Annotated in this window: 62 protein-coding genes, 2 pseudogenes and 2 riboswitches (1 of these 66 only partly in view); of the genes and pseudogenes, 24 read left to right on the top strand and 40 right to left on the bottom strand. The window is 46.0% G+C overall.

Annotated features, from left to right (window positions below):
- The 5 genes from accD to MBEAL2_RS15225 all read right to left on the bottom strand — a co-directional run.
- A protein-coding gene (gene accD / locus MBEAL2_RS15245) for an acetyl-CoA carboxylase, carboxyltransferase subunit beta (protein ID WP_047153133.1) crosses the window boundary here: on the bottom strand, nt 1–526 show its 5' portion. The gene continues 350 nt to the left of window position 1, outside the view; only the first 526 of its 876 coding nucleotides appear in the window; its start codon is at nt 524–526; its stop codon lies beyond the left edge, outside the window.
- 24 nt (nt 527–550) lie between these two features.
- On the bottom strand, nt 551–733 hold the full coding sequence (locus MBEAL2_RS15240) for a hypothetical protein (protein WP_047153132.1): 183 nt from the start codon (nt 731–733) through the stop codon (nt 551–553).
- A gap of 90 nt (nt 734–823) precedes the next feature.
- Entirely contained in the window at nt 824–1,495 is a 672-nt protein-coding gene (locus tag MBEAL2_RS15235; RefSeq protein ID WP_047153167.1) for a FadR/GntR family transcriptional regulator, read from the bottom strand.
- A 97-nt stretch (nt 1,496–1,592) separates the two neighbouring features.
- Nucleotides 1,593–2,825, bottom strand: coding sequence for an NADP-dependent malic enzyme (gene ystJ / locus MBEAL2_RS15230; protein ID WP_047153131.1), 1,233 nt, complete (start codon nt 2,823–2,825; stop codon nt 1,593–1,595).
- 142 nt (nt 2,826–2,967) lie between these two features.
- Nucleotides 2,968–6,405: a DNA polymerase III subunit alpha gene (locus tag MBEAL2_RS15225; protein ID WP_047153130.1), complete on the bottom strand. Its 3,438-nt coding sequence runs from the start codon at nt 6,403–6,405 to the stop codon at nt 2,968–2,970.
- Between the two features lie 138 nt (nt 6,406–6,543).
- Between MBEAL2_RS15225 and MBEAL2_RS15220 the strand changes: the two genes are divergently transcribed.
- The 3 genes from MBEAL2_RS15220 to MBEAL2_RS15210 all read left to right on the top strand — a co-directional run bounded on the left by MBEAL2_RS15220 (nt 6,544) and on the right by MBEAL2_RS15210 (nt 7,729).
- A complete protein-coding gene (locus MBEAL2_RS15220) occupies nt 6,544–6,885 on the top strand; it encodes a YtrH family sporulation protein (protein WP_439644875.1) in 342 nt (113 codons plus the stop codon).
- Complete coding sequence (locus MBEAL2_RS15215) at nt 6,885–7,367, top strand: sporulation membrane protein YtrI (protein ID WP_047153128.1); 483 nt, start codon at nt 6,885–6,887, stop codon at nt 7,365–7,367. Before MBEAL2_RS15220 ends, MBEAL2_RS15215 begins: the two co-directional genes overlap by 1 nt.
- Before the next feature lie 167 nt (nt 7,368–7,534).
- Nucleotides 7,535–7,729, top strand: a complete 195-nt coding sequence (locus tag MBEAL2_RS15210) for a YtzJ family protein (protein WP_052947745.1) — start codon at nt 7,535–7,537, stop codon at nt 7,727–7,729.
- 62 nt (nt 7,730–7,791) lie between these two features.
- On the opposite strand, the gene MBEAL2_RS15205 is transcribed toward MBEAL2_RS15210, so the two are convergent.
- Nucleotides 7,792–8,982: an ABC transporter permease gene (locus tag MBEAL2_RS15205; protein ID WP_047153127.1), complete on the bottom strand. Its 1,191-nt coding sequence runs from the start codon at nt 8,980–8,982 to the stop codon at nt 7,792–7,794.
- Nucleotides 8,979–9,704 (bottom strand): ABC transporter ATP-binding protein, encoded by a 726-nt coding sequence (locus MBEAL2_RS15200; protein WP_047153126.1) that lies wholly within the window; start codon nt 9,702–9,704, stop codon nt 8,979–8,981. Before MBEAL2_RS15200 ends, MBEAL2_RS15205 begins: the two co-directional genes overlap by 4 nt.
- A gap of 110 nt (nt 9,705–9,814) precedes the next feature.
- On the opposite strand from MBEAL2_RS15200, the gene MBEAL2_RS15195 reads away from it, so the two are divergent.
- Nucleotides 9,815–10,108 carry a YtpI family protein gene (locus MBEAL2_RS15195; protein WP_047153125.1) on the top strand — a complete coding sequence of 98 codons (294 nt, stop codon included), beginning with the start codon at nt 9,815–9,817 and terminating at the stop codon, nt 10,106–10,108.
- 69 nt (nt 10,109–10,177) lie between these two features.
- Here the strand turns inward: MBEAL2_RS15195 and MBEAL2_RS15190 are convergent, their stop codons facing one another.
- The 4 genes from MBEAL2_RS15190 to MBEAL2_RS15175 all read right to left on the bottom strand — a co-directional run bounded on the left by MBEAL2_RS15190 (nt 10,178) and on the right by MBEAL2_RS15175 (nt 13,540).
- A complete protein-coding gene (locus MBEAL2_RS15190) occupies nt 10,178–11,488 on the bottom strand; it encodes a DRTGG domain-containing protein (protein ID WP_047153124.1) in 1,311 nt (436 codons plus the stop codon).
- A 143-nt stretch (nt 11,489–11,631) separates the two neighbouring features.
- The gene (locus MBEAL2_RS15185) at nt 11,632–11,892 is read right to left on the bottom strand and encodes a hypothetical protein (protein ID WP_047153123.1); all 261 of its coding nucleotides are present in this window, start codon (nt 11,890–11,892) and stop codon (nt 11,632–11,634) included.
- Nucleotides 11,893–11,948: 56 nt separating this feature from the next.
- Complete coding sequence (gene trmB, locus MBEAL2_RS15180) at nt 11,949–12,626, bottom strand: tRNA (guanosine(46)-N7)-methyltransferase TrmB (protein WP_047153122.1); 678 nt, start codon at nt 12,624–12,626, stop codon at nt 11,949–11,951.
- 215 nt (nt 12,627–12,841) lie between these two features.
- A complete protein-coding gene (locus tag MBEAL2_RS15175; protein ID WP_047153121.1) occupies nt 12,842–13,540 on the bottom strand; it encodes a metal-dependent hydrolase in 699 nt (232 codons plus the stop codon).
- A gap of 152 nt (nt 13,541–13,692) precedes the next feature.
- Between MBEAL2_RS15175 and MBEAL2_RS15170 the strand changes: the two genes are divergently transcribed.
- From MBEAL2_RS15170 to MBEAL2_RS15145, 6 genes are all read left to right on the top strand, one after another.
- The gene (locus MBEAL2_RS15170) at nt 13,693–15,114 is read left to right on the top strand and encodes a YheC/YheD family endospore coat-associated protein (protein ID WP_052947744.1); all 1,422 of its coding nucleotides are present in this window, start codon (nt 13,693–13,695) and stop codon (nt 15,112–15,114) included.
- 8 nt (nt 15,115–15,122) lie between these two features.
- Nucleotides 15,123–16,217 (top strand): YheC/YheD family endospore coat-associated protein, encoded by a 1,095-nt coding sequence (locus MBEAL2_RS15165; RefSeq protein ID WP_047153120.1) that lies wholly within the window; start codon nt 15,123–15,125, stop codon nt 16,215–16,217.
- A gap of 4 nt (nt 16,218–16,221) precedes the next feature.
- Entirely contained in the window at nt 16,222–17,538 is a 1,317-nt protein-coding gene (locus MBEAL2_RS15160) for a YheC/YheD family endospore coat-associated protein (RefSeq protein ID WP_052947743.1), read from the top strand.
- On the top strand, nt 17,525–17,986 hold the full coding sequence (locus MBEAL2_RS15155) for a GNAT family N-acetyltransferase (protein ID WP_047153119.1): 462 nt from the start codon (nt 17,525–17,527) through the stop codon (nt 17,984–17,986). Before MBEAL2_RS15160 ends, MBEAL2_RS15155 begins: the two co-directional genes overlap by 14 nt.
- Nucleotides 17,986–19,089, top strand: a complete 1,104-nt coding sequence (locus tag MBEAL2_RS15150) for a YheC/YheD family endospore coat-associated protein (protein ID WP_047153118.1) — start codon at nt 17,986–17,988, stop codon at nt 19,087–19,089. The genes MBEAL2_RS15155 and MBEAL2_RS15150 overlap by 1 nt, the downstream gene beginning before the upstream one ends.
- A gap of 265 nt (nt 19,090–19,354) precedes the next feature.
- Nucleotides 19,355–19,481, top strand: a riboswitch (cyclic di-AMP (ydaO/yuaA leader).
- Between the two features lie 9 nt (nt 19,482–19,490).
- Nucleotides 19,491–20,018: a C40 family peptidase gene (locus tag MBEAL2_RS15145; protein ID WP_047153117.1), complete on the top strand. Its 528-nt coding sequence runs from the start codon at nt 19,491–19,493 to the stop codon at nt 20,016–20,018.
- Between the two features lie 47 nt (nt 20,019–20,065).
- Here the strand turns inward: MBEAL2_RS15145 and MBEAL2_RS15140 are convergent, their stop codons facing one another.
- From MBEAL2_RS15140 to MBEAL2_RS15120, 5 genes are all read right to left on the bottom strand, one after another.
- Nucleotides 20,066–20,704 carry a hypothetical protein gene (locus MBEAL2_RS15140; protein ID WP_047153116.1) on the bottom strand — a complete coding sequence of 213 codons (639 nt, stop codon included), beginning with the start codon at nt 20,702–20,704 and terminating at the stop codon, nt 20,066–20,068.
- A gap of 30 nt (nt 20,705–20,734) precedes the next feature.
- The gene (locus MBEAL2_RS15135) at nt 20,735–20,929 is read right to left on the bottom strand and encodes a PQQ-dependent sugar dehydrogenase (RefSeq protein ID WP_236692891.1); all 195 of its coding nucleotides are present in this window, start codon (nt 20,927–20,929) and stop codon (nt 20,735–20,737) included.
- Between the two features lie 32 nt (nt 20,930–20,961).
- On the bottom strand, nt 20,962–21,216 hold the full coding sequence (locus MBEAL2_RS15130; RefSeq protein WP_047153115.1) for a PQQ-dependent sugar dehydrogenase: 255 nt from the start codon (nt 21,214–21,216) through the stop codon (nt 20,962–20,964).
- A gap of 6 nt (nt 21,217–21,222) precedes the next feature.
- The gene (locus MBEAL2_RS15125; RefSeq protein ID WP_047153114.1) at nt 21,223–22,383 is read right to left on the bottom strand and encodes an aminotransferase A; all 1,161 of its coding nucleotides are present in this window, start codon (nt 22,381–22,383) and stop codon (nt 21,223–21,225) included.
- A gap of 143 nt (nt 22,384–22,526) precedes the next feature.
- Nucleotides 22,527–23,024, bottom strand: coding sequence for an NUDIX hydrolase (locus tag MBEAL2_RS15120; RefSeq protein WP_047153113.1), 498 nt, complete (start codon nt 23,022–23,024; stop codon nt 22,527–22,529).
- 96 nt (nt 23,025–23,120) lie between these two features.
- Here MBEAL2_RS15120 and MBEAL2_RS15115 point away from each other — a divergent pair, with 96 nt between their 5' ends.
- Nucleotides 23,121–23,858 carry a nucleotidyltransferase domain-containing protein gene (locus tag MBEAL2_RS15115; RefSeq protein ID WP_047153112.1) on the top strand — a complete coding sequence of 246 codons (738 nt, stop codon included), beginning with the start codon at nt 23,121–23,123 and terminating at the stop codon, nt 23,856–23,858.
- Nucleotides 23,859–23,869: 11 nt separating this feature from the next.
- Here the strand turns inward: MBEAL2_RS15115 and MBEAL2_RS15110 are convergent, their stop codons facing one another.
- Nucleotides 23,870–24,400, bottom strand: coding sequence for a hemerythrin domain-containing protein (locus MBEAL2_RS15110; RefSeq protein WP_047153111.1), 531 nt, complete (start codon nt 24,398–24,400; stop codon nt 23,870–23,872).
- Nucleotides 24,401–24,506: 106 nt separating this feature from the next.
- Between MBEAL2_RS15110 and MBEAL2_RS15105 the strand changes: the two genes are divergently transcribed.
- Nucleotides 24,507–24,947 (top strand): 2-thiouracil desulfurase family protein, encoded by a 441-nt coding sequence (locus tag MBEAL2_RS15105; RefSeq protein WP_047153162.1) that lies wholly within the window; start codon nt 24,507–24,509, stop codon nt 24,945–24,947.
- 26 nt (nt 24,948–24,973) lie between these two features.
- On the opposite strand, the gene MBEAL2_RS15100 is transcribed toward MBEAL2_RS15105, so the two are convergent.
- The gene (locus MBEAL2_RS15100) at nt 24,974–25,447 is read right to left on the bottom strand and encodes an Mpv17/PMP22 family protein (RefSeq protein WP_152667806.1); all 474 of its coding nucleotides are present in this window, start codon (nt 25,445–25,447) and stop codon (nt 24,974–24,976) included.
- Between the two features lie 82 nt (nt 25,448–25,529).
- On the opposite strand from MBEAL2_RS15100, the gene MBEAL2_RS15095 reads away from it, so the two are divergent.
- Nucleotides 25,530–25,997, top strand: a complete 468-nt coding sequence (locus MBEAL2_RS15095; RefSeq protein ID WP_047153109.1) for a CBO0543 family protein — start codon at nt 25,530–25,532, stop codon at nt 25,995–25,997.
- A gap of 78 nt (nt 25,998–26,075) precedes the next feature.
- Here MBEAL2_RS15095 and MBEAL2_RS32945 read toward each other — a convergent pair whose 3' ends face one another.
- Together MBEAL2_RS32945 and MBEAL2_RS15090 are read right to left on the bottom strand one after the other, a co-directional pair.
- A complete protein-coding gene (locus MBEAL2_RS32945; RefSeq protein WP_236692878.1) occupies nt 26,076–26,267 on the bottom strand; it encodes a helix-turn-helix domain-containing protein in 192 nt (63 codons plus the stop codon).
- Entirely contained in the window at nt 26,198–26,782 is a 585-nt protein-coding gene (locus tag MBEAL2_RS15090) for a Crp/Fnr family transcriptional regulator (protein ID WP_236692871.1), read from the bottom strand. The genes MBEAL2_RS32945 and MBEAL2_RS15090 overlap by 70 nt, the downstream gene beginning before the upstream one ends.
- A gap of 186 nt (nt 26,783–26,968) precedes the next feature.
- Here MBEAL2_RS15090 and modB point away from each other — a divergent pair, with 186 nt between their 5' ends.
- From modB to MBEAL2_RS15075, 3 genes are all read left to right on the top strand, one after another.
- On the top strand, nt 26,969–27,715 hold the full coding sequence (gene modB, locus MBEAL2_RS15085) for a molybdate ABC transporter permease subunit (RefSeq protein WP_082129960.1): 747 nt from the start codon (nt 26,969–26,971) through the stop codon (nt 27,713–27,715).
- A gap of 11 nt (nt 27,716–27,726) precedes the next feature.
- Entirely contained in the window at nt 27,727–28,386 is a 660-nt protein-coding gene (locus MBEAL2_RS15080) for an ABC transporter ATP-binding protein (RefSeq protein WP_047153108.1), read from the top strand.
- Nucleotides 28,387–28,551: 165 nt separating this feature from the next.
- A complete protein-coding gene (locus MBEAL2_RS15075; RefSeq protein WP_047153107.1) occupies nt 28,552–28,800 on the top strand; it encodes a hypothetical protein in 249 nt (82 codons plus the stop codon).
- Nucleotides 28,801–28,843: 43 nt separating this feature from the next.
- On the opposite strand, the gene bcaP is transcribed toward MBEAL2_RS15075, so the two are convergent.
- On the bottom strand, nt 28,844–30,229 hold the full coding sequence (bcaP, locus tag MBEAL2_RS15070; protein WP_047153106.1) for a branched-chain amino acid transporter BcaP: 1,386 nt from the start codon (nt 30,227–30,229) through the stop codon (nt 28,844–28,846).
- A 313-nt stretch (nt 30,230–30,542) separates the two neighbouring features.
- Here bcaP and MBEAL2_RS15065 point away from each other — a divergent pair, with 313 nt between their 5' ends.
- The gene (locus tag MBEAL2_RS15065; protein WP_047153105.1) at nt 30,543–31,511 is read left to right on the top strand and encodes a metal ABC transporter substrate-binding protein; all 969 of its coding nucleotides are present in this window, start codon (nt 30,543–30,545) and stop codon (nt 31,509–31,511) included.
- Nucleotides 31,512–31,585: 74 nt separating this feature from the next.
- Here MBEAL2_RS15065 and MBEAL2_RS15060 read toward each other — a convergent pair whose 3' ends face one another.
- Nucleotides 31,586–31,939, bottom strand: coding sequence for a DUF2512 family protein (locus MBEAL2_RS15060; protein ID WP_152667805.1), 354 nt, complete (start codon nt 31,937–31,939; stop codon nt 31,586–31,588).
- Between the two features lie 181 nt (nt 31,940–32,120).
- On the opposite strand from MBEAL2_RS15060, the gene MBEAL2_RS15055 reads away from it, so the two are divergent.
- Nucleotides 32,121–32,321 carry a cold-shock protein gene (locus MBEAL2_RS15055; protein ID WP_047153103.1) on the top strand — a complete coding sequence of 67 codons (201 nt, stop codon included), beginning with the start codon at nt 32,121–32,123 and terminating at the stop codon, nt 32,319–32,321.
- 93 nt (nt 32,322–32,414) lie between these two features.
- On the opposite strand, the pseudogene MBEAL2_RS15050 reads toward MBEAL2_RS15055, so the two are convergent.
- The 7 genes and pseudogenes from MBEAL2_RS15050 to MBEAL2_RS15020 all read right to left on the bottom strand — a co-directional run bounded on the left by MBEAL2_RS15050 (nt 32,415) and on the right by MBEAL2_RS15020 (nt 39,542).
- Nucleotides 32,415–33,646 (bottom strand): annotated as a pseudogene (locus MBEAL2_RS15050) (aminopeptidase).
- A 432-nt stretch (nt 33,647–34,078) separates the two neighbouring features.
- On the bottom strand, nt 34,079–35,107 hold the full coding sequence (locus tag MBEAL2_RS15045; RefSeq protein ID WP_047153102.1) for a cytochrome d ubiquinol oxidase subunit II: 1,029 nt from the start codon (nt 35,105–35,107) through the stop codon (nt 34,079–34,081).
- A gap of 44 nt (nt 35,108–35,151) precedes the next feature.
- Entirely contained in the window at nt 35,152–36,489 is a 1,338-nt protein-coding gene (locus tag MBEAL2_RS15040; protein WP_047153101.1) for a cytochrome ubiquinol oxidase subunit I, read from the bottom strand.
- A 152-nt stretch (nt 36,490–36,641) separates the two neighbouring features.
- Nucleotides 36,642–37,352, bottom strand: coding sequence for a hypothetical protein (locus MBEAL2_RS15035; RefSeq protein ID WP_047153100.1), 711 nt, complete (start codon nt 37,350–37,352; stop codon nt 36,642–36,644).
- Complete coding sequence (locus tag MBEAL2_RS15030; protein WP_047153099.1) at nt 37,336–38,355, bottom strand: phosphodiester glycosidase family protein; 1,020 nt, start codon at nt 38,353–38,355, stop codon at nt 37,336–37,338. Before MBEAL2_RS15030 ends, MBEAL2_RS15035 begins: the two co-directional genes overlap by 17 nt.
- A 252-nt stretch (nt 38,356–38,607) precedes the next feature.
- A complete protein-coding gene (locus MBEAL2_RS15025; protein ID WP_047153098.1) occupies nt 38,608–38,976 on the bottom strand; it encodes a hypothetical protein in 369 nt (122 codons plus the stop codon).
- A gap of 23 nt (nt 38,977–38,999) precedes the next feature.
- Nucleotides 39,000–39,542 carry an NAD(P)H-dependent oxidoreductase gene (locus MBEAL2_RS15020; protein WP_047153097.1) on the bottom strand — a complete coding sequence of 181 codons (543 nt, stop codon included), beginning with the start codon at nt 39,540–39,542 and terminating at the stop codon, nt 39,000–39,002.
- Nucleotides 39,543–39,676: 134 nt separating this feature from the next.
- On the opposite strand from MBEAL2_RS15020, the gene MBEAL2_RS15015 reads away from it, so the two are divergent.
- The 3 genes from MBEAL2_RS15015 (at nt 39,677) to MBEAL2_RS15005 (ending at nt 42,984) form a co-directional block, all read left to right on the top strand.
- The gene (locus MBEAL2_RS15015; RefSeq protein WP_047153096.1) at nt 39,677–40,306 is read left to right on the top strand and encodes an HlyD family secretion protein; all 630 of its coding nucleotides are present in this window, start codon (nt 39,677–39,679) and stop codon (nt 40,304–40,306) included.
- A 9-nt stretch (nt 40,307–40,315) separates the two neighbouring features.
- Nucleotides 40,316–41,836 (top strand): DHA2 family efflux MFS transporter permease subunit, encoded by a 1,521-nt coding sequence (locus MBEAL2_RS15010; protein WP_047153095.1) that lies wholly within the window; start codon nt 40,316–40,318, stop codon nt 41,834–41,836.
- A gap of 185 nt (nt 41,837–42,021) precedes the next feature.
- A complete protein-coding gene (locus MBEAL2_RS15005) occupies nt 42,022–42,984 on the top strand; it encodes an aldolase catalytic domain-containing protein (protein WP_047153094.1) in 963 nt (320 codons plus the stop codon).
- Nucleotides 42,985–43,069: 85 nt separating this feature from the next.
- Here MBEAL2_RS15005 and MBEAL2_RS15000 read toward each other — a convergent pair whose 3' ends face one another.
- The 4 genes from MBEAL2_RS15000 to MBEAL2_RS14985 form a co-directional block, all read right to left on the bottom strand.
- Nucleotides 43,070–43,723: an ABC transporter permease gene (locus tag MBEAL2_RS15000; RefSeq protein WP_052947741.1), complete on the bottom strand. Its 654-nt coding sequence runs from the start codon at nt 43,721–43,723 to the stop codon at nt 43,070–43,072.
- 259 nt (nt 43,724–43,982) lie between these two features.
- Complete coding sequence (locus MBEAL2_RS14995; RefSeq protein ID WP_047153093.1) at nt 43,983–45,950, bottom strand: methyl-accepting chemotaxis protein; 1,968 nt, start codon at nt 45,948–45,950, stop codon at nt 43,983–43,985.
- A gap of 135 nt (nt 45,951–46,085) precedes the next feature.
- On the bottom strand, nt 46,086–46,361 hold the full coding sequence (locus MBEAL2_RS14990) for a barstar family protein (RefSeq protein ID WP_047153092.1): 276 nt from the start codon (nt 46,359–46,361) through the stop codon (nt 46,086–46,088).
- Between the two features lie 15 nt (nt 46,362–46,376).
- Entirely contained in the window at nt 46,377–46,841 is a 465-nt protein-coding gene (locus MBEAL2_RS14985) for a ribonuclease domain-containing protein (protein WP_047153091.1), read from the bottom strand.
- Nucleotides 46,842–46,963: 122 nt separating this feature from the next.
- Between MBEAL2_RS14985 and MBEAL2_RS14980 the strand changes: the two genes are divergently transcribed.
- From MBEAL2_RS14980 to MBEAL2_RS32940, 3 genes are read left to right on the top strand one after another with little or no spacing between them, the layout of a single operon-like run.
- Nucleotides 46,964–47,515 (top strand): PadR family transcriptional regulator, encoded by a 552-nt coding sequence (locus MBEAL2_RS14980; RefSeq protein WP_047153090.1) that lies wholly within the window; start codon nt 46,964–46,966, stop codon nt 47,513–47,515.
- Nucleotides 47,502–48,851, top strand: coding sequence for a phytoene desaturase family protein (locus tag MBEAL2_RS14975; protein WP_236692869.1), 1,350 nt, complete (start codon nt 47,502–47,504; stop codon nt 48,849–48,851). The genes MBEAL2_RS14980 and MBEAL2_RS14975 overlap by 14 nt, the downstream gene beginning before the upstream one ends.
- Entirely contained in the window at nt 48,847–49,035 is a 189-nt protein-coding gene (locus MBEAL2_RS32940) for a hypothetical protein (protein ID WP_236692883.1), read from the top strand. The genes MBEAL2_RS14975 and MBEAL2_RS32940 overlap by 5 nt, the downstream gene beginning before the upstream one ends.
- A gap of 262 nt (nt 49,036–49,297) precedes the next feature.
- Here the strand turns inward: MBEAL2_RS32940 and MBEAL2_RS14970 are convergent.
- From MBEAL2_RS14970 to MBEAL2_RS14935, 7 genes and pseudogenes are all read right to left on the bottom strand, one after another.
- A pseudogene (locus MBEAL2_RS14970) lies at nt 49,298–49,513 on the bottom strand (manganese catalase family protein); the annotation flags it as partial.
- 118 nt (nt 49,514–49,631) lie between these two features.
- A complete protein-coding gene (locus tag MBEAL2_RS33835) occupies nt 49,632–50,546 on the bottom strand; it encodes a methyl-accepting chemotaxis protein (protein ID WP_047153088.1) in 915 nt (304 codons plus the stop codon).
- A 94-nt stretch (nt 50,547–50,640) separates the two neighbouring features.
- A riboswitch (cyclic di-GMP riboswitch) is annotated at nt 50,641–50,727 on the bottom strand.
- A 239-nt stretch (nt 50,728–50,966) separates the two neighbouring features.
- The gene (locus MBEAL2_RS14955; protein ID WP_047153086.1) at nt 50,967–52,343 is read right to left on the bottom strand and encodes a DJ-1/PfpI family protein; all 1,377 of its coding nucleotides are present in this window, start codon (nt 52,341–52,343) and stop codon (nt 50,967–50,969) included.
- A gap of 81 nt (nt 52,344–52,424) precedes the next feature.
- Entirely contained in the window at nt 52,425–52,757 is a 333-nt protein-coding gene (locus MBEAL2_RS14950; protein WP_047153085.1) for a hypothetical protein, read from the bottom strand.
- Nucleotides 52,758–53,059: 302 nt separating this feature from the next.
- Nucleotides 53,060–53,701, bottom strand: coding sequence for a nitrite/sulfite reductase domain-containing protein (locus MBEAL2_RS14945; protein WP_236692868.1), 642 nt, complete (start codon nt 53,699–53,701; stop codon nt 53,060–53,062).
- Nucleotides 53,702–53,849: 148 nt separating this feature from the next.
- Entirely contained in the window at nt 53,850–55,019 is a 1,170-nt protein-coding gene (locus tag MBEAL2_RS14940; RefSeq protein WP_047153083.1) for a MalY/PatB family protein, read from the bottom strand.
- A gap of 39 nt (nt 55,020–55,058) precedes the next feature.
- The gene (locus tag MBEAL2_RS14935) at nt 55,059–55,967 is read right to left on the bottom strand and encodes a DUF8832 domain-containing protein (protein ID WP_052947740.1); all 909 of its coding nucleotides are present in this window, start codon (nt 55,965–55,967) and stop codon (nt 55,059–55,061) included.
- Nucleotides 55,968–56,085 lie beyond the last annotated feature (118 nt).

The following is a 56,085-nucleotide window of genomic DNA, read 5'->3' as shown; positions in this document are numbered from 1 at the left end:
GCATCCGGGCACCCCCCGATGCAGAAAAAAGAATAAACGGATATCGTTTTTCTATCGCCTGTTCAATGGCCCGGGCGATTTTTTCACCGACAACGGATCCCATGCTTCCCATGCGGAAACGAGGGTCCATAACCCCAATGACGACAGGAAATCCTTTAATCGTTCCCTCCCCTGTCACAACCGCTTCAGACAGGCCTGACTTTTCCATATCCTTTTCCAGCTTGCTTGTGTAATCTGGAAAGTTCAGCGGATCCTCCGACAGCAAGTCAGCATCGTACTCATAAAAATGTCCGTCATCGAGGGTAATCGCGATCCGTTCAAAAGCCGTCATGGCAAAATGATACCCGCACCCCTGGCAAACTTTTTGGTTTTTTTCAAGTTCCTTTGCGTAAGTGATCGTTCCGCATTGAGCGCATTTTATCATCAGCCCTTCGGGAACTTCTTTCTTTTCCGTGCGCGGTTCTTGAACCTGCCCCGTTGGGATAGTCGCGTACCGGCGCTTTTTATAAAAAATGTCCTTTAACAAAAACAAACACCTCTCTTAAGGCACCTAATGAAGAATAGAATTTAATACTTCCTGTATTTCTTCAAGCTCCCCTTCAGGAACAAGAATTTCAAACTGTTTGGATAAACCGGCCTGGCGAATTTTTACGAGGAAGCCTTCCACGGTTAATTTATCCTGTATTTTTTCAGCCATTTTTGCGCTCGGAGCAATGTAGATGACCGTCCACATCCCGGCTCATCCTCCTTCAAAATATATGTTGCTGCTTACTATTCTAAACCCTATACCCCACATATGCCTAATTAGATTTTCTTTCGCTTACTATAGAATACTGTTCTCCAGGTGGCGAGCCATGTAATCTACTGCTTCCTCCTCATTCCCCGCGCGCATTGCCTCCAGAATTAGCCGATGTTCCTCAAGGGCTTCTTCCGCTCTTCCATCTCTTGATAAGGACTGCTCACGAACGGACTTGCTATACTCAACAAGCGGCACCCAGATCCGGTGAAGCACAGAATTGCGGCTGGAGCGGCAAATCATCCGGTGGAATAAGTAATCTTCTTCCGTTGGAATCTTGCCATCCCGAATGGTTTGTTCGGCCATATGAATAATTCTCTCCATCTCCGCAAAATATTTTTCACTTCCCCTCCTGCATGCAAGGCGAACCGCATCAATCTCCAGTATTTTCCTCATTTCCACAAGATCTTTCCTTGTCTTAAAATCTTTTAACACATAGGCGCCGATTAAATCAATAAGCGTATTGTGGCGGTAATGCTGAATAAATGTGCCTTCTCCTCTTCGGGTCGTAATAAGGCCGAGCAGTTCTAGTGCACGCAGCGCTTCCCGCACAGACGATCTGCCTGCTTGCAGGCGTTCGGAAAGCTCACGTTCGGAAGGAAGTTTATCCCCGGGCCTGAGCCCATCTTCTTTAATAATTCTGTTGATCTCTAATAATATTTCCTGATATACCTTGCGTTGCTCAGACATTTTTATCACACTCGCTTGTATAATGAAAAGCAGTCTGCTGCTGAACGACGTGCTAAACACAGGAAAGAAAGGGGGAATTATTCCCCCTTTCTTCTCTTTCTTCTCTTTAAACTTGGATAAGTGCTGCCTTCATTGTTTCCTTAATTTGCTCCGGGCTTACTTCTCTTCTTGCAACCCCGGTCTCCATTGCCGCTTTTGCGACCGCCTCCGCTACCTGGGGAGCGACGCGCGGGTCAAACGGAGAAGGAATGATATAGTCAGGCGCCAGCTCTTCTTCCTCGATAAGTCCTGCAATTGCACGAACAGCAGCCAGCTTCATCTCTTCGTTAATATCTGTGGCCATTACTTCCAATGCTCCGCGGAAAATCCCGGGGAAGGCAAGCACATTGTTAACCTGGTTCGGGAAATCCGAGCGCCCTGTGCCGATAACGGCAGCGCCTGCCTGCATGGCCTCTTCCGGCATAATCTCAGGTACCGGATTGGCCATCGCAAAAATAATCGGGTTCACATTCATTGACTGAATCATATCCGGCGTCACGGAACCGGCTACGGATACGCCGATAAACACGTCCGCCCCCTGCATTACCTGTGCGAGAGTGCCTTCCGTCTTCTTCCGGTTTGTAATCACGGCGATTTCGTTTTTAATGGCGTTCATCCCATACGGACGCCCTTCATAGATGGCTCCCTTTGAATCACACATAATGACGTCTTTCACTCCCATGGAGAGCAAAAGCTTACTAATCGCAATTCCCGCCGCTCCTGCACCGTTAGCCACGACTGAAATATCCTTCATCTCTTTGTTTACGATTTTTAATGCATTCAGCAGCCCTGCAGCCGTAACGATCGCTGTTCCATGCTGGTCATCATGGAATACCGGGATGTTTAATTCCTTCTTTAATCTTTCTTCAATTACAAAACAATTCGGAGCCGCAATGTCTTCAAGATTGATCCCGCCGAAGGTCGGTTCTAAATACTTCACCGTCCTGATAATCTCCTCCGGATCCTGCGTGCGCAAGCAAATAGGAAACGCATCCACCCCCGCAAAAGATTTGAACAACACAGCCTTCCCTTCCATAACAGGGAGCGCTCCTTCCGGCCCAATATTGCCGAGCCCAAGTACAGCCGAACCGTCAGAAACGACGGCGACCATATTTCCTTTGGCCGTATAATCATACACCTTCTGAGGGTTATCAAAAATATCTTTGCAAGGTTCGGCAACCCCCGGAGAATACGCCAGGCTTAAATCTTTTGCGCTATTAAGAGGGACCTTTGACTCGATGCGAATTTTCCCCTGATTTTCTTTATGCAGTTTGAGAGCTTCCTCACGCAGCTTCGGCACTTCTTACCACTCCTTTTTTGATTTAGGACTCCGATTTTCTTCTAGTGGTCTGACCACTTCTTCATTATTATCCCATTATACCAGAAGTGGAAGGTGTGTAAACAACGTGAGTGTTTTATTTACCGGCTTACAGCGCTGAATTTTATAAATTTTTCACAATTATCTGACCACTACCAACTATTTCCTCAATCTTTCTCACCATTTCAGCATTTGGCTCAATAGAATGATCTGCAGACAGCCTTACGTATTGTTTTTTTGAAGCATAGTAAAGGATAACCGGGCATACTCCAGGCGCGCGTAACAGGATGTTCTGCAGAACGCCTAATTGGCGGCTGTTCTCCTCGATTCTTTTCTCGATTTTTATAAATACGTTCCTTCGCGAACCGCTGCTTCCTTCTTCCACTGGCAGAGGCTTCAGTTCATTGATATCTTTTATACGGTCTGCGATGCATTTTACATCCTCACCCTGGCAATCGGCTTTCCCTTCAATCACCAGCAGCCGGCCTTTTTTCAAGAGATGCGCCGCCTGGCCGTACACCCCGGGGAAGACGACAATTTCCCTATTTGACATTTTATCTTCAAGCTGAACAAAGGCCATGGGCTGCCCTTTTTTTGTGGATATGCTCCGCACGGCGCTTACCATCCCGATCAGGCGGACGTCCTGTTTGTCCTTCATCTCACCAAGCCGGTGCAGTGGGGTAACGGAAGGATGCCTGCACAATTGCGCATATTCATCCATCGGATGCCCTGAAAGATGAAACCCGAGCAGATCTCTTTCCTGTTCAAGCATTTCCTTCTGCTGGAAGGGCTGGACTGCCGAAGACAGCACCGGTGCCGAATTTGCCCCTTCCTGATTCTCTCCAAACAGCCCCAGCTGGCTTTGCTCTTTCTCACTGCGCATTTTCTGGCTCCATGACAGAGCTTCGTCGAGCCCGGCCAGAAAAGCCGCACGGTGCCCGGGGAAGGAATCCATCGCCCCGCTTAAAACCAAGGCTTCCAGCACCCGTTTATTACATATTCGCTGATCAATGCGCAGACAGAAATCATACAAATCCTTAAAAGGCTTCCTTCTTCTCTCCTCCACTATGGCCCGGACTGCTTGTACTCCTACATTCTTAATGGCACCAAGGCCGAAACGGATGGAGTCGCCTTCCACTGTAAAGTGAGCGCTGCTGCAGTTCACATCAGGGGGCAGAACCGGGATGGAGCGTCGTTTGCATTCTTCCACGTATTCCGCTGTTTTGTCTATGCTTCCCTGCGATATCGCAAGCAAAGAAGCCATAAAAGGCACAGGGTGGTTCGCTTTAAGATACGCCATTTGATACGCAATCAATCCGTAAGCAGCGCTGTGGCTCCGGTTGAATCCATAGTCTGCGAAGCGGACGATTAAATCATACAGCCGGTTGGAGAGAGCTGCATCATAGCCCTGGCGGAGCGAGCCTGCTACGAACTTATCCCGCTGCTCCTGAAGCAGCTCCTTTTTCTTCTTAGAAACCGCGCGGCGCAGAATATCCGCCTCCCCGAGCGTAAACCCGGCTACGCTGGAGGCAATTTGCATAATTTGCTCCTGGTACAGAATAAAGCCGTACGTATCCTTAAGAATGGGCTCTAAAACCGGATGAAAATAGGTAATTTGTTTTTTTCCGTGTTTGGTGGCTGCGAATTCAGGAATGAACTCCATCGGCCCTGGCCGGAAAAGAGCGAGCACGGCGACAATGTCCTCAAATCCGGATGGTCTCACCTCCCGGAGAACATGGCGCATACCCGATGATTCCAACTGAAATACACCGGACGTGTCGGCATCGGCGAGCATCCGGTACGTCCGCTCGTCATCAAGCGGAAGCCGCGATAAATCAATCCGTTTTCCTTCCTGCTCCTCAATCATTCGCACAGCATACTCAAGAAGCGTTAGATTGCGCAGTCCGAGAAAATCCATCTTCAATAATCCGACATCCTCAAGCGACTCCATCGAATACTGGGTAAGCGCATGATTTTCATGGCCTTGCTGGAGGGGCACATAGTGGGTCAGCGGTTCCCGGGAAATAATCACACCCGCGGCATGCGTGGAAGCATGCCGCGGCAGCCCTTCCACTGCGCGGGCCAGCTGCATCAGTTTCTCCACCTGAGGACTTTCTTCCACCGCCTGCTGCAATTGCGTGTTTTTCCGTACCGCTTTTTCCAGCGTAATTCCCGGTTCGGAAGGAATCATTTTCGCCACCCGGTCAACGGTCTGTGGAGATACTCCTAAGACACGGCCTACGTCCCTGACAGCAGCCCGGGCTGCCATCGTTCCAAATGTAATGATTTGCGCTACCCGATCTGTGCCGTACTTGTTTACAACGTACGCAATGACCTCATCCCGCCTGTCGTAGCTAAAATCTACGTCAATATCCGGCATGCTTACCCGTTCCGGGTTGAGGAACCGCTCAAACAAAAGATTGTATTTAACCGGGTCAATATCCGTAATCTGCAGGGCATAGGCGACAAGGCTGCCTGCGGCCGATCCCCTCCCCGGGCCTACAGCAATCCCCTGCTGTTTCGCATGGCGGATAAAATCCCATACGATAAGGAAGTAATCCGAGAATCCCATATTTTTAATGACGCCTAACTCATAATCAAGGCGCTCCTTCACCCCGTCTGCGTACTGTCCGTAGCGATAGTCCAACCCGTCATAACAAAGCCGGCGCAAATATTTATCGGGATCTGTGCCCTCGGGTAAAGGAAAGTGCGGTAAAACAGGTGTGCCGAGAGGAAGTTCAAAGCGGCACCGCTCAGCGATACGGACTGTATTTTCAAGCGCCTCGGGCAGAAAAACGAACAGTTCCTCCATCTCCTGCGGGCTCTTTAAATAATGCTCCTTCGTCTTATAGCGGACACGGCCTGCATCATCGATTGCCTTGCCCTGACTAATACAAAGCAGCACGTCATGGATATCCGCTTCTTGCTTTTCTATGTAATGGACATCGTTTGCAGCGACCAGCGGAATGCTTGTTTCCCTGCTTAAGACTGCCGTCCGCTGATTGATAACCCTCTGCTCATCCTGTTCGTGATCCTGAAGCTCAAGAAAGAAATTGCCCTGTCCAAATAGCTGCCCGTATAAATTCGCGGCTTGAACCGCTTCCTCCGTACGTCCTTCCCGGAGGAGGTGTCCGATTTCCCCATCCTGCCCTCCACTAAGGGCAATGATCCCCTGCGAAAACTCGGCCAGTTCGTTTTTTGTAACGAATGGTGTATGGCTTCCGTTAAGCTGGGCTCTGGAAACAAGTCTCATCAAGTTCTGATACCCTTCCATTGTTTCTGCAAGGAGAACCAGGGAAAATATAAGCCTGTCTTTTGCCTTGTCCTTCCCGGTCGCATTGCTGTTCACTATATGCAATTCCGCTCCGATAATCGGCTGGATTCCCTCTTCATGGCAGGCTTTATAGAAAGGAATCGTTCCATACATGACGCATGCATCAGTGAGGGCAATGGCTTTCATCCCCAGTTCAGCCGCTCTTTTTACCAGTGGCCGAATGCGCGCAGTGCTGTCGAGCAAACTGTATTCACTATGTACATGAAGATGGACAAATGGTGCGTCCATATTTCGACTCCCCCTTTATTGCTGTTACTCTTTATTATACGATATGCCGTGTATAAGATCGCATGTTCTCTTTCATAATTCGTCCCTTGTCCCCATACATATTATAGATACTACTTTTAAAAGAAAGCTGGGATATAAGTGAGCAGGATTATGCTGGCAAAGCTTATCATTGATATGGCGACTTATTTCTTTGTTGCGTTTGGTATTGTGCTGGGTGGCTCCTTGCTCGGGGGAATTGCGGCTTTTTTAACCAAACAGCCCCCTTTTCTAAGAATGGACTCGCTCGCTGCGCAATTAAAAATATGGGGACTTGCAGGTGCACTTGGAGGAACATTCGATTCATTTATGCAAATCGAACGAGTGTTTAATGAAGGTGATATTTCCCCCATTATTAAACAAATTATTTTTATCATCAGCGCGTTCATGGGCGCTCATACAAGTGCGCTGATGGTGCAGTGGCTTGTCCAGGGAGATAAGTAATGCGTGTTCCATCCAGCCGTTATTGGTATCGCCATATCCGCTTTATTATTGTATTTATTTTCGGAATGATTATTGGCGCTTCTGTTTTTCTTGTTCTGCTTGGGGGTCAACTGGACATGCTCCACCTTAAAATCCGCAAGCTTGAATCAGAGAACGTTCATTACGTAGAAGAAAACATCCTTCTGAAAGACTTGGAAAAAAAGATGGTTCAAAAACAAAAAACAGTGGTAAAAGAAATAAAACTGCACATTACTGCACCGAACGGGTTTATTGAGGCTGAAATTGAAAAGAAGATGGCACGTGATCTTATCTTTTTGAAAGGGCGCCCGGTAGAGTATGTGGCCGACTTTCATGCGGGCCTTATTATGATAATAACAGATCGAAAATACAAAATTGAGAATCAAACCTATGTTGTTCGCCCTAAAATCCTTATTATTGCACCGGCCCTCCAACTGTATGTGAATGTGGAAAAAGACAAATAATGATCCTACAATTATGTGACACGGACGATTGGACTCTCGTCAAATTCACAAAATTCTTGTAAAATTAAATCATAGTTAAGATACTGCCGGTGAACTTTATACGATTCCGTGGTTTTTTTTCCCTGGAAGAACTGCAGTCACTGAATGCTAGAAGGAGGAATTTTATCATGGTCATCAGTCGAAGAGAAATGGCACGCGCCAAAGTTGAGAAATTAAAAAATGGTTTTTCCGCCTTCTCGGAAACATCAGAAGTTATTGAACTCATAGAGAAGTACATTAGAGAAGAAAACCTTGACGTTCACGTGGATAGAACTCCACTGGGCTGCTGGTTTATTCCTGCAAACAAAAACGAACCGGAATAATCAAGGATAATAACCGCGCTCCTCCCTCTCGGAATCACATGGGAGAAACGCGGTTTTCTTATTCATGAGCGAAAAATAAGAGATTCCTTACGGAAAAAGGAAGACGCAATAAAAATAGCGACAGCCATATAGGCGAGAGATGTGCCCACTACGGTGAGCATATGGCCTCCGTTAGTCACTCCGTAAAACAATTCTTTCATAATCGATATCACATTGAAAATAGGCAGGTAGAAATAAAGGAGCGGAATATCCTTGGCCCCTGTCTGCATCATCAGGTAAGCGGGCACCATGGCAACGATAATTAAGGGAGACATATACGTTTGAGCTTCTTTGAAGCTTTTCGCAAACGTACTGAGTGTAATTTCCAGTCCTGCGAACATCCCTGAGAGAAGAATCATTAACAAGAAAACAAACAAAATGACAGAAGGCCCCGGCATTTCCAGCGAAAGCGGCGCATCTCCCGCCACCAGAGACGGCAGCTTCCCCATCGTAAAGAGCAGTGTGGTAAGGGAAGCAACGGCGCTTACGCACCCCATAATGGTAACAACGATTAATTTGCCCGCCAGGATGGAACGGCTGCCAACCGGTGTAGTAAGCAGCGCCTCAAGCGTTCCCCGCTCCTTCTCACCTGCAATGATATCCGTTGCTGCCGGCACCCCTCCGGAAACAACCGACATCACGAGCATGAGGGGAATCAGGAGCGACAGAAACGAACCCGACATCTGCTTATCTGTTGCCACGCTTACCTGTTTCGTATCCAGCGGGGTCAGCACCTCACTGGATATTTTTAAGTCTTCCAATCGTTTTGCCAGCAGCTGCCCGTTCATTTTATCCAACTGTTCTTTAAGAAGCGAGCTTGCAATCTGTGATTTATTGTCCGCCGAATCATAGAGCAGGGTAACCGAAACGGGCTGTTTTCCTGCCGCCTTCTCGTAATAATGTGAATCAACAAGCACGGCTCCCCGAATTTCCCCTTCTTGAATAGCTTTCTTCACATCCGGAATCCCCGTTTTTATTATGAAATTACCTGTCGAAGCAAGCCACCCCTTCACCTGTCCCGCCTCATCCTGAACGCTAATCGGCACGTAATTGCGAGCCTCCTCGTTTGCCCTCGACATTGTAAACGCCATAATAAAGAAAAGGAGCGGAATGAACAGAACGGGGATAAATAATGTAGTAATCCATGTTTTGCGATCGCGGAATAAGTCTTTGAGTTCTTTTTGAACGATCGTACGGATTTGCCTTGTTTTCATTTGTCCTCTCCTATCATGTTCATAAAGATGTGCTCTAAGTCCTCCATTTCTCTTTCCGCAAATAGAGGTTCCAGGGGACCATCAAACTTTACTTTTCCATGGTGAATCATGACAACGCGATCGCACAGCTTTTTGACTTCCTCCATAATGTGGCTGGAAAACACAATGGTCTTTCCTCTTGTCTTCATATCGCCAATTAAGTTTCTCATCCCGAACGCGGACGTGACATCCAGGCCGGATGTCGGCTCATCAAGGAGAATGATGTCGGGATCATGGATAATGGAACGGGCAATCGCAACTTTCTGGCGCATCCCTTTAGAAAACTCTCCTACCCTTTTATCTAAAAAGGCATCCAGCCCAAAATAATGAACAAGCCGGCTTACATTCTCGTCTAGTCTCGCACGGGGAATCTCATACAATTGTCCAAAATAGTAGATATTCTCTCTCGCCGTTAACCGGTTGTACAGCCCGGTTTCGCCGCCGAACAGGATTCCGATTCTGCGCCGGACTTCCAGCTGCTGGCGCACCGTATCAAAACCTGCCACCGTAATCGTGCCTTCCGTCGGTGCCAGCACAGTAGAGAGCATGCGCAGAAGCGTTGTTTTGCCTGCCCCATTCTCACCAAGCAGCCCAATGACCTCCCCTCTCCTCACAGTAAGGCTTACCTGCTCCAGCACCTTCTTCGTTTTAAAGCTTTTACTCACGTTTTCAATTACAATCAAAATTTTCCCCTCCTTTCTAAAGGTATGCGAGCCTGCCGCTTATGATTGTGCTATGATAATATCAACGTTTTTTACCGTGATGTACATATTGAAAGGGGCTTTTAATCCTCATGTCTTTTATCGCGCTTATCACCATCGCAGCTATCGTTGCCGGTTTATATTACAGCTTCAGCTGGCGAAGGCAGCCTGGCGTAATGGCGAGAATTTATCAGGCTCGAATGAACGTCAGCTTCGGCGTGTTTCTGCTCGGGCTTGCTATCAACCAGTTTGCATTTACTGATCTGTCTGCAATTCGCATCATCATCGGTATCGTCTTTTTACTCATCGGTGCCGTGAACCTCGTTACAGGCTTGCGTAATCACGTCTATTTTATGAAAAGAAAGAACGAGGAAAGTAAGGGATAATCTTTATATTTATACGAAAAGAAGTAGAAGCCGGTTGCATAGATCCGGCTTCTACTTCTTTTTCGCGCTTTACCGCTCAATAACCTGTGTTGTCATCATCGCTTTTCCCACCAGGTTCCCCTGGTGGTATACTTCGACTTCTACCTTGCCGAATTTCCGGCTGACCTCCATTACCCTTGGCCGGATTTCGATAACGCTCTCGATTTGGACCGGTTTTAGAAAATAGACGGTGATATTTTCCGGTACCATATCTCCCTTTTTGTACTGGCGCAGGGCCCGGCTTCCGGATTCGGAAACGAGTGTAGTAAGAACACCGCTTGAAATGTTCCCAAGGTGATTCGTCATCTGTGGAGTAACTTCGCCCTTGAAATAAATGCCGTGCTCCCCTTTTTCCTCATGAAAGCGGGTCATGATTAAATCAGCAAACGTTTCACCCATCTGGGGCTGCTTTTGAATATACTGCAGCGCTTTCAAAACGTCCTGGCGGGTAATGACCCCCATCATTTTTCTATGATTATCCACCACAGGAAGAATTTCAATTCCTTCCCATACCATCATATGGGCGGCTGAAGCAACCGATACACGCCCCATTACGGTGATCGGATTTTTCGTCATGGCCTTCTCTATCGCGGTTGTATAATCCTGTCCCATAATGTCCTTTGTCGTAACGACCCCCTGAACCTTCATCGTTTCATCGACAACCGGAAACCGGCCGTGGCCGATCGTATCGGCTAAGTGGTGCCAGTCACGCACGGTTTGATTTACATGTAAATAATAAGAAGACTCCAGCGGGATAAGGATGTCTTCCACGAGCATGATTTCCTTTTTGATAAGCCTGTCATAAATCGCCCGGTTAATTAAGGTTGCCACAGTAAACGTATCGTAACTGCTCGAAATAATCGGCATTTGAAGCTCGTCCGCTAGTTTTTTGACCTCTTCGCTCGTATCAAAACCGCCCGTTATGAGAACAGCGGCTCCGTGCTGGAGGGAAAGCTTATGCGCCTGGTAACGATTCCCTACAATTAAAAGGTTTCCCGTATCGACATACCTCATCATCGCTTCCAGCTTCATCGCTCCGATAACGAACTTATTTAATGTTTTATGGAGCCCCTCCCGACCCCCAAGCACATGGCCGTCCACGATATTTACAACCTCAGCGAACGTTAGCTTTTCTATGTTTTGTTTCTGCTTCTTTTCGATTCGTACCGTACCTACCCGCTCAATTGTACTGACCATTCCCTGGGCTTCGGCATCTTTAATCGCCCGGTAGGCCGTTCCCTCGCTTACTTCCAGGTCTTTCGCTACCTGTCTAACGGAGATTTTGCTGCCGACATCCAGCTCTTCGATGTGGCGCAAAATCTGTTCATGTTTAGTGGCCATCTCTTTCACCTTTTGCTTTCTTTGTTCTGTATCAATCTGTATTACTCTCATTATACCTGTATAATATAACAAGTACAAACAGAAAAAGTGGAGTCTGAAAAAGAAAAAGAGCCATCCTTGCTGGATGGCTGCTTCTGTATCAGTTAATAATACAACTGTGTTGTTTTTTCGTTCATCCTCTCCTCTTCCCGTGAGGAAAGATGTGGTGAAGAGCGCCCTGGATCTGATTTCTCACTAATTAACTGGTAGATGTGCGCACCGATGATAAGCAGCGCAAAGCCGAGCCAGACAAAGCTGAAGACCGCCTCCGTTTCCCCCTTCACGATGGGTAAGCGCGGCAATCCATACAGTACGAGCAAAAAAGCAACAATTAAATAACTAACGCTGCGGAACGTTTGTTTCATCCCAATTCACCTCTCCCCACAGTATATGCAGGCGGCTAAAGGGAAAGAAGCGAAACTTAACGATTCCGCTTCTCCGCTTCTACAGACCACTGTGCGGGATGTCCGGCAACACAACGGTAAATTCTCATGCCTTTTTCTACGAACTTCGCTTCATATTCCGTCATCACATTACCCTGGGCATGTTCGCTCTCATGCAGATGAAAGGTAATGTCACGCAGGAGAAACAGCTCCTGGGCAAACTGGTTTAAGCTGTATTCAAACAGCGGCTCATTGTCTGTTTTTAACTGGATTTCTCCATCTGTATGCAGCAGTTCCTTATATTTGAGCAGGAAGCCGCTGTCCGTTAGGCGGCGCTTGGCATGTCGTTTTTTCGGCCACGGATCGCTAAAGTTCAGGTAGAATCTGCTTACTTCTTCGTGTGCGAAGTATTCCTGCAGGTCGGTAATATTAATCCATAGAAAGGCAATATTTCTAAGCCCCTTGCTTTCCGCTTTTCTCACGGCAGAAATCAGAACTTCCTCATAGAGTTCCACACCGATGTAATTAATGTCAGGGTTTTGCTCCGCGAGCGTAGTGATAAAGCGTCCTTTCCCTGTTCCGAGTTCAACATAAAGCGGGTTCTCATTCTCAAAAAAAGAGCGCCACTTCCCCCTGTATTCTTTTCCGTTCAGCGGGACGAGCCGCGGGTATGTCTCCATCGCCTCGCGAACCCCTGGTCTTTTACGTAAACGCATCGTTATCTCACCTGTATGTATGATTATTTTAAAACTGTTATCTATCTTACGTGTTATTGTGTCCAATGTCGAGCCTCGGCACGATGGCACCAAAAAAAAGAAAGCGGCCCGCTGGCCGCTCCAAGAGAAGGTATATATTTAAAGGGGGTTTTTCATCATGTTTATAAGATACCCCGCCAATGTTACAGCAAAGTTACAGAACTATTATGAAACTATTATATTTTCACTTTCTCTCCGGCTTTAAGGGCGAGGCCTTTCAGGTTTTTCGCTTCCAGTGCGCCTACGAAAGCATCCGCGTCCTGCCTAATCGGCGGAAATGTATCATAATGCACAGGCACAGTAACACCAGCGTGAATCCATTCTGCGGCCTGCAGAGCGTCTTCCGGCCCCATCGTAAAATTATCGCCGATAGGCACAAACGCAATGTCAATGGAATTCCTGTCTCCAATGAGCTTCAAATCACTGAATAGCCCGGTGTCTCCCACGTGGTAAAGCGTTTTGCCGTTTATTGTGACGAGAAAACCACCCGGCATTCCGGCATAAACAATCCGCTGCTCATCCTCAAGTACAATGCTGGAACTGTGAAAAGCCTGTGTCATCTTCACCCGTCCAAACTCGAATGAGTAAGCCCCGCCAATATTCATTCCATGCGTGTTCACCCCCTGCCAACCCATGTACGTAGCCAGCTCGTGCGTGGCGATAACCGTTGCGTTGTTTTGCTTTGCGATCGTCACCGCGTCTGCGATGTGGTCAGAATGGGCATGCGTCAGCAATACGTACTGTACATGAATATCCTCCGGCCGCGCCACGGCAAGGGAGTTTCCTGTCAGGAAAGGGTCAATAATAATCGATTTGTCCTCGTATGAAACCTGCACGCATGAATGTCCATGATACGTAATTTCCAATTCATTCATCCTCCGTTCCATTTTATATTAAATGCCCAAAACTCACTTCCCATTTATTTTATCAATCCTTGCCTTTGCAAACAACGGTGTTCAACTCACCATTCCCAAATTCTTTTCATAGGATAAATTGATACAAAACGCTGAGGAAAGGGGAGCGGGTAATGTTACATCGTTCCATACAAATTCATGTAGCACCCGATTATCTCTTACCGGCTGCTGTTGACCTTTTGCTTCCGGCCTCTTTTGCCGCACAGCAGGGGATCGGCACACACCCAATCCACCTATCATTTGGGAGCGCAACCGTTAAAGTTTCATTCCAGGTTTCCCCTACCGCCCGTGAAATGAAAATGAAGGAATCCATTGCGCGCCTTCTTTCACTGCCCCTGTACTACACAAGGTATGATACCCGCTTCCATGCCGCTGAGCGCACACTGGAATTCAGGCCTATCTTAGGCATCCTCGTCTATAAAAGACATACGGAATCCAGTGCCCCTTTCGGTAACATCACCGATTTTTGCCATGAAATTATTGAAACCTGTAAAGCAAAAGGCGGGGCAGCCTTCGTTTTCACACTGGATGAAATAAAAGAGCAATCGGACAGTATACAGGGATGGACTTACACAAATCAGGAATGGGTACAAAAAACATTCCCTCTCCCAGCCTGCGTATATAACCGAATCGGCTCCCGTGGAACGGAAAAGCGGGAAGAAACACAGTTGAAAATAGCCTGGCTTAAAACAAAAAACGTCCTCTTTTTTAATGAAAAATTCCTGGATAAGTGGCAAATTCACCAGCAGCTGGCACATTCTTCTCAAATGGCTCCCTTTCTTCCTTATACCGAGCTTTACAACGGTGCCGCTTCACTCCAGCTGTTCCTGCAGAAGCACCCCTACACCTATGTAAAACCTTCCAGCGGCAGCTTAGGGCGTGGAATTATTCGCATTACGAAAACAGCAGGGGGATACACGTGCGAGTATCCCACATTAAACGGCAACATTACCAAACGTTTCAACTCCTTTTCCGATTTATTTCAAGTTGTGCGATCGCGCATAGGAAAAAGAGCTTACGTCATGCAACAGGGACTTCACCTTATAAAAAACCAGGGAGGAATGGTGGATTTTCGCATTCTTGTCCAGAAAAACCAGCGGGGAGAATGGGGTATTACATCAGCTGTAGGCCGAAGCGGAACATACAGGAGCATCGTCTCTAACGTTGCACAGGGCGGCACCATGCTCTCCTTAGCCAAAACGCTCGCGCTCTCTTTTCCGCCCAATCACCCCGGCTCCCAGGCCGCTCCCGCACTGCGGCGCCACTCGATTACAATCGCGCGGATTTTTGAGCAATCCGTTAGCGGGCATTACGCTGAACTGGGGATTGATTTAGGCGTCGATCGGTCAGGGAAAGTATGGCTTCTTGAAATTAATTCAAAGCCTTCGAAAACCAACGATTCACTGGCTTCCGTCTCGAAAGGACCTAGGCGTTCGGTTGTCTGCCTGGTCGATTACTGCTTCTATCAGAGCGGATTTCCTAAGGAAATAAAAAAGAAGGCACACACCACCCGACGTCCACGAAGAAGGAGGTAACATTTGCAATGAGTAAGCAACCGGCCTATCTCGGTATTCTTGCTACACCAAGCACAAAACACCCGCCATTCCCAGACAGGGCTTTCTATGCCTATCTGTCTCTCGCGGGCAAAAAAATCGGGCTGCCCGTCTATGTATTTCTTCCTCACCAGGTTGATTACGCATCCAAAACGGTTATCGGGTATCGTTATACAAATCAGAAAACATGGGAGAGACGGCGATTCCCGCTGCCGGCGTTTGTGTATGACCGGCTCTCGAACAGAAAACGGTACGCAAGCCAGATAAAATCACTGAAATCGTGTCCTTCTGTTACCTTTCTCGGCCATGTGCTGGGAGATAAAATGAAGAACCACCAGCATCTTATCCAGCATTCAGGGCTCCTTCCCTACATGACCCCGACCGAGCTCGTACATTCTATTCAGGATGTAAAAACCGCGCTGCTAAACTATGGTGCTGTTGTGATTAAGCCTGTAAGGAACTCGCTTGGCGTTGGCGTTATAAAAATAACCTCGGAGAACGGCACCCATCAAGCGGAAGGAAGGGATATGCACAACAAAATTTTTCACAAGTACTTTCCAAGCCGTGCTTCCCTTATGATCTGGGTCAAAAACCAGCTAAAAGTGCAGATGATTGTCCAGCCCTACCTTGAACTCTCTACCCCGGAAGGAATTCCTTTCGACATTCGCGTCCTTGTACAAAAAGACGGGACCGGCAATTGGTCGGAAACCGGGAAAGCCATTCGCGCGGGCGTGGTTAACGGATTGACGTCTAATCTGTGCGGAGGCGGAAAGGCCCACAACGCGTCCTCCTTCCTTCGAAAATATTATGACGAGAACCAAATCAGTGTGATTGAAGAAAAAATCTCCTATATCGTCAGGGAGCTTCCGCCGTTTCTGGAAGGCAGGCACGGAAGGCTGGTGGAGCTGGGCATTGATATTGGAGTGGATAAAGACGGAGAGGTGTGGGTTATCGAGGTCAATTCAAAACCGGGAAGAACATCTTTTCAGCGCATCGAGGAAGGGATTCATTTTAACCAGGCCCGATTAAAGCCGTTAAAATACGCTTACTATCTGGCGAGGCAGAACAATTGGATAAGGAGGTAACAGCATGATTGCAAACGGATGGGTATCCATTCACCCTTTGCAGCGTACCTGGCACCTCCACCTTCCTTCTGCTGAACCCTTTCCCCGGCTGGCGAAACGAAAATATTTGAAATTGCAGCTGGGAAACTGGAAAAAGATGTTCTTGATTACGAAGAAACCTCCTGCCTCCCCGCTCATTGCCGCAAGAGTTCGAATTCGCAGAGATGAAAATAATTATATTGCCGGTCCTTTCGTCGGCATTCTTACGGTTGCGGGAAAGCCGCTCTTTCGTGGGGTAAAGAGTAATTTCATCGATATTATTGAAACGGGGCAGCGGATGGGCGCGTTTATTTACGTTATGCCGATAGAAAATATTGATTGGGATTCCCTGACGGTTGTGGGTTATTTGTTTGATCAGCATAAGCGCAAGTGGTTAAAAGAACACCTGCCGCTCCCCCACGTGATTTATAACCGCATTCCGAACCGTTCCTTTGAAAAAAAACCTCACGTTAAAACGGCACTGGAACGGTTATCCGCTTTGGAGGGTGTTTGTCTTTACAATCCGCATTTTTTTAATAAACACCAGCTGTTTACGGTATTACAAAAGAATGAGGAGATTTTGCCCTATATCCCGAAAACCATTCCGCTGCTTGGGAAGGAGGTTCTTTACGAAATGATGGCTTCCTACCCCCTCCTCTACTTAAAACCAAGCAACGGGATGGCAGGAAAAGGGATTTTTCGCCTGCAAAAAAGACAGGGGGAATACTCCCTGCGGTATCACGCCGGCACGGACACCATCGCCAAATCATTTAAAACAAAAAAAGAACTTTGGGGCTTTTTGTCTCCCAGGCTGAAGAAGGGCTATCTCATCCAGCAGGGTGTTCATTTAGCAACGTATGAAGGGAAACTATTCGACATACGGCTTCTGGCTCAAAAAAATGGAAAAGGATACTGGGGTGTCACCGGGATGGGGATTCGATTAGCCGGGACCGGGAAAATAACGACGCATGTCCCGCAGGGAGGATCCATTCAATCTCTGAGGAACATTCTGCCTAGTGTATTTCCACAGTATTCAGGTAAAGAACTTACAACATCGATTCGTCATGCAGCACTATGGATCGCACATGCACTTGAAAAAGAATGGCCTACTCTTGGCGAGGTCTCCATGGACATCGGGATTGATAAGACAGGAAATATATGGCTTATTGAAGCAAACGCGAAGCCAGGCAAGTTTGATGAACCGCATATTCGAAAGCTTTCTCTGCAACGAATTGTAGAATATGCCCAGCACCAGGCACAATTTACAGAAAATGCAGGAGGAGAAACTGATGCCCGTTCGTAAAATTACCGGCGAACAGCTCCCCGCTGTCCGAGGAAAACTTATCCGTTTCTTTAAACTCCATGGGGATAAGCGTATCACTTCACGCGCGCTTGCGTGGTTTGAATCACTCCCGCCGGATGAGCTAAAAAAACCGGAAAATCTTATTCTTATCTATGTGGAGGAGAAACGGCTGTTAGGTTGTCTGGCCGTGGCTGATTATGGGATAAAAGAATCATTTATCGCCATCCACCAGGAGGCAAGACAGCTGGGAATCGCTAAGCTTCTCGTTGAATATACGCTGGACAATACTGAAAAATTATATGCACGCGTGGCTCTCGATAATATTCCGAGCATGAAAACGTGCTTCGCTGTTGGAATGGTCGGCTTTTCGTGTATTACCGGACCGACAGGCAAGCCAACCGTTTGGATGGGGGCAGGCAACTGGCGTAAAGAAGACGTGGACCCCTGATGAAAACACCCTACCACAAAGGAAAAGTCCTCCTCGGCATCCTCACATACCGGAACGGCTCGTTTATTGCGGGCAGGCGTTACTGCACACAAATCGCCCGTACAGCCCGAAAATACAACTGCGAAGTTGTTGTATTTTCTCCCCGCGATAGTGACGAGGGCAGCGGACACGTATGCGGGTTTATTTATAATGAGTCTAACAAACGGTGGAAGCCTGCCAGAACGCGGCTGCCGGACATCGTGTATGACCGTTTCAGCAACATGGCGCCATCGGCCCTGCAGGAGTATGCTGCCTACCGGCAAGGCAGCATACTCCATTATATAAATAACCGGTTCGTCCATAAATGGAATGCACACAACTATTTTCAGCAAAATGAGGAGATAAAGAGGTACCTTCCGGAAACGGTGAAAGTAGAAAAAGGCAGGCTTGGCCATTTGATTGCAAAACACGACTCACTATACGCCAAACCGGCAAATGGTTCGGGGGGGAAAGGGATTTTACGTATTCGACGGAAAAAGGAGAAATTGGAATTAATCGGGAGGAATAAAAACGGCGATATTGTTGAGCGTGTTTTGTATTCCATACCGGCTGCAGAACGCTATCTCCTGCGGTGGTGCCAGGACTATGACCGTACCTTTATCTTACAACAGGGACTGTCGCTGTCTTTGCAGCCCGGATACATTTATGACAGCCGGGTTCTTGTCCAGAAGAATATCAACAATGAATGGAAATTGACCGGTATCGTCGGAAAGAAGTCCCCCGATCAGCTCGTCACCTCTAACCTGCAGGGAGGAGGAGAGGCAGTTGATTTTCACCATATGCTTTCCGGCCGCTTCACCCCTGCAGGCATTCAGGAAATTACCCGCCAGGTTAAAAAGCTCAGCCTGCTTATCCCTCCGTATATTGAACAGTCGTTTGGAGGCTTTGTCGAATTTGGCCTGGATATTGGAATCGACACGCAGGGACAGGTCTGGCTCATCGAGGTGAATACGAAACCAAATCGGGAGCTTTTCCGCCTTGCAAATAAGCGGGAAACATATAAAAGAGCAATCGAAATACCAGTATTGTACGCCCTCTACCAGCTTGGCCGGACTCCTCTTTAACAAATAGGCAGTGCGATACCCCATTTGCAGAATAAATAAACTGGAAGAATTTACACCTTCTCCTCCTCTCCCTCTTTCCTTTTTGTGGAAAACAAAGAAACTGATCAGCAATAAATCCTTGGTATATAAGGGTTTATTGCTTTTTTATATCTAAAAAAAGGAGAAAAATGGAGCCGTCAAGGTGTTTTTTTAGGTAAATCACGGGGATTCATCCAGTCGTTCACTAGTGTTTCACTCCGCTTTCTACGTTAAGGTAGTACAGGTACAAAAAAACATGCCTAATCCATTATTGGACCGGGGGAACCCATTTTTGGGGGTGAAATCGCATCTGCGATCGGGCGCCTTTCGACCGAACCCGTCAGCTAACCTCGTCGGCATATAGGAAAGGGAGTAGTATAAACATGAATAAGGGAATCAAACTATTATCCACAGGTGTATTGGCTGCAACTTTGCTCGTTGGGGGAATTACAGCACCGAAAGAAGCTGAAGCGGCATCTATTTCCGCAAAATTCGGAAGTGTTGTACATGTCTCAAATCAAGATCAGATTATCGACAACGTAATCCGTACAGGAAAAAGCCTTATGGGCGGCAAAGCTCAGTACGATCATCAGTACGTTCCTGGACGACGCATGGATTGTTCCGGATTCACCTACTACCTTTATGGGAAATTCGGTGTTGATCTTCATACGAAAGATGATGACCGACAGGTAAACCTGGGAAAATCCGTACCGAAAAGCCAGCTTCGCAAAGGTGATCTCGTGTTTTATAACTCCAACAAAGGGAGAAAGGACGTCACTCACGTTGCTATCTACATCGGCAATGGACAAGTTCTTCACATGTCAAATACTGCATCCGATGTAACAATCAGCAGCCTAAACAGCAGCTGGCATAAGAAGAACTACCTGACAGCAAGACGCGTTATTGATTAGAAGATGAACTGAAAATGAAAAATGGCAGGAAGGATCCTTCCTGCCGACTATAAGTACATAAAATACTCGATAATACCATGCACGTTTTCAGGCAAACTCATGCCTTTCTCCTGCAGAATGGCTTTGTGCTTGCGGTGAAACGGCTCCGCTTCCTCACGAATCGAACGCTGCCACTCAGCTAACTTCTTTCTCTCCTCACCAGACAGCCGCTGTTCCACAGATTCACATATAAACGAACGGCAAATGCTCGTCTTAAACCTGGGATCAAGCCCGCACCCTTTTCCGTCCACAAAAAACTGGCACATTGCATAAGCAAGCCGCTCATCGACCGCCTTATAGGCGGTACCAGCCTGCCCCTTCCACTCTTCATACCGTTGAAATGGTGAGATATCCTCACCTGGCAGCTTTTTGTAAAAGAGTGGGTGAAGGTACGCCCCGGCTATAATTTCATAATCGTATACCGTATTTTTTGGGTGGCGGTAGATGCTATTAAGAAAAAATTCCGCTGCCCCTTCCTTTACCATCCTGTAAATTTCATAAAGCGTAAATACCGGTTCGTACGCGCAGCAGCCAATCCGGGGCAGTTCACCGGCGCGCGGCTGGAAATGCGGCTCCGGGCACTGGCGGCAAACAGGTGATAGCAATTGTTTGGTTTCTTCTTCCCATACAAGCTGTTGATTTGTCATGCTGTTTTACTTCCCCTATACGTCATAATTTTATTGAGTGGCAGGAATGAGGCGTACGATTTTATCGTCTTCTGCCTGTGCTTCTCCTCTGCCGTCACGGTTATTGGTTAGAAAATATACACTGCCGTCCGGAGCTTCCGCCACATCGCGAATTCTTCCAAACTGACCGGGAAATAAAGGCTCAGCTTTTTTTACCTTTTCATGCTTCCCGGTTTCTAACTCCACCTTCAATAGCTGCTTCCCTCTAAGGTTGGCAATCAGCAGTTGTCCTTCCCAATGAGGTTTCCCCTCTCAATTACCCGAATTGTGCCGGGGCGTTCTGTGAAAAAAATACGTCCATCAGGGGAAAAATCAATGGCCCATGGCACGTTCAGCCTCTCCGCAACGATTTCCTGCCGGTATGGCATTGTGCTGCTTTCCTCTGCTTCACTGTTTCCCCTGGGTCCGCATCCAGCGAGGAACAAGGCAATGCCTATGCAAACCATGTTGTGGATAATCCGTCTTTTCTTCATACATCGCTACACACGGAGGGAGGAAATGAATCCTTCCAGGCGATTTAATCCCGTCTCAAGAATGTCCCTCGAATACGCATAAGAAATTCGAATGTATCCTTCCCCGAAGGAAGAAAAGGCGTCCCCGGGCACTGCGGCTACTCTGGCTTCCTCGAGCAGGCGGACGGCAAAGTCTAAGGAATTCATGCCGAATTTTTTTATAGAAGGAAAAATGTAGAACGCGCCATCAGGCTTGACGACATCAAGGCCCATCGATACGAGCCTTTCGTATGCATAGTCTCTTCTTTGATTGTATTCATCCTTCATGGCCTCCGCGTCATTCACCCCTGCCGTTAATGCCTCAAGCGCCGCATACTGGCTAATGGAGCTGGCACAGGTCGAATTGTACTGATGAACCTTAAGCATCTGTTCTGAAAGATAAACCGGTGCAAACGTAAAGCCAATTCTCCAGCCCGTCATTGAGTGTGATTTTGAAAGGCCGTTAATAACGATCGTCTTCTCGCGCATGTGGTTGATTGCAGCGATCGAATGGTGCTGGGCCCCATAAATTAATTCACTGTATATTTCATCCGAAAGCACAAAAATGTCTCTGTCTTCAAGCAAATGAGCGATTTCAACTATAGTCTGTTTATCCAGAATACATCCTGTCGGATTGGAGGGATAAGGAAGAATGAGACAGCGCGTCTTCTCTGTTAGTTTCTCTTTAAGTAATTTGGCACTTATTTTAAAATCATTTTGCGTTGTGTCTATATACACCGGCACAGCTCCGCAGAGCTTAATAATCGGCTCATATCCTGGATATACAGGGCCCGGGAGAATGACTTCACTGCCTGCATCAAGAATGGTCCGCAGCGTAATATCAATGGCTTCGCTTGCCCCGTTTGTTGTAATGATTTCATTCTCGGGATTGTAGGACAGGCCATACCTCGAAGCGAGAAAGCGGCTGGCAGCTTCCCGCAATTCAGGAAGGCCCGCATTCGGTGTGTATACGGTTTTGTTTTGTTCAATCGCCCGCTTGCCCGCTTCTTTAATATGCTCCGGTGTGGCGAAGTCAGGCTGGCCAATCGTCAGGGATATAGCATCATCATATTGCATGACTCTGTTAAAGAACCTGCGGATGCCTGAGATTTGTATATCGCGGACTCTTGGGTTGATTAGGTGCTCCATCTATGTTTTCATCCTTTCGCTTCGATGCCTTTTTATAAGAGTATAGCATGGTTGAACGTCCAGCAGGAAAAAGACATCCATACTCGTTGTTACACCCTGTTCCCCTTCATCTTGAATATGTGGAAGGGGTTTTCTCTTATCCGCTAAGAGAGGAGACCTTCCTCTTTTAGTTTTCGCAGCACCTGCTTATCTGTCGGAAATGCCAGTTCGGGAAGCTGTCCGTAGGAGAAAAAAGCGGCTTCCTCCAAATCATCCTGCGCTTTTAGGCTTCCTCCCTCCTCTTCCGCAAGAAACCAGATGCCAACCGTGTGCTGTTCAGGATTATGGAAGTTGGACAGTACCGCATAGACCCGCTTGATTCGGATTTGTAATCCTGTCTCTTCTTCAAACTCCCTTTTTGCTGCATCATTCACATCCTCCTCCCACTCGACATAGCCGCATGGAATGCACCATTGCCCCCGGTACGTCCCGCTGCGTTTTCCAAGCAGGATTTTCTTTTCCCGCATAACAATAGCCGCGACACCTACCGCAGGATTCTGATAGAAAACAAACCCGCACTCTGTGCATACAGGCCTGGTACTATCCTGTTTATCATTTAAACGCAGTGTGCCTCCGCATTTAGGACAGTATTTATATCTCATAGACTGCTCACCTTCTGCTCAACAATTTACCTTGAGAATAAAATTGTAATACTATCTATAATAGAAGTAAAAGCCATGAATTTGGAGTGATATGAATTGCAGCCTGCACTCGATGTGATAAAAAACTCAGTCATTTACCATGTGGTCACCGGTTCTACTTCCTACGGGTTAACGATTAACACATCTGACCGGGATGAAAAAGCAGTGGTGCTTCTTCCTTTATCTTACCACCTCTCGCTTGACAAGGAATGGGAAACACAGGTAGGCCATCATCCGGATATCGAATACCATTCCTTGAAGAAGTTCATGAACCTGGCTGCTTCGCAAAATCCGACGATCCTTGAGATGCTGTATACAGAAGCCGAGTTTGTTCTTTTTACCTCGCCTTTATTCAATAGAATCCGGGACAACCGCCAAATCTTCCTTTCACAAAACTGCTTTTATTCTTTTGGAGGATACGCGCGAAATCAGCTCGTACGGTTAAAAGGAGGTCTGGATAAAGCCATGCTTATAGACATATCAGCTCCGCCGCCTTCTGTAGGGAAGCTGGAGAAGCATGCCATGCACCTTGTTCGGCTGCTGACAATGGGATGCGAAATCTTAGAAACAGGGGCAATGCAAGTGCACCGAACACAAGATCGCCCGCTGCTTCTCTCGATCCGAAACGGCGAAAAAAGCTGGGAGGACATTTTTGAACTTGCCTATTCTTTAGAGAAGCGCCTCGAAGCTGCTCTGGCGCATACTGCTTTGCCCCAGCACGTGGAGAGGGAGAAAATTCAGGAGTTATACAGTGAAATTATACTTCGCCATGCAAAAGACACATTTGCGGAATGAGGGGCTCGTGCTTAACATGCGGAAAACGCACCATGCAGGAGCAGCTTGTCTTCCCTGTCCAGCAGCCGATTTAGAATGGGAAGCAGTCCGAATTCCTCCTTATACCAGTGCTCGTGAATCGTATCTATAAGCAGCCAGGCAGCCTCAAGGAACTTATGAACGAGCTGCTCGTTCACTGTTTGCCGGGAGACAAGGGCTGAAAGCATAAACGCTACATAGGCCATATTTTCACGAATTTGTGTATGCTCTCCTTTAAAATAAGCCGCCAATTCCTCATTGTTGTGAAAAGCTTTAATAAGAAGAGGATGAATGCTTTTCTCTTCTTTTTTCATATGCTCTTCGCACAGATGCATAAAACGGTGAAAAGGTACCATAAAATTGTCAAATTTATTTCGTTCTCCGTTTTCAATGTCTGCCAGAATACCGGATAAATCATACATTTGAATTTTTATTTTCTCGTGGCTCTCCAGCAACGGTGAATACGCTTCCGGCAAATCCGGGCGTTTAAAACAATTAGGACACAGCGCAATATAGTTATCCATTCCTCTCCCCTGCCTTTTTGCTATATAATAATTTTATTATAAGCCTCTTTTTAGCCGGACATTGTTAACGATGTCACAAATCATAGAAGAAAGAAGTGACAAAAAGGTGAAAATTGTAAGTGCCTGCCTTATGGGGTGCCAGTGCCGATACGATAAGAAAGATAACCGGGTGGAACAGATCGAGCAGCTTGTCAAAGAGGGGAAGGCGGTGCCCGTCTGCCCTGAGCAGTTAGGCGGCCTCCCAACACCGCGGCCTCCTGCAGAGATCGTAGGCGGCGATGGGTTCGATGTGCTTGATGGAAAGGCCAGAGTTATAGATGACCGGGGAAACGACGTAACCGCCGATTTTATCCAGGGAGCACAGCAAGCATTGCGCATTGCACAAACTGCAGGGGCTGCCGAAGCCGTATTAAAAGAACGGAGCCCATCGTGCGGCAGTGCAGCAATATATGACGGGACTTTTTCAAAAACAAAACGCACAGGGGTCGGCGTGACGGCGGCTCTCTTCATTCGAAATGGCATCGCTGTTACATCCGAAGAAAACTAAGGAATACAAGAAGAGACTGCGGGCTATTATGTACCGGCAGTCTGTTCTTTATTTCCTGTCCCATCCTCATGCCGCTCCCTTCCTTCAGCTTGCTTTAGCCACTCCCACAGGAAGTAAATGAGCGTGAAATACAGGCTTATTACAATGGCGGAATAAAATAGGTTCCACCCCTTCATAAAGATTACGTCCCTCCATACTAATAGCTGCAGGTAAACCAGCATGGCGGCAACCCACGCCGCTCCGTATAAAACCCGCCCTTTCCGGGGCATATACTGAATAAAGAAAAAGCAGGCCACAGGCCATACTGTCACATCCGCACTAATGGGGAGCCATAACTTGCGCCAGAGAGCGCCCTTTATTCCCCATAATTCCAGCCAATCAACAACGATAAAATGTTCGAGGAAACGAAAAAAAAACGCCAGTGATGAGTACCGGAACAAGCGGGCGAAAGCGGGAAAAATCAGCAAAGGCAATAAAAAGAAGCATAGCAAGAACATCAAATAGGAATACTGCCATTATATGAACCTCCTGAACTTATCCTTGCCGCCTTCGTATAAATTTATAAATTGCCGGAGAGAATCTATGTATTTTATTGTACTTTTTATCCTTTCCTGGATGTGCTTTTTCTATTTCGCCGATAAAAATAACATCCGTAAATATTATGGCGCTGTGATGTATTCAAGCTTCTTAGGCTTGCTTACCGATTTAATTATGGTTACCTATATGCTCTGGTCTTATCAAGGTCTTCCTTCTCCCAGTTATTCCATTCCTTTACTGCTCGATTTCAGTATTTACCCGGTTGTATCGTATTTATTTCTTCAATCACTCCCGCCCACATGGGGCAAAATAATAAGAAACACGCTCATCTGGACAGCCGCCGCAGCCACATTCGAATGGATCACCCTAAAAACTGGGTATATGGGACACCACAAATGGTGGAATTTATATTATTCTATCGGAGCGGACACCGTGATTTTTCTTTCCATTGCCTGCCTGTACCGGTATTACTCCCAGGCATACAACGCCCTTTCCTCAAACCCTAAAAAGTAATTAAAACGGCGAGGCATTCATTCCTATAATGAGAAAAAAACCCCGCCTATCCGGCGAGGTCCTCCACATGTCTATGATTTACATCCTGCATATATCGATCGGGCAATCTTCACAGTCATTCATTTCCCTTAATTGCTCCAGATCGTGAATGGTAATATACCCTTGCTTCACAGAAATAATTTTTTCTTTCCGCATATCACCTAAAATTCGGTTGACCCGTTCACGAGTCGTACCGCAAAAATCACCAAGTTCCTGGTTCGTAAGCGACAAGTCGATAAGACCCCATTGTCCGTTTCCTTACCAAAGCTATTCGCAAGGCGAATCAACGTAGAATAGATGGCTCCCTGCTTTCCGTTAAGGACAAGATCGCGGAATTTAGAATGCGTCCGCCGATAATTCCTTCCCATGCATTTAATAAATTCAACGGCAAGCGTTCCATTCTGAATAAGCTGCTCTTCGAGGGCGGACTGGTTTACGACCCCGAACGTTCCGGATTCCAAAACAGTAGCCGTAGTCGAATAAGAAGCGGCGGTTGAGAAGAAGCCCAGCTCACCTATCATTTCAGGGGCATCACAAATTTGCAGCGTCATTTCCCGGCCACCGGCGGTAAGCTTGCTAATCTTAATGCGTCCTGAGCGAATCATATATAATTTATCAGCTTGATTTCCTTCGTTGAATAAATAATCATCTTTTGCCATCTGTACGTCAACGGCAAGTGAATCGAGCAGCGTTTTAAGCTGCGGTGAGATTGTATCATTGAGGGACTGACTATCCTCTTCCTTCACCTTGATTCCCCCTGGGAAAATAAAATGGTTTGCAAGGGCTGCTGTCTGACTTTCCCCATCATAATTTTTCACCAATTATACCATATAAATAGTAATAATTGAACTGTTTTACTATCAATCATTTCTCCTCCTGAATTTACAGGCTGGAATCCCTCCATTATAATGGAACCGAAAAGAGGGATATCGATGTGGAAAACGCTAGAACTTCCTACCGCTTCGGCACCCGGCCTGGCCGGTTGGCTGCACGGCTTTAACGCAACCCCCCTTCTGTTGTCATTAAAAATAGCCGGCCTCGCCACCCTGGTTGTTTTCTTTACAGGTGTATTGATTGCACGGCTGCTTGCACACAAACATTTTTTCGGAAAAAGCATAATAGAAGCTGTCTTCTTGCTGCCGCTTGTCCTGCCTCCAACCGTTGTGGGGTTTGGCCTCCTGATCTTATTTGGCAGGAACGGCTTAATCGGCCGCTGGCTTCTTTCCTGGTTTGATGTCCAGATTGTGTTTACATGGCTTGGCGCGGTTCTCGCTTCCATTGTTGTTGCTTTCCCGCTCATGTTTCAAAGCGCCTCAGCCGCCTTTCAGACAATCGATCAGAAATTTGAAAACGCGGCCCGGACGATGGGGGCTTCAGAATGGAAGGTTTTTTGGACGATTTCCTTTCCTCTCGCCTGGCCGGGGCTGTTAGCAGGGCTTGTCCTTGCTTTTGCACGGGCACTTGGTGAGTTTGGTGCAACATTGATGATCGCCGGATATATCCCGGGAAAAACGGATACAATCCCGCTCGCCATTTATTTTGCCGTTGAAGCAGGGCAGATGGAGAAGGCGGTATTCTGGGTCGTCATCATTGTCGCTCTGGGGTTCAGTTCAATCGTATGGCTGAACTGGTGGAGCAAACATAACATGCGCCGTTTTGCAAACCAAAAAGGCCAATAAAGGAGCTTTCTATGCTTTCGGTTCAAATCCAAAAAAAACTGGCTCAGTTTACATTAGATATTACCTTTTGCGTGAAGGATGAAATCGTTGTTTTATTCGGCCCTTCCGGCTCGGGAAAAACGACGGCTCTTAACATCATCGCAGGCCTCCTTCATCCTGATAAAGGCAGCGTTCTGCTAAACAATATGGTTTTCTTTAGCGAAGAGGCCGGAGGGCTGCCTCCGCAGAAACGGAAAGTTGGTTATCTTTTTCAGGACTATGCCCTTTTCCCCCATATGACTGTGAGAAAAAACATCCGATATGGCATACGGCAGCCCCTCACCGTAAAGGAAGAAAACCAAATTCAGCACCTTTTAGAAGGGCTCGGTATAGGGCACCTGTTACTGAAGTATCCACACCAAATTTCCGGTGGAGAAAAGCAAAGGGTCGCCCTTGCGCGGGCACTGGCATGTGAACCGGCGCTGTTGCTGCTCGATGAGCCGTTGTCCGCGCTCGATCATGCGAGTCGCCTCCGTGGGCAGGATGAATTGCTTCGCCTTCATAAAGAATGGAAAATCCCTACCATTCTCGTTACACATGATAAAGAAGAAGCCAGAAAGCTCGGGGATCGAATTCTCTATATGGAAGCAGGGAAAATTCACAGTGAAGAGCAGCTTATACCGGCTACATAGCAAAAAAGGCCCCTTTCCTCCTGGTAAAGGGCTTTTTTTTATACAAACCGTCTATAAAACTAGTTACCCGGGTATAATACTATTAACCTATTGTTTTTTATGTATTATTATATTGTTATCAGTTAAGATTATTCAACTCTTTATACAATGGGGTGAACTGCAACGATGCTTATAGAAATAAACACGACTGGAAACAAAGAAGTCCTCATACAACCAAGTACAATCATCGCCGTACGCGTAGCTGAATTGCTTACTGACCACCTCAATTGTGTGGATTACTTACGCGATGTTGACTCCATAAAATGCAATCTTCCTCAGGACATTACGGTAGATGATATGGCGTTGCTGCTAACCGAATATTTTGGCGCTTCAAAAATAAAAGTTTCCGATCGAATTGTGATCACAAAAGAATAAGGGAGTCCCTGCCGTCAGCACAGGACTCCCTTTTTTACTATGATTATTTATTTAACCTGCTATGTTTTTGCCCATAGAGAAAATAAACAAGCAGGCCGATTGCGAGCCATATAATGAAAGCAATCCATGTTTCTGCAGGAAGGCTAATCATCAAATAGCCGCAAGACAGAACGGCCAGGACCGGCAGCAGCGGTACAGCCGGTGCCCGAAACGCTCTGGGCAATTCAGGGTGCGTTTTCCGCAGGACAATAACCGCAATGGATACAAGCACGAAAGCTGACAGCGTGCCCATGTTTACCAAACTTGCGAGTGTTCCCAGGTCGACGAAACTCGCCACAAGAGCGGCAATAAATCCTGTTACCCACGTATTTCGATAAGGTGTCTGGAATTTAGGGTGCAGCCTGGAGAAGAATTCAGGGAGCAGACCATCACGGCTCATCGCAAACGACACGCGTATTTGCCCATACAGCATCACAAGAAGAACTGTTGTAATCCCCGTAATCGCTCCGAAAGAAATGAGGCCGGCAAGCCTGTCTTTATGGATATAGTTAAGGGCAAAAGCAACCGGGTTGCTTACATTTAACTGCGTATACGGAACAATCCCCGTTAAAATAGCCGATACGGCAATATAAAGAATGGTACAGACAATGAGTGAACTGAAAATCCCAATCGGCAAGTCGCGCTGCGGCCGGCGAACTTCTTCTGCAGCTGTAGAAACGGCGTCAAATCCAATATAGGCAAAGAATACTGTTGCGGCCCCGGTTACTACGCCGCCAAATCCAAACGGCATGAACGGTGTCCAATTCGCCGGTTTTACATACCACACACCGGTAGCAATAAATAAAAGCACAACCGCAAGTTTCACGATAACCATAATATTGTTTACACGGGCGCTCTCTCTCATGCCTCTGCTAAGCAGCCATGTAATAATCATGACAATAATAAAGGCCGGCAGGTCCATAACACCGCCTTTTCCCGCCCCCGGTGCGCTGGCAAGGGATGAAGGGATCGTAATGCCAAATCCCGTAAGCAGCGATTGAAAATAAGCGGACCACCCGCTGGCAACAGCTGAAGTCGCAAGCAAGTACTCAAGAATTAAATCCCAGCCGATCATCCATGCAATAAGTTCTCCCATCGTTGCATACGTGTACGTGTACACGCTCCCCGCAACAGGAACGGTTGAAGCAAATTCCGCATAGCACAGGGCCGCGAAAGCACAGGCAAGCCCCGCAATGATAAACGAAATAACGAGAGCAGGCCCCGCATGCTTTGCCGAAGCAACACCCGTCAATACAAAGATTCCTGTACCAATAATCGCCCCAATCCCAAGCATTGTAAGGTCAAAAGCGCCCAGGGTTTTCTTTAGTCCTTTCCCCTTGTCAGGATTAAGCAATTGCTCAATCGGTTTTTTTCTAAACAAACTGCTCATAACTTCCTCCTCCTGTAGCATTCGATGTTGCTTTTAATTGTTATATAAACTAAATAGTCGCAAAAGTAAGTTGTGATTATTATTCGAAATATATGTAATAGTCAGCCCAATAAAGTAATTTGTATTCTTTATCTTTTCATTATTATCCTATAAATCCAATCTTAACTCTGAAATAAAGAAGCTATCTTTTTCCCTATCGTATGCTCGGTTATATTTGCCTCTGTTCATTTACAAATCGTATTCATTACGGTATACTTATTTTCGGAATAAATCGTAATGAATCTTATTAAATGAACGGGAGGTCTTTATTAATATGGTGGGATACAGGAGAATATTTTTTAGCGCACTCGCGTTAAGCCTGCTAATTATGGTGTTGCTGGCTGGATGTGGAAACAACGATAGTGGCCAGCCTGCCCAGCAGAAAAATGGAAAAGTACTGATTTACACAAGTTTGTTTCCGATTTATGATTTCGCCCGCACTATCGGCGGAGATTATGTCATTGTAAACAGTATCATTCCTCCGGGGGCAGAGCCGCATGATTTTGAACCCTCCCCTAAAGACATGGCACAACTAAGCAAAGCGAATCTTTTCATTTATAATGGGGCCGGATATGAAACATGGATTGAAAAGGCGATTCAGAATTTGGATACAGCAAAAACAAAACCAATTGATGCAAGCCAGGGAGTCCGCCTGCTGACGCTGGAGCAAGAAATGGCCGATGAACATAGTACGGATCATCATGAACACGGTCAAATGCATGACCCGCATATTTGGTTAGATCCGGTGCGTGCTAAGCAGCAGGCCGAAACGATACAGAAGGCGCTCTCTGAAGTAGACCCGGCCCATAAGGCTGACTATGAGGCCAATTACAGCAAGCTGGCGGCACAACTGGATTCCCTTGATCAGGATTTTAAAACGACACTGGCCGGAGCACAGAAAAAGGAGTTTGTCACTTCGCACCGTGCTTTTGCCTACCTTGCGGAGCATTACGGCTTAAAGCAAATCGCGGTCTCTGGCCTTTCACCGTCTGAGGAGCCCAGCCAGCAGGATTTGACGAATTTAGTTGACACCGTGAAAAAGCATCATATTAAATATGTAGCATTCGAAGAGCTTGTGCAGAGCAAGGTAGCCCAGGCGGTCCAGCGCGAGGCGGGAGCTGAAGCGATTTTATTAAATCCTGTTGAAAACGTGACAAAGGAACAGCTGGCATCCGGGAAGACCTATGTTGATTTAATGAAGGCCAATCTGGAAACGCTAAAAAAGATGCTTGAAGTGAAATAGTTAATAAGCTCATGTATATCGAAAAAAGCACCTTAACGGGTGCTTTTTTCGATATGAAATACAAACAGCCAGGGTTACTGCAATTTGCTTTTTATCTCCTCTATCCTTTGCTGATTCCCCATATAAAGGTGGAAAAAGTATTCACCTGCCGCAATCGCCAGGGCGGCAATAAGTACTCCCGTCATTGTCACCGCTCCCTGGCGGATTAAAAAAAGGCACACGAGCCAGATAACCGCAAAGGAGAGGATAAAGTCGGAAATGACCGCCGTTATATTATTCGTCAGAGGTAAAATAATTAAATCTCCTACATAATAAGAAACAACGGCGAGAATGGCACTCATTAACAACACACCTACGAACGATACCCCGTAAAGCAGTCCCAGAATAAGAGACAGCACACCGGTTACTAAAATCAGTTTTACTACCATCGGTTTTATATTTCCCACCCGAATCCATTCCTTTATACATGTTTTGCTTTTATCGTAACCAATCTCGGGTAAGATATTCTTCGTGTTTTTTAATATTTTTTTTCGTCTTTTTGTTTCACGTTCTCGCTATCTGGGTATAGTAAGGGTAGTTTGTTGATTAAATTTTTTTGGGGGTTTTGAAATGAATACAGGTACAGTGAAATGGTTTAATGCAGAAAAGGGCTTTGGATTTATCGAGGTTGAAGGGGGAGAAGACGTATTCGTACACTTCTCAGCTATTCAAGGGGATGGATTCAAATCGCTTGACGAAGGACAACGCGTTGAATTCGATGTTGTAGAAGGAAACCGTGGGCCTCAGGCTGCAAACGTAAGCAAGCTATAAGATTGTACTCATCCTACATAATAGTGTGCTTAAGCTGCTGACATAACTGTGCCAGCAGCTTTTTTAAATCGAATAGCCCTCCCGTTCCTTCACCTAGAACGCCCAGTTCCCTTTTAGGAAAATCGACTCCCGGCCGCCGTCTTTCGTTACCCCATGAATATCCATATCGGCAGAACCGATCATGAAATCAACATGCACCAGGCTTGTGTTAGCTCCATGCTCTACAAGCTGCTCCTGAGACATCTCTGCCCCGCCCTTGAGGTTCGTCGGGTATGCATTGCCGATCGCAAGGTGGCTGGATGCATTCTCATCGAACAGCGTGTTATAGAAAATCAGATTGGAATTTGAAATGGGAGAGTCATACGGCACAAGAGCGACCTCTCCTAACCGGCGTGCGCCCTCATCGGTATCCAGCAGGTGCTTCAATGTTTCATACCCTGTTTCTGCTGTAAAGTCGACTATTTTTCCGCCTTCAAATGTCAGGGTGAAGTTTTCTATCGTATTTCCTCCGTAGTTTAACGGCTTGGTGCTGCGCACGGTTCCATTTACGCCGTCCTTATGCGGCATCGTAAAGACTTCTTCCGTAGGCATATTCGGGTTAAACACGATTCCTTTTTCACTTACCACTGCGCCACCCTGCCATAGATGCCTTCCGGCAAATCAATCGTTAAATCCGTGCCGTCGGCTTTATAAACAAGCTGTTTGTACTGTTTTGTGTTTAAATATTTTACCGTTTCAGCCAGCCTTGCATTATGCTCTTTCCACTTCTCTATCGGATTTTCCGCGGAAACGCGTGTAACATCAAAAATAACGTTCCATAACTTTCCCATCGCCTCATCCGCCTGTAAATCAGGAAAAATTTTCTTCGCCCATTCCTCTGTAGGAGTCGCAATAATCGACCAGCAGGCTTTATCTGCCATCAGGTAACTGCGGTATTTTTGCATAGCGGTGGCATTTGTCTTGTTCGCCGCCGCGATACGTTCGGGCCTTATGCCTTTTAGAAGGTCAGGATTTGGAGAAAACACAGACAGAAACGCCGCACCGTTTTTCGCCATTTCCTCCCACCCTTTTGCTTTCCACATTGGGTATTCCGTAAAGGCCTCGTCCGGTGCCTTTTCATATTTAATGCGTGTAAGCTCCTCGTCTATCCAATCAACATGGACGTTCTTTGCTCCGGCCTCATATGCTTTGTTTGCGATTTTATGCACGAGAGCCGCCGCGGAAAGCGGAGCCGTCACAACAAGTGTCTGCCCTTCTTGCACATTCACTCCTGTATGAACGGCGAGAGCTGCGTATTTTTCGAGATTTTGTTCGAATTGGCTCATGTCTATCCTCCATATACGTATAGTTGAATTAAAATAATCCATCACGTATAACAAGTATAGGGGAAAAGCGGAATAATTCCAAATTCCCAAAATTTATTCCAGCATTAAACTGCCTATAACCGCCTCATTCTAAGAAAAAACCAGACGAGACTAAGCGGTCGTGCAGCTTCCACAAGGGAGTATGTGTTAGTTTAAAATCGCAGTGAAAAAGACCGCAAGGTCAAATAATGTTAGAGAAAAGGGAGGGCAGTCCACGCTGTCCGGCCTTCCTGACCCAGCGGAACCTCCCGGAGAGCAGAACAAGCCCGCAATTGTCTCCATCCTCGAACTACCCAGATGTTTTGCGGGCTTTGCTCACAGGGAGGTGGAGCGGACAGTTCTTCTTTCCTTGCGGAAGGGAAAGGTAAGTGGAATGAACTCCCTTTTTTCTTGTTAATGCTGCTTTACGTAGCGCTTGTCTTTCATAAACATCCGCCAGAAAAAAATAAATCCCGGAGTGAGGATAGCAAAGCCTACGATGTACGAAGCAAACAGAGCCCGGAACGTGTTCGGGTGGGTAAACGCCGATTGAATGGTTACGTGAGGATAGACGATATAGGGCAGGTGGGCGTTGCCATAGGCGTAGCTGGCAAGCAGATACTGCAGGACAACTCCAACGACCGCAATTCTTGGCCGCCCTTTCATCGTTCCTTTCTTCGGAGGCCACCAGAGTGCGGAATAACCGATAATAAAAGCAATGACAGAAGCCGCCATCCAGCCGATGTAAAAAAATAAATTATTATACAGCCAGCCGGCTTCATTTTTCATCGCAGCCAGAACAAAGATCGCACTCATAAAGGAAACAGGCCCGTTTAGAATTGCATCGCGCCGGTAGATGCGGTATGCGTCCTTGTCGTCAGCTACCCGGGAATAGTCAGCCAGCAGCAAAGAAGATAGAAAGAACGTGCTGCTAATAGCAAAAAAGGCATATGCGATACCGCTCGGGCTTGTGAGCAGCTTGCCGAGCAGCAGTTCTTCACGCCCATCCACGATTCTAATAAAACTGCCCTGGGTAATCGGCAGCACCTGGATAAGCAGGGCCGGAATCAACAGTCCGGTAACGCCGGAAACAATCGACAGTGCCTTTTCATATTCCTCCATCGCATGGGAATATACAAGAAAGGCGCTCCGCAGGGCGAGCAGCAGTAAAATAAGGCTCCCCGGGACAAGTAAAACGGTACCGAGCGTATAGGTGGCGCCCGGGAAGAAACTTACCAGACCGATCACAATTAAAACAATAAAGACGTTCGTCACTTCCCATGATGGGGAAAGGTAGCGGTTGGCAATGCTCGTTGCCGATGTTTGCTCGCTTCTCCGGTACATCATAGACCAGAATCCAGTGCCAAAATCAATAGACGCTGCAACCGAGTAAATAAAGACAAATAGCCATAGCAAGGCAATCGCAATAATCTCATTCGTCATTGGCCGTACTCCTCTCAATCATCCGAACTTCCATTCCCTTTCAGCTATGAGCTAAGCGGCTGCTCCCCCAGTTCCTTCGCCAGCGGATGCCGCCTGAAATAGTGGCGAAGAACAACAATGGTAGCCACCCCCAGGAGCAGATAAACACCTACAAATAGAACAAACAACAAACCAAGATTCCCGCTTTTCGTAGCTGCTTCTGCGGTTAACATAATCCGGTAAAGAATCCATGGCTGCCGGCCGGTGCAGGCAAAAATCCAGCCAAACTCAATTCCGAGTACTGCCATTGGACCTGAGGCAACAAAGATCCACATCAGCCAGCGGGGAAACGTGTCCCGCTTTAGGCCATGCCGCCAGGCAAATCCAAAGACGGAGAGAAAAATAAGAAACATGCCGACGCCAACCATCCCGTTGAACAAAGTATGAATATAAAGCGGCGGCCAATATTCCTCCGGAAATTCATTGAGTCCAACGACCACTTCATTAAAACGGTTGCCTGCCAGGAAGCTAAGCAGCCAGGGAATCTCAATGGCATACCGCAGCTCGTGGGTCACGGGATCGGTAAAGCCTCCAACAGCAAGCGGCGCATACGCCCGGGTTTCAAACAACCCTTCCGCCGCAGCCAGCTTCTCCGGCTGGTATCTATGCAAAGCTTGAGCTGATTCATGGCCGTTCAGTCCCGTAAGCAAGGCAAAGATCCCGCCAATTGCAAGCCCTACCATTAAGGCTTTTCTATGGAAAACAAATTCTTTTACAGAATTCTTTGTTCTCAACATTTTATATGCCGCAATGGCTGTAATAGCAAAAGCCCCCGTTATATATGCTGATGTTCCCATATGAAAGGAGGTGACAAAGAACATCGGATTAAAAAACCCGGCCCACGGATTTACATCGGTTACCTGGCCGCCCTCCAGTCGAAATCCCGTCGGCGTCTCCTGAAAAGCATGGACGTTTGTAATGAGTACACCGGAGGCAAGCGCTCCCAGAGCCACAAGGCCTACACTTACAATTCTCATCACAGGGGATAACCGGTCAGCCGCATACACATAGAGCGACATAAACAACGCTTCCAGCAAAAATGCAAAAATCTCAATTTGAAAGGGGAGGGCAATAACTTTCCCCACGATTTCCATAAACCCAGGCCATAGAAGGGAAAGCTGAACCGCTGCAATTGTGCCAGTGGGAATAGCAACTCCCAGTAGAACAGCAAGCGCTTTCGTCCACCGCTTGGCCATAACATTGTAGTCCCGGTCTTTTTTCCATTGATACAAAATTTCCACCACTAAAATCATAAACGGGATGCCGACCCCGAGTGTGGCAAATATGATATGAAAAGCCATTGTCGTTCCAAACAGTGTTCTGGCGAGTGTAACATCATCCATTCTTTCCTGCTCCCCTCATTACAAAACTTGGCAACCTTATTATTGGTCTGTTTATCCAATAAATATTCCATTTATTTTCTGTAACATGAAAAGGCCGCTCTTCTAAAAAGCGGCCTTTTCATGTTATAAAAATGTAGTGTAAAGCTTACTGACTAAGAAAGACTGTGTTCCCCCAGTGCAAGATGACGTAATTTCCCATCCTTATATTCCCACATCCTGCCTTTCTTATTTTGGATGTAAAGAATATCGTTTTTCTCATCATACGTAATGGCGGAAATCTGCATATTGCGCAGCGGTACTTTTTCCAACCCCTTTGAAGCCGTATACTTGTATACTTCATCCCGATCTTCTTTTTTCATGTGGACATAGAAAAACTCCAAATAGGGAGAAAAAAACACATCTTCAACCTTCCAGTTATTATCTGGAAATTCATGAATAGGCACCGGCTCGCCGTGGTGCACCTGAAGCAGATTCATGACCAGCATATGGCGCTTCTCCACCATATAGAGCAGCGCGTTGGACTGCCCCAGCCATTTCATGAATGTGATGTTTCCGGTTTCTTCTAAAGAATCGGTCTCTTTGTTATCCTTAATCGTTAACTTCTTTTCATTATCCCTGGTTACATAAGCAATCCGGGAAGTATTCGGTGCGATAGCATACTGAACCGCATCCTCCGGGACGGATACCTTGTTATCTTCTTCCACTCCGGCAGCCGATCGGGCTGATGCCATGGTTCTTTGTAGTGATGGCGGCTTTAAAAATTGATCCAATTGGTATAACACGCCGAGCTGGGAGAAGACAAGCACTGCCGCTCCCAATAACCAAAGTGATATTTTTCTTATCTTTTTAATGCTTCTCACCATTTCCCACTCCGTCTATGACAAAACTGGTAGCTACATAACGCTCTCCGAGAGGATTAGAAGGAGGTACCAGGAAATCGCCCTTATAATACAATTCCGAGCTGTATCCGCCATCGAGGTTAGCAGCAAACTGCGCCCCATTGTCCAGCATAATTTTTTCGCAATCCAGAAGGGTGCCGCCTACACCACCGTTTCCTCTTCCGGATAAAGCAAGCAGCAGAATTGCACCGTCACTTCGTTGTCCAATAGCTGAACGGGGGGCGATACCCCAGGAGCCATCTGTTTCCTCTAAGAATGGTTTCCCGTCCTTCACAAGCTCAGGCCCAAAAGAGACAGCATCCTGGATGCCGAGCTCTTTTATTTCATTGTACGCGTATTTTCCAATAACGAGCGCCCCGTTTTGCGTAATGCCGATGAGCGGCTGTCGTACCGTCTGATCTCCGCTGACATAGCGGCCGTGCGAAACTGTAATGCCCATCGGAATGCCGCCCGTTCCTTTTCCTTTTACATCATAAAAGCCACCGGCGTTGATTCCCCCTACCGCATTCGCGTCCTTAACCATTTCGCTTACAGTTTGCCCGACATTATTTATATATTTTGTTACAGCAACGTGAACACGCTTTGGATCTTTAATCACCAGGAGACTTCCGCTATATTTTTTTGCTTCAATAGGAATGACTTCAATCCCCGTATCATTTACAGAGGAGAAATTGCTGGCTTTCATTGTCCCTTCACTCATCTTATCCATTCCAACGGGCCTGTACTTGGCAAGAGCAGTAGAAGAATAAAAGTACTCAATATACCATGGGTGCCTGCTGGTTAAGACAGCTCCAATGACTGTACTGCGCAAATTTTCAAAAGGACCGTATAAGACCAGCCCTCCTGTCGATATAACCAGATAAATGGATAGAAAGAAGAGCATTCCAATAATCTGGCCTTTCTTCTTCCTCCGATGGATTTTACTTCTGCTCGCGGCACTGCTTTTGTCCGTCTGTATGACTGGCATGTAATCACTTTCTCCCTTTCCATTCCCTATTACCATAAGCCTATAATATAGATAGAACAGTGGAATTGACAATAGGGGGAATATGGGGAAATTCGACTCCTTTCTCCTGTTTTCTCCTTCTTTCTCGAAATTGCGACAGCAAGGCAATGCTGCCAACAAAAAAGGAAAAAAGAAAGTTCATTTAAAGCAACATATACTTTCCTTAACAACAAAAAACCGCCCATGAACGGGCGGCTGCACCACTTATATAAACTATTCACCCTCCCGCTTTGACATGGAGCGGAGAGCTTCCCGGTACTCTTGATCGGCTATCTTGTCCTGCTCCGTCTCGCTGGTCTGAGTCTGTGCATCCTGTTCAACAAAGCTTCTTAATGCCTGCCTATACGCCTGATCATTGTTCCCGGCTGCCTGGTTGCTTATTGTTTGATTGCCGCTTGCCTGATTTGGATTTTCCATAGGCAGTGCCTTCCTTTCCGGTATGTAGTCTATCATTTCCTCCTGCGGCATGGGGCTTGCATTCCCTTTATCCTTTTTCTCAGATTTCTTTGCCGCTCTGAGGTTGTATACGATGAGAAAAATGAAGGCGATGACGGCTAAAACAGCAAATATAATAAATTGCATCTGCAGTATCTCCCGCTCTCCATTTATTTGCCTGCAAGTTTCTTTGTAATTGCAGCCACACGCATCCCTAATGCTCTTCCTAACGCTAAATCCGTTTCTGAGGGCAGGTTTAGCGGATCGTTAGGAGACGCTTCTACCGGGCAGGTCACACCGACTCCATAGTACGAGCCGTAAAGGGCATTCTCCGGAATATTCCCGGGTAACCCAACAATAATCATCCCATGGTGCAGCATGGGCGTAATCAGGTTAAGCATGGTTGATTCGATCCCCCCGTGGACGGTAGCCGTCGTGCAGAAAACCGCTCCGACTTTTCCGATTAGTTTTCCCTGGGCCCATAAATAGCCCAATTTATCAATCCACGTTTTTAATCCTCCGCTTATTGTTCCGAAGTGTCCGGGGCATCCCCAGATAATCGCATCCATTTCCACAAGATCGTTTACATTTGCTTCCCGGACATGGTGCAGGAACACCGCATCCCCTTCCGCCTGGCGGGCGCCTTCCGCTATTGAGCGTGCCAGGGCCTCCGTATGGCCATTGTCACTGTCATATACGACATAGATTTTCATCCTCAATTCCCCTCCATTTTTTTATTACTGTTATTCATCCCCAATCCGAACCAAATAATCCCCTTGTTTTTTGTATAGGGCTTGTAGGGCTGGGGCAAATTCATCTTAGGAAAAAAAAGGGAGGATACCGATTTATGCGAGTGTTTATCGTAAATATTTTAATTGTGCTTGTTATATTAGCAGGCGGGGGAGCGGCTGCATACTACTACAATCAATCCGCAAACTACGTTACTTCTGACAACGCCCGGGTTGACGGACAGCCGATAACCATTTCAGCCATAGCCGCCGGAAAGCTGGTTGACTGGAATGGAGAGGTCGGCAAATCCTATAATTCCGGTGATCTTGTAGGAGGGGTGCAATCCGCAGGCAGCCGTGCAAATATTACGTTTCCTGTTAGCGGAACGATCGTCCAGCAGTCTGCCGTCCCTAATTCATTTGTTACGCCGGGTACGCCTCTTGCAAGAGCTTTTGATTTAAATCATCTGTGGATCACGGCCAATATAGATGAGACGGTTATTAACCAGATTAAAGTTGGCCAGGCTGTTGATGTTTATATTGATGCATTTCCGAATACAACCTTGACAGGAACGGTAGACAAAATCGGACTGGCTACTGCAGGTACCTTCTCTATGCTCCCTTCTTCCAACACAAATGCAAACTATACGAAAGTAACGCAAGTCATTCCCATTACGATTGTCATCGAAGGATACAAGGGCCTGGGCCTAGTCCCAGGAATGAACGCCACGGTGAGAGTACATATTTAGGAGGCTGGCATGGACGCAATATCCATTAGACGTACGTTAACCGTTCTCATGATTGGCGCCTTTATCTCTATCTTAAATCAGACGCTCATTAACGTAGCGATCCCGCATTTAATGAATGATTTCAATGTATCAGCTACGACCGTCCAGTGGCTCTCAACAGCGTATATGCTTGTGAATGGTGTTCTCATTCCCATTACTGCCTTTCTAATTGAATCATTCGGAACAAGGGTCCTCTTCACTTCAGCAATGGGCTTATTTACGATCGGTTCTATCGTCTGCGCCATAGCCCCCAGCTTTTCGATTATATTAATTGGGAGAATTATTCAGGCAAGCGGCGCGGGAATTCTTATGCCTTTGGTTATGAGTGTTTTTCTGACGGTATTCCCCCCCGAAAGAAGAGGCGCCGCGATGGGAATGATGGGCATCGCCATGATGTTTGCTCCCGCTATCGGCCCTACCTTATCCGGGTGGATTGTAGAAAATTATACGTGGAGAGTATTGTTTTTCATGGTCATCCCTCTCGGGGTGTTAGACATCCTGCTCGCTGCCCGGTGGCTCCAAAATGTATCCAGGCTTTCTTATCCAAAATTCGATCTAACGGGGACGATATTTTCTACGATTGGATTTGGCTCGCTGCTGTATGGGTTTAGCTCGGCCGGCAGCGACGGCTGGGGCAGTGCGACTGTTATTGCGACGCTTTCGGTTGGGGTTATTTTTATTGTTCTCTTTATCGTACGTGAGTTGACGATGGAGGAGCCGATGCTGGAATTCCGGGTATTTAAATACGATATTTTTACAATTTCCACCATTGTTGGTTCCGCTACAACGATGACAATGTTTGGTGCAATGCTTCTTCTGCCTATCTACCTGCAGAACATCCGCGGGTTCACCCCTTTAGAGTCCGGGCTGCTGCTTTTGCCGGGTGCATTGCTTATGGGCGTTATGTCTCCTATTTCCGGCATTATTTTTGACCGAATCGGTGCCCGCCCGCTGGCGATTGTCGGTCTTGTGATTACTGCAGTAACGACTTTTGAATTCAGCAGGCTAACAACCGATACGCCCTATTCACACATCATGATCATTTATACGGCCCGAAGTTTTGGAATGTCACTATTGATGATGTCTGTTCAGACCGAGGGACTAAATCAGCTGCCGAGGCACCTGGGAAGCCACGGCACAGCCATGTCCAATACGATGCGCCAGATCGCCGGGTCGATTGGTACCGCACTGCTGGTCACAGTGATGTCGAATCGAGCGACCTTGCACCTTGCGAATTACTCGAATACAATTACTACGGCAAATGAGCCGGTTGTTCAAAACGTGAACCAGCTCGGGCAGGAACTTGCCGCTTCTGCCGGAGTCCCGCCTGAGGCAGGACAGGCGCTCGCAACACAGGTGTTATACGGTTTAGCTTCACAAACCTCCGCGATTAACGGCATTAATGACGCCTTTATTGTCGCTACATGGATCGCGGTAATCGGTTTAGTGCTATCGTTCTTCCTGCGCAGGGCAATACCGGATCGCACATAAATCAAATAAAGGCCCCTTTTTTTAGCACCGTAAAGTCGATAGAACCTATTGGCTTTTTTTTTAGTTATTGGACATACTATATGGTTGACACTTACGGAACACTGTAGTATAAATTACACAAATGTATTTAATGCTCAAAAGCATAACAGCTTTAAAGTGCAAAAGCAAAAAAGGGGGGAATCATGATGAAAATGACAAATTGCAAGATTTTGGACTGTACGATTCGTGATGGAGGACTGGTAAATAACTGGGATTTTAGCGTCGACTTCGTTCGCGACCTGTACGATGGATTAAATGCCGCCGGTGTTGAATATATGGAATTGGGCTACAAAAACTCCCCAAAGCTGTTGAACGCAACGGAGCCGAACCCGTGGCGCTTTCTGGACGATCGGTTCCTGAAAGAGATTTTTCCACAAAAGAAATTTACAAAAATGTCTGCACTTTGCGATATCGGCCGTGTCGATGAGAATGATATTTTGCCCCGGGAAGAAAGTGTACTCGATATGATCCGCGTCGCCTGCTACATACGGGATGTAGACAAAGGTCTGGAGCTTGTGCAAAGGTTCCACGACATGGGGTACGAAACTTCGCTTAACATCATGGCACTATCGCACGTGCACGAGCAGGAACTGTTCGAAGCGTTTGAAGAAATCGGCAGAAGTCCGGTTGATGTTGTGTATGTCGTTGATTCATACGGCAGTCTCGATCCGAAAAACACGGAACATCTCGTGAAGAAGTTCCAAACGCATCTCCCAAATAAGCAGCTCGGCGTTCATATGCACAATAATATGCAGCTTGCATTCGCAAACACATTAATCGGCGTGGAAAATGGGGTCACGTTCCTCGACTCATCTGTCTATGGCATGGGCCGTGCCGCGGGAAACTGTAACACGGAGCTTCTTGTCAGCTATCTTAAGAACCCGCGTTACGAGCTAAAGCCGGTGCTTGGCATTATCGAAAATCATATGCTGGCCATGCGTGAGAAATGGGAGTGGGGTTATATCATCCCTTATATGATTTCCGGCGTGCTGAATGAACACCCGCGCGTTGCAATGGCCCGGCGTGACAGCATAGACCGTGATAAATTTACCGAGTTCTACGATACGTTAACCTCCCCCGAGACGACAGGCGCTTCCGTAATGAAATAATGTGAGAATCACAGGGCCGCCTCTTTTCGCAAATGCTTTGTAGTGAGATACCTACTGCGTTGCGAGAAAGGCGCCTTTTTTCATTTTACGGGCGAATAAGACATCCCCGCTTTGTGAAAAAACTGCGGTAAGCAAAAAAGGAAATAAACATACAGGCAAAAGCCGCTCCGGATGTTAAGCTAAACATAATCACAATTTGATAACGAATGGCCTCCATTGGGTTCGCCCCTGCCACAATCATTCCAGCCATCATACCTGGAATTTGAACCGTCCCTATCGTTTTTAACGTATCGATCGTAGGGACAAAAACCGTTTTAATGCTTTCTTTAATTAAGTCTTCACATGCCTGTTTTGAAGTGAACCCTAAAGCAAGTTTGGATTCAATGATGCCCTGTGTGTGGACAAATTCCTGGCTTGTTACTTTATACAGCAAACTGATGGTTGTCATTGCGTTGCCGATAATCATCCCGCTCATCGGAATAACATAATTGGCTTGAAAGGGAATAATATTGCACACAACCCAAATAAAGAAGGTAAGCCCCCAGGTTATGGTAACTCCAGAAAAAGTAAGCCAAAACCCGTGTTTGACCCACTTCCCTCTCCCCTGGGCTGTTTTTGTTGCAATCAAAATCATTAATAAAATGAACCCGAACACGGAAAGAACATGAGTAAAGCTGAATATGTAATGCAGAACAAACCCAAGCGCAGTTAATTGTAAAAAAGGCGCGAACAAAAGCAAATAGCAAATCCCGCTCAAGTCCTAGTTTTTGAACGGATGATAAAACAAGCGGCAAAATAATAAACAATAAAAGAACAATAAAAGACGATGGCGAAATCGAATTCATGCTTCACCCCTAAAAGAATTCATAATCCATAAGAAACCCCACTTCGGGCGGGAAGTGGGGGAGGTTCGTATGGAAAAAAGGCGGGCCCTGCCCTATTTAGCAGTAGCTCCTTGATTACGTGCGATGCACCTCGCGTTAATTTGCCACCCTTTGTTAAATCTTAAACTTAGCTAAAGCATCCTGAATCTCCTGCGCCATCTCGCTAAGAGATTCGGCAGATGATGCAATCTCCTCCATGGAAGCAAGCTGCTGCTGTGAGGCGGAAGCTACCTCCTGTGTAAAAGCGGAGGAGTTTTTGGCAATGCCGGACAACTCCCTTACGGAATTCGCCACTTCTTGCGAATCTTTAGCCATTTTCTGTGAGGTGGCAAACACCTCCTGGATTTGGGTGGCTACCTGCGCTACTGCATCGTGAATTTTATGGAAGGCAGCGTCGGCTGTTTGAGCTACATTCATTCCGATGGAAACATTGCTTGTGCCCTCGCTCATCGCTCTTACGGCTTCCTTTGTCTCCTGCTGGATTTGCTGGATTAGGGTTGAGATTTGCTCCGCAGATAATTTGGATTGCTCGGCAAGTTTGCGCACCTCGTCCGCTACGACGGCGAAGCCCCGGCCATGTTCTCCCGCTCTTGCGGCCTCAATGGCTGCATTTAAAGCAAGAAGATTGGTCTGGTTTGAAATGTCAGTAATGACGGAAACAATCTGCCCGATTTCATCTGAGCGCCCGCCAAGGGATTGCACGACTTGTGAAGAGAGAGACACAGACTGATGAATCGCGGCGATTTGATTCATGACGTTTTCAATCGCTTCTTTTCCTTGCTGCGCCTCCGCTGTCGTTAGCCTGGAGGATTCGGATACCATGCTGGAAGACTGGGCAATGTCTTGAATATCCCGATCAATTTTCTCAATCAAAGTGGTCGTATTTTCAGAGCTTTCCACCTGCTGTTCGGATCCGGAAGCAACCTCCTGGATAGATAAAACAACCTGATTTGTCGCCCTCGAACTCTCACCCGTGCTTGCGGACAGCTCTTCTGAAGCGGACGCCACATGATCCGAGATTGCCCCAAGATTTACAACGACAGAACGCAGGGATTCTGTCATCTGATTGAACGTTTGGGTAAGCTGCCCTATCTCGTCATGGGATTGAACAGGGAGCGTTTCAGTTAGGTCCCCGTTGCTAATCTTCTCGGCCCCAATTAACAACTTTTTAAGGGGAACCGTAATGGAACGAAGCGTGAAGTAAACATAGACGGCGCCAAAGAGAAGAAAGATTCCGACCACGATCGCGGTCAGTGTCAATACGGATCTGGATTCCCTGTTTATTTCTCCTTGATGTAACGTCCCGGCAATTTTCCAGCCGGTTGCTGTGTTTGTCATATAGGACATTGTTTTTTCACTGCTATCGGACGTATAAGAGTATTGGCCTTTATCGGACTCCAGTAATTGTTTAGCCCAATCATTCTTGCTAATATCCTCACCGGCCTTTAGCGTTGGATGAGTAATGATTTTTCCTGTTTTATCAGAAATAAAAGCGTAGCCTTCCTTTCCGATATGAATCTTTTTCACTGCATCAGCCAGGCTTTTCAGACTGAGATCGATGGCGATAACACCGTTTCCGTCTTTTGTCTTTTTACTAATGGCAACCACCACATTGCCTGTAGTTGAAAGATACGGATCACTAATGGTTACCTCCCCTTTTTGAAAGGCCGACTGATACCATGGGCGTGTCCGCGGGTCGAAATCGGACGGCATTTCCATGTTAGGAGAAATCATAAACTTCCCTTGTTCGGTCCCCACATACGTATCTTCTAATTCGGGGTGCAGCTTTTGGTATTGATCCAAAATCGTTTGCACGCTTATGTTTTTGTTGTCCTTTATTGCCACAGCGTTAACCTGCTGCGAGAGAAAATCGATGCTTTTCATTTGGTCCTGAATAAGCTGATCCAGTATGGAATTGAGCAGTTCTACATTTTGGCTGGCTCCACTTACCATCTGGTTCGAAGTCTTCTCTTTCGAACTAAAGTAGGATGTCCCGCCAATGAGCAATGTTGGAAGCAGCAATAAAAGACAGGAAAATAAAATTAACCTCTTTTTGATCGTAAATCCCTGTTGAAATTTCACTACTTATGTACCCCCTAGTTATGTTGAATATATGTCTAAGGTACATTATAGTAGTCAATAAGTCATAATAAAAGGATTTGTTTGAAAGTTCATTAAAAAGATTTTTACTAGCAAAACATCATAAATGATAGCCTATTAAGGATTTATCTCTACTTGAAAGGTGCCGTTTAACTCCTTCTTCAAGTCGTCAAACAACTGCCTGACATCCTGCGCATAGCCGCCCAATCGGACTGCGCTTTCTTTATAATCCCGCCATTCGATGGTGAGAGGCTCTGCGCGCTCACTTAAACAGTCCCATAAAGCATCGAGATTCTCTCCATAATAATCAGGAAACTGCAGCTTCATTTTTAACACTGCGTGCAGATCTTCTTTCGTGTGAATTTCCTTCCCTTCAAGCACAATTTTCTGCATGGAGCAACTCCCTCTTTATTTTACCTGGGTAAAGGTTTGATAATGGTCCGTTGTCTTATAAAACAACCCGTCGTTTGAAAATAGCAGCCTGTCGCTTCCTCTGCGTCCGGAATGGTAATTCATATCCGCCTCGCGCCAGGTGCGTCCCTTTTTATAAGGCAGGCGTTTTTCCCGATCATAAAATCTATCTCCGCCGATGCTTTTGCCGGGAGCTACTTCTGAAAGGTTTCCTTTGCTGCTGTCCCACCCGAGCTTCTTCGCTTCGTTTTTGGTAATAAAATTATCGGGCAGTTTTCCGTGCTCCTGTATGTACCTTTTTACACTTTCAAAGCCGGCAGCTTCCTCTGCTTTATGTTTTTGCTGCGCTGAATCGATCCCTTTCGAATCCGGAGGATGTTTGGCCGGCTGCTGTGGAGCCGCACACCCGCATAATACAAATAAACAGAACAAAAAAATGACAAAATGCCTTATTTTCACCATCTAACGTTTTCACTTCCTTCTTTATTAATTATATCACACACCACAAAAGCTCATTGACTTTTATATATCAATTCGATATATTGAATTTAAAGTAGTTATATCAAATCGATATAGGTGATAAGATGAACAGCAAAGACGTAATTCTCGGCATGTTAAGGAGAGAGCCTCTCTCTGGCTATGACATTAAACGCAATTTCGAATCTCTATTTTCCTATTTTTTTGATGCCAGTTACGGCACCATTTATCCAACATTGAAGAAAATGGAACAGGATGGCTATATAACAAAGGAAGCCATCCCCCAGGAAGGAAAGCCCGACAAAAACCTATACCATATCACAGAAAAGGGAAAACAAAGGTTTCTGCTTTATTTAGAAAGCCCGCTTGAGAAAGATGTCATACGTTCTGACTTTCTGATGAGGCTTTTCTTTGGTCAATATGTTGAACGCGATACCATAGTAGCGTGGCTTATGAAATCAAAAGAATATAACGAGGAAACATTACAACGGCTGGAAGAAGATTACGATGCGTTTAAAGACAAAATGAGTCCTACTCAGAAAATATGTATCCAGGTCGGGTTAAAGCAGCACCGTGTGCTGTTAGCTATTATCAACGAAGCGCTGGAGCAGTTAAACCTATTTCAATCAGAAAGGGATGAAGGGCATGAACCATTATGATGTGCTGATTATAGGTGCAGGAATCGGCGGACTAACATGTGGAGCCAGGCTGGCAGCCATGGGTTATGAGGTCGCGGTATTCGATCATCATTATTTGCCGGGCGGTTATGTAACCAACTTTCAGCGCAAAGGATATACGTTTGACGTGGCCTTACATGGTGTCGGAGGCCTGGGGAAGGGCCAAAGCTTCCATCAGATTCTGGAATCGTGCGATGTGATGAACCGCATCCACCCGCTTCCAAAACAACATCCCTACTCTGTTTTATGGGAAGGAGAGAAAATCGATATCCCACAGGATGTCAATGCTTACCGCCTTTTCCTCCACGAACGCTTTCCCGCGGAGAAAGAAGGGGTTGATCGTCTGTTCGAAGGGATCAGGGAACTACATGCCGGGCTTCAGTTCCTGAGCAATCCAGCCGTTCCTGGCTGGAAAAAGGGGCTTTTGTTCCTCAGCAAATGCCGTACCCTTATGAAATGGTCGAATTTAACGACCGAACAAGTGATTAAACAGTATGTTCAATCCGAAGAATTCATGAACTTCTTTACGGCTCTCTGGGGCTACTACGGACTGCCGCCTCAAAAGCTCTCCTCTCTCTACTTTTTTATCCCCTGGACCGGGTACCATGTAGAGGGCACTTACTATATTCAGGGAGGAGCCCAGGCTTTATCGAATGCCCTTGTTGCCGTCATTGAAGAGAACCGAGGCAAGGTGTATCTGAAGCAAGAAGTAACTGAAATCCTGGTAAAGCAAAAAGAGGCTTACGGCATTCGAACAAAGAAAGGGCTGGAGTTTACCGGAGATTGGATCGTTTCCAATGCCAGCCCCGCGCATACCCTTGGGAAATTAGTCAATAATCACCCGCAGGCTGAAGCATACCGGAAAAATCTTGCGGCAAAGGAAGTCGGCCCTTCGTTATCACAGCTTTATATTGGCCTGTCCTGCCACCCGGAAGAATTGGGGATTACCGATGAAGATATCCTGTTTGTTGAAGAAAAGAACCATCAGATGGATTACGAAAATCTCATAGAGGGACGGTATCATATGGGGAATTTCAGTCTGACCAACTACAGTAAAATGGACCCCACACTGAACTGTTCTAATCGTGGCGTGATTGCCATCACCCTTATCGACAGTATTGAAAACTGGCCGGAAAACAAAGAAGCCTACCAGCAAAAGAAAAAAGAAGTTACAGAAATTCTCCTTGAGCGCCTTGAAACATATTACCCGGGGCTTAAGGAGAAAGTAGAAGTTATCGAGCTCGGTACCCCTCGCACAATGGAGCGCTACACAAAAAAATCCGCAAGGGGCGGTATACGGATTCTCGCAGACGATTAAACAGGCCGGAATGAAAAGAACGAGCCAGAAAACCCCTTTCTCTCATTTATCCCTCGTAGGTGCCTGGACGCAGCCGGGTGGTGGATTCCAGGGAGCCGCTACCTCAGGGTTTATGGAAGCACAGCGAATTCACAAAAAACTAAAGAGATCTCCTGACAAGCAGCCGGTTACAAGTCTAACGTAATCCATCGGTCCGTTCTCTATGTTTGCCATTCCGTGATAGAATTCTTACTTTATGGCTTTAAAGCAACATATACTTTCCTGTACCAGAACGAAAGCCCTCCGGCGCTAACTTACCGGAGGGCGTTTATTTTGTCTTTATTTCGATTCTTATCCTTAATAATGCGGAGGAATGCTTGGCATGTTATTTTGAAGAGCAGCTGGTGGAGTATCGTGAATATAAGGAGGAGCGGGTGGTAAAACCGGCGCCTTACCGTACGAACGAATCCTTCTTTTGCTTCAAGTTCTGCAATGGCAGCAGCCCATTGATTTTGATGCATCGTATCCCTTGCGATTAAGAAGGCGAGCGTATCCTTAACCCCGCGGTCATCTGTCATCTCAAATAGCCTTACCGTCTGAAGACGACCATGGGATTCTTTGGTGAGGTTAGAGCGAAAATCTGCGAGCAAGTTACCACTGGCATCCACATAGCGACCATTCCAATGAAGCTGGGGGAGGCACTAAATAAACCAGGAAGGTTAATAACGCTATGTGTGGAACGTGAAGTCAGTACAGAGAAACATTCGCCTTTGGGGTGAAATCGATTGTAAGAATAACGATTTATAACATATCCCTAAAGGCTTTAGCTTGTGTATTGAGTTGCCGCGAAGCAACACCGATCCCCTTAAATTCCTCCATAGCTTGTTGGATGAGAACCTGGCTTTCTTGAATTCCTGTTTGCGAACGTCTTATCTTTATTACCTCATCCGCCATCTCCTCTACATGAGATTCTACATCTTGTATAGCCAATTGTACCCGGCTGGCCAACTTACGAACTTCATCCGCAACCACACTAAAGCCTCGTCCATGCTCACCAGCTCGCGCCGCTTCAATCGCGGCATTCAAGGCTAATATGTTGGTCTGTGAAGCGATACTGCGGATGGTTTTTACAATATTACGAATGGAGTCGGTCTGGTCCTTCAATGTTTCTAGCACTTGTAGGTTTTGCTGAGACTCGTTAACAAGTCTTTCAGTGTCCGCAGCCACCTCCTGAGTCTTTCTGATGCCTACCTCTGCGCGATCTCGGAGCTCTTCTGCCATGTGTTGCAATTCAGATGCCACATCATTAATGTTTTTCTCCCGATTCGTAATATCAGTAGCAACTTTAATTACGGCTTCCACGTTACCTTTACTATCTAGAACAGGTGTATAGGTAGCCTCTAGCCAAAGTGAGCTTCCATTTTTAGCCACACGTTGAATCTTTGCTTGAAAACTTTTGCCTTTACGTAAATTCTGCCAAAACTCATCATACTCTTTGCTTTCAGTAAACGAGGGGGTACAAAACTGCCTATGTGACATATTTCTTATCTCTGTAACCTCATATCCCATAGTCTGAGCAAAGTTATGGTTTGCCCAGAGAACTTTGCCTTGGGGATTAAATTCAATCATCGCAAGTGAGCCTTCTATTGCCGTTAATACAGCATCCTGGTCTAACACCTGAGTGCTAGATTTTATACTTCCAAAAACTTTATTCATAAGTCTATCGCCCCTTTTTTGAAATAAAAAGGGCTAACCCTATACCGGATTAGCCCTGACTGCACCCTTATTCCTTTATTTATCTCAGAGACTTTTCGGTAACCCGGCTATCATTGTTTAATAAAACATTAGACCCGTGGCTTTGCGTCCCCATTTTTCAATGGGTTTGCTATTATCGAAGTACTGTTTAATTTTATGAAACACTGGAACTTTTTTCATTTTATAATAAATAAAGGCCTGTAACAATAGTATTGATTGTAAAATATTTGTTAACTTTAGGGTCGTAAATTTATTTTCATTGTTATTCAAAATCCTCTTTTATTCTAAGGTTATATTGACGTTCTTGTGTGACTGCATTTCTCGTAAGCCACCACCATTAAGTGATGGCTTTTTAATGTATTATTATTTGTTCAACTAAGCTTAAGAAATTTTCAGTGAGGTATCTTTTAATTTGAAAATCGTTTTCTTCATGATAAATCTTCTGTCAATACAGAAAGCTACCAGTAATGCTAGTAAACCGGTTAGAACTACATTGCCGTAAGTTTCAAGGGGAAACGGTTTGCCTTCAAGATGGATATCATTCGCACGAAATTCGAGTCGTTTCACCGCATGTTTAGCGGTGAGAAGGTCCTCTTGCTTGGCCAAATCTTCAAGTTGAACTTCAAATATAAATCGATCTGGGGAATCGCTATGAACGAACTGAACTTCCTTGGTATTCCCCTCTTCGTTCCACTTTTTAATCTCCTCCGCAGCCAACGATTTTGCTTCTCTTCCCGGAATCATCATTTTATCTAATTGTGGGGCATTCGATATCAAGTGTCTTGAAATCAAGTTTAGACCGTGTTTCGTCACAACAGGATGTTCCGAACTTGAAATGGAAAGAACCTTTGCCGTTCCAGTGTCTGAATAGATATCAAAGACGGAAGCCAACGCCATTTCCTCCACACCGTTATACAGCAGCACACCTGCCTTTGTCTTGTTCCATTGAAAGGCGTTATTCAATATATAGGTCCGCATATCGAAGTCAAATGGGTCCATCTTCGGATTTTTAACGAAGTGATAAGATGGATAGTTCATTTCTTTTGCTATTTTTTCTGCCAGGGGTTCGCCTACTTTTTGCGAAATCACATAGAGAACGGCATCAATTCCTGATGAAACACCAGCCGAGGATACCACGTTTCCGTCCTGAACATACCGCTGATCCCTTATCCAGTTCGTCTCAGGATATAGTCTTTTCAACTCCGGCATCGATTGCCAATGTGATGCTGCTGACTTTCCTTTCAATAAACCCGTAGCTGCAAGGTTTCCCGAGCCGCCACAAATGCTTAATAACGTGGTTTTGGAATGTTTTTGTATCCACTTTAGAATAGGTTCATACTTCTTTTCGTCACGCATGGTCATAAAAGGAATGGCGATAATGTCAGGACTTTTTCCTAATAACTGATCCATTTCTTTAAAAGAGTAGTGGGGTATTACATCAAGACCACCGGTTAATGACCTCACCTGATTGTCTGAAGCAACGGAATACACATTGAATGCCCCCGTCCTAGAGAGTAATTCGTATGGAATCATAAAATCGGATCCCTCAGTAGTTTCGTTCCCTAATATGACGGCAACCGTAGGTTTATTCGGATTATATTCGGGTTTCTTCACTCCTTGCAAAGAAGGAATGGGCTCTTGGCGAACCGCGCCGTAAAAATTTTTCTGTGAGCGAATAAGTCCAAGAAACCCAACCCCTCCCACAAACACTACGAAAATCAATACATAAACAACCAAGCGTACGAATAACCTCTTCATTTGATTTTCCTCCTCAATACGATGTATTCTTTCAATTACTATACCGTTGTAAGGTATGAGATGTTTAAAAAATACTCAAACTTACCATCCGGTATTAACCAATGTCACAATGACATAACCTACCCCAACCAGCGATGAAAGGGATGTCATCACCATCATGCCTTTATTTTTAAATCCATCTTTAAATAATTGGTAAACCGACCATAGTACGGTCACAAGAGTAAGTACAATCATAACTCGCTGGAATGGTAACATATCATCCGTGCTCATGCTCATTAACTCGCTAGCGGTTCCTCCCAGCATGATAAAAAGGAGTCCATGCAGCCAGTGTTGGGTAGCTAAAAAAGTAAGAATCATCGGTAGAAACGTTGATACCTTTTGACCTTTTTTCATCTTTGTGCAGCAGATTTTCATTCTTCTTTCCTCCTGTAAAAATTTTCGAATTAACTTGCCCTAGAGACACTATAAACCAGTTTTGTGAACTCAATATGAACTGAACCGTAGAAAAAAAAATGCCTAGAGGCGGTAATCATCCACTGCTTGTTTACATAGACCGACTTATCCGACATCACTAAATGCACGGGAATAGGACAATTTCACATGATAATAAAAAAACGACTCCAACCCTTAATAAGTGCTGTAAAAAAGAAATACAGGCAAGGGAAAAAGCCGTTTCCAAGTTGGAACGGCTGCTTCAGTTTACAATCGAAAAATTGCTACTTTGTTAGAGAATCATGAGCGATTCCCAGCTCGTTTTTAATACTTTCTATTCCATACCGGGTAAGGAATTTATTGAACTTTTCCCTTTTCTTCCCGTGTTGTTGATACAGAAGAATCAACTTCTTGACTAATTCAGGCAAGTTTTGTTCACTCACTTGTTCTATCAACAGCTGACCTGTACTGGCTTCCAGTGTCTTTGACATCCCTCCAATATAGATATCGAAAGCGTCCTTGCGCTTTACCACACCAATATCCTTTACAAGGGGTTCTCCACAGGCATTAGGACATCCGGTATACCCCACTCTCATGGTAAAGGGAACTGGGATGCCAACGATGGTGTCATTTAGATTTCTGGCGGCAGATAAGCCTTCTACTTCCGCTCCCTTGCAAAAACTACAGACGGACAGATTCTTGACAACGGAACCGGTATCATACACGCATAGCCCCCGTAGAAGTAACCTTTGTTTTGCCTCTTCTGCCTTCTCTTCCTCCATCTCAACAATCAGCTGCTGAAACGTAGTTAATTCAATTTTTGCTTCTTTGCCAACGATTTCCCCAATCGACATCAAATCATCTGAAGTAAAAACCGACCCTCCCACTCTAATTTCTGGACTCACCGCAAAGGTAGTTGTATTCAATCTCCTCATCCCTTCTTTTTATCTTCTTAAGACCAATCACTGAAAGGATGTACTCTTAGTCGAAATAATTGTCATAATGATTAAAAATAACTGATAATTTTTTTGATTGCTGTATTTTATACTCTGTTCACTTAGACCAAGTCACCATTCAGTGATTAATGGCTCTATCTAGCCTTTTGACCCCTTCCAGCAAAAGACTGCGAGGGCAAGCAATATTTAATCGTAAAAAACCTTCACCGTTTGTACCGAACGCTCCTCCTTGATTTAACCCTACTTTGGCTTCCTTGGACATGAATTTGTGAAGATCACGAGAATTGAGCCCGAGTCCACGGCAATCCAGCCATACCAGGTAAGTACCTTCTGGTTTAATGACTTGGATTTGAGGCAGACGTTCTCTAAAATAGTCCATAACGAAATTCAAGTTTTCCTGCAGATAATCTATCATGTCCTCTAACCATGGCTCTCCATACCGATATGCTGTTTCGACAGCTGTTACTCCGAAGTAACTTTCCGTTCCCAGGGATAAGGTGGTTAGCATGTCATGATACCGTCTGCGTAAGCGGTCGTTCGGAATAATGACCATGGAGCTCTGAAGCCCTGCTAAGTTAAACGTTTTGCTAGGAGCCATACATGTGATCGTTTGTTGCAACAGGGTTTCAGAGATTGAAGCCAATGGAATGTGCTGATTTCCACGGTACACCAAATCACAATGAATTTCATCGGACACAATAAGCACCTGATGTTTTATACAGATTTCTCCTAATCGCTTTAATTCATCCAACCTCCATACCCTACCGACCGGATTATGAGGGCTGCATAAAAGGAGCATCTTGACTCCTGCTTCAATTTGCTTTTCCAGTGCATCCATATCCATTGTGTAATAACCATCGTTTAATTGAAGTTCATGAACAACCAGATTTCTGTTGTTACGTCTTACAACATCGTAGAAAGGAGGATACACTGGAGATTGAATTAATACGTTGTCTCCAGGTTCCGTTAATGCAGAGACTAAAATACTAAGGGATGTTACTACCCCCGGACTTGTAATCATCCACTCCTTTTGAATGTTCCATCCATGCCTTCGTTTTATCCACTCGATGATGGCTTCATAATAAGACAAAGGCTTTATGGTATAGGCATAAATGCCATGCTCTGCCCTTTTTTGAAGTGCAGCCACTACTTCCGGGGGTGCCATGAAGTCCATGTCGGCTACCCACATGGGCAAAACGTCTTTGTCCCCGAATAACAATTCACTCTGATCCCATTTTTCTGATGCTGTATTCGTTCGATGAATGATTTGGTCAAAATTATATTTCATGTCCCTTCCCTCCCTAAACAGTTAAAGACATTCATTTTATTAAGGCACCTTTACGACAAACGGTATGGTAAATACCTTTCCTTCATGCTGGAATTGACCCCAGATTTTATAAATACCACTCTTTGAAAACTCGGTCATAAATTTCGCATCCGGACCTGAACCCTGCCCCTCCATGGGATGTACATGCAGATAGTTTTCTGTATCTGCGCTCATAATTACGACATGACCGATTGCTCCTAAATAAGGTTGCAGGTTTGTCATTGCCTTTTTACTGTTTGCATCTTTAATGGTAAAGTTCATCGTCAATTCCGTGCCCGTTTTTAACTGGTCAAAAGTAAGGGTCACTTCTTTCCCATCCACGACTTTTGTTAAATTGGACTCGGGCTGCAATGATTTCGGTGCAGCTGTTCTGCCCGATACGTTAATCCAATCCATTTCCACCTTCTGTTTTCCACCGGTGGGAATAAAGTCTGAAATCAGCTTATAATCTCCTCCATCTGGGAATTGCGTCGTAATCTCAAATTCTCCCTTTCCTTTATATTCAGGATGAATGTGGTTAAAGAACGATAAATCTTTGCTTAGCACGATCAGATGGATTTTCTTTTCATGATTCACATCAAAATTCTCGATGGGCTTCCCTGCTTTGTCTCTAACGAAGAAATTCAGTTTCGTATCCTGGTTCGGCTTAATATCAACCGGCACTTTCCACTCTGTTTGTACTGGAATATCCTTCTTCTCTGTTGCTGAGTGCCCACTATGACCCTTATCCTCATGTGTGTGCCCCTGCCCGTTTTGCTCCGTTCCGTTATGCGTCTGTTCCTGCCCATTATGAGCCATTGCCTGCGGTTGTTCATGCTGACTAACACTACCTTTTGATTGACTCGTTGAATTATAGGCAAACAAAACGAAGGCGATTAAAACGATGGAGACAGTTAAATAATATTTCATACCTTAATTCCCCCTTATAGTTTTACTTTTTGCAGACGAAGCGCATTGAGAACAACCGATACTGAACTGAGAGCCATTGCCGCACCGGCAACCCACGGTGCCAGGAGCCCAACAGCGG

Origin of the sequence: Aneurinibacillus tyrosinisolvens (assembly GCF_001015055.1) — a bacterium.
In the GTDB taxonomy this organism is placed as follows: domain Bacteria; phylum Bacillota; class Bacilli; order Aneurinibacillales; family Aneurinibacillaceae; genus Aneurinibacillus_A; species Aneurinibacillus_A tyrosinisolvens.
This window is presented reverse-complemented; position numbering and strand designations above follow the sequence as displayed.

Bases quoted from the DNA above. Each gene is read 5' to 3' on its own strand.
- MBEAL2_RS15175 (WP_047153121.1), bottom strand. From the start codon at position 13,540: ATGAATGAATTGGAAATTACGTATCATGGACATTCATGCGTGCAGGTT.
- MBEAL2_RS15225 (WP_047153130.1), bottom strand. From the start codon at position 6,405: ATGGACGCACCATTTGTCCATCTTCATGTACATAGTGAATACAGTTTG.
- MBEAL2_RS15110 (WP_047153111.1), bottom strand. From the start codon at position 24,400: ATGGATAACTATATTGCGCTGTGTCCTAATTGTTTTAAACGCCCGGAT.
- MBEAL2_RS15040 (WP_047153101.1), bottom strand. From the start codon at position 36,489: ATGGATGATGTTACACTCGCCAGAACACTGTTTGGAACGACAATGGCT.
- MBEAL2_RS15120 (WP_047153113.1), bottom strand. From the start codon at position 23,024: ATGAGATATAAATACTGTCCTAAATGCGGAGGCACACTGCGTTTAAAT.
- MBEAL2_RS15155 (WP_047153119.1), top strand. From the start codon at position 17,525: ATGCCCGTTCGTAAAATTACCGGCGAACAGCTCCCCGCTGTCCGAGGA.
- MBEAL2_RS15095 (WP_047153109.1), top strand. From the start codon at position 25,530: ATGTATTTTATTGTACTTTTTATCCTTTCCTGGATGTGCTTTTTCTAT.
- MBEAL2_RS15195 (WP_047153125.1), top strand. From the start codon at position 9,815: ATGTCTTTTATCGCGCTTATCACCATCGCAGCTATCGTTGCCGGTTTA.
- MBEAL2_RS15210 (WP_052947745.1), top strand. From the start codon at position 7,535: ATGGTCATCAGTCGAAGAGAAATGGCACGCGCCAAAGTTGAGAAATTA.
- MBEAL2_RS15025 (WP_047153098.1), bottom strand. From the start codon at position 38,976: ATGCAATTTATTATATTTGCTGTTTTAGCCGTCATCGCCTTCATTTTT.
- MBEAL2_RS15125 (WP_047153114.1), bottom strand. From the start codon at position 22,383: ATGGAGCACCTAATCAACCCAAGAGTCCGCGATATACAAATCTCAGGC.
- modB (WP_082129960.1), top strand. From the start codon at position 26,969: ATGTGGAAAACGCTAGAACTTCCTACCGCTTCGGCACCCGGCCTGGCC.
- bcaP (WP_047153106.1), bottom strand. From the start codon at position 30,229: ATGAGCAGTTTGTTTAGAAAAAAACCGATTGAGCAATTGCTTAATCCT.
- MBEAL2_RS15010 (WP_047153095.1), top strand. From the start codon at position 40,316: ATGGACGCAATATCCATTAGACGTACGTTAACCGTTCTCATGATTGGC.
- trmB (WP_047153122.1), bottom strand. From the start codon at position 12,626: ATGCGTTTACGTAAAAGACCAGGGGTTCGCGAGGCGATGGAGACATAC.
- MBEAL2_RS15185 (WP_047153123.1), bottom strand. From the start codon at position 11,892: ATGAAACAAACGTTCCGCAGCGTTAGTTATTTAATTGTTGCTTTTTTG.
- MBEAL2_RS15145 (WP_047153117.1), top strand. From the start codon at position 19,491: ATGAATAAGGGAATCAAACTATTATCCACAGGTGTATTGGCTGCAACT.
- MBEAL2_RS15140 (WP_047153116.1), bottom strand. From the start codon at position 20,704: ATGACAAATCAACAGCTTGTATGGGAAGAAGAAACCAAACAATTGCTA.
- MBEAL2_RS15005 (WP_047153094.1), top strand. From the start codon at position 42,022: ATGAAAATGACAAATTGCAAGATTTTGGACTGTACGATTCGTGATGGA.
- MBEAL2_RS14975 (WP_236692869.1), top strand. From the start codon at position 47,502: ATGAACCATTATGATGTGCTGATTATAGGTGCAGGAATCGGCGGACTA.
- MBEAL2_RS15015 (WP_047153096.1), top strand. From the start codon at position 39,677: ATGCGAGTGTTTATCGTAAATATTTTAATTGTGCTTGTTATATTAGCA.
- MBEAL2_RS15215 (WP_047153128.1), top strand. From the start codon at position 6,885: ATGCGTGTTCCATCCAGCCGTTATTGGTATCGCCATATCCGCTTTATT.
- MBEAL2_RS33835 (WP_047153088.1), bottom strand. From the start codon at position 50,546: ATGAATAAAGTTTTTGGAAGTATAAAATCTAGCACTCAGGTGTTAGAC.
- MBEAL2_RS15035 (WP_047153100.1), bottom strand. From the start codon at position 37,352: ATGGTGAGAAGCATTAAAAAGATAAGAAAAATATCACTTTGGTTATTG.
- MBEAL2_RS14985 (WP_047153091.1), bottom strand. From the start codon at position 46,841: ATGGTGAAAATAAGGCATTTTGTCATTTTTTTGTTCTGTTTATTTGTA.
- MBEAL2_RS15170 (WP_052947744.1), top strand. From the start codon at position 13,693: ATGTTACATCGTTCCATACAAATTCATGTAGCACCCGATTATCTCTTA.
- MBEAL2_RS15030 (WP_047153099.1), bottom strand. From the start codon at position 38,355: ATGCCAGTCATACAGACGGACAAAAGCAGTGCCGCGAGCAGAAGTAAA.
- MBEAL2_RS15190 (WP_047153124.1), bottom strand. From the start codon at position 11,488: ATGGCCACTAAACATGAACAGATTTTGCGCCACATCGAAGAGCTGGAT.
- MBEAL2_RS15240 (WP_047153132.1), bottom strand. From the start codon at position 733: ATGTGGACGGTCATCTACATTGCTCCGAGCGCAAAAATGGCTGAAAAA.
- MBEAL2_RS14990 (WP_047153092.1), bottom strand. From the start codon at position 46,361: ATGCAGAAAATTGTGCTTGAAGGGAAGGAAATTCACACGAAAGAAGAT.
- MBEAL2_RS14950 (WP_047153085.1), bottom strand. From the start codon at position 52,757: ATGAAAATCTGCTGCACAAAGATGAAAAAAGGTCAAAAGGTATCAACG.
- MBEAL2_RS15205 (WP_047153127.1), bottom strand. From the start codon at position 8,982: ATGAAAACAAGGCAAATCCGTACGATCGTTCAAAAAGAACTCAAAGAC.
- MBEAL2_RS15165 (WP_047153120.1), top strand. From the start codon at position 15,123: ATGAGTAAGCAACCGGCCTATCTCGGTATTCTTGCTACACCAAGCACA.
- MBEAL2_RS14940 (WP_047153083.1), bottom strand. From the start codon at position 55,019: ATGAAATATAATTTTGACCAAATCATTCATCGAACGAATACAGCATCA.
- MBEAL2_RS14955 (WP_047153086.1), bottom strand. From the start codon at position 52,343: ATGAAGAGGTTATTCGTACGCTTGGTTGTTTATGTATTGATTTTCGTA.
- MBEAL2_RS15065 (WP_047153105.1), top strand. From the start codon at position 30,543: ATGGTGGGATACAGGAGAATATTTTTTAGCGCACTCGCGTTAAGCCTG.
- MBEAL2_RS15060 (WP_152667805.1), bottom strand. From the start codon at position 31,939: ATGGTAGTAAAACTGATTTTAGTAACCGGTGTGCTGTCTCTTATTCTG.
- MBEAL2_RS15020 (WP_047153097.1), bottom strand. From the start codon at position 39,542: ATGAAAATCTATGTCGTATATGACAGTGACAATGGCCATACGGAGGCC.
- MBEAL2_RS15130 (WP_047153115.1), bottom strand. From the start codon at position 21,216: ATGAAGAAAAGACGGATTATCCACAACATGGTTTGCATAGGCATTGCC.
- MBEAL2_RS15055 (WP_047153103.1), top strand. From the start codon at position 32,121: ATGAATACAGGTACAGTGAAATGGTTTAATGCAGAAAAGGGCTTTGGA.
- MBEAL2_RS15080 (WP_047153108.1), top strand. From the start codon at position 27,727: ATGCTTTCGGTTCAAATCCAAAAAAAACTGGCTCAGTTTACATTAGAT.
- MBEAL2_RS15160 (WP_052947743.1), top strand. From the start codon at position 16,222: ATGATTGCAAACGGATGGGTATCCATTCACCCTTTGCAGCGTACCTGG.
- MBEAL2_RS14980 (WP_047153090.1), top strand. From the start codon at position 46,964: ATGAACAGCAAAGACGTAATTCTCGGCATGTTAAGGAGAGAGCCTCTC.
- MBEAL2_RS15045 (WP_047153102.1), bottom strand. From the start codon at position 35,107: ATGACGAATGAGATTATTGCGATTGCCTTGCTATGGCTATTTGTCTTT.
- MBEAL2_RS14935 (WP_052947740.1), bottom strand. From the start codon at position 55,967: ATGAAATATTATTTAACTGTCTCCATCGTTTTAATCGCCTTCGTTTTG.
- MBEAL2_RS15150 (WP_047153118.1), top strand. From the start codon at position 17,986: ATGAAAACACCCTACCACAAAGGAAAAGTCCTCCTCGGCATCCTCACA.
- MBEAL2_RS15075 (WP_047153107.1), top strand. From the start codon at position 28,552: ATGCTTATAGAAATAAACACGACTGGAAACAAAGAAGTCCTCATACAA.